The sequence below is a fragment of the Collinsella sp. AF08-23 genome (assembly GCF_003479805.1).
Classification (GTDB): Bacteria; Actinomycetota; Coriobacteriia; order Coriobacteriales; family Coriobacteriaceae; genus Collinsella.
The window spans coordinates 1-57671 of the sequence record NZ_QUHV01000001.1; the positions used below are offsets into that span (position 1 = coordinate 1).

Annotated in this window: 36 protein-coding genes and 1 tRNA gene (1 of these 37 running past the window's edge); 28 read left to right on the forward strand and 9 right to left on the reverse strand. The window is 62.1% G+C overall.

The window, feature by feature from the left end; translation table 11 throughout:
• Positions 1–278 precede the first annotated feature (278 nt).
• The 5 genes from DWV48_RS00005 to DWV48_RS00025 all read left to right on the forward strand — a co-directional run bounded on the left by DWV48_RS00005 (position 279) and on the right by DWV48_RS00025 (position 6715).
• A complete protein-coding gene (locus DWV48_RS00005; protein WP_118652150.1) occupies positions 279–1565 on the forward strand; it encodes an adenylosuccinate synthase in 1287 nt (428 codons plus the stop codon).
• Between the two features lie 187 nt (positions 1566–1752).
• The gene (gene purD, locus DWV48_RS00010; protein WP_118652152.1) at positions 1753–3060 is read left to right on the forward strand and encodes a phosphoribosylamine--glycine ligase; all 1308 of its coding nucleotides are present in this window, start codon (positions 1753–1755) and stop codon (positions 3058–3060) included.
• Between the two features lie 124 nt (positions 3061–3184).
• Positions 3185–3844, forward strand: a complete 660-nt coding sequence (locus DWV48_RS00015; RefSeq protein ID WP_369834756.1) for an NUDIX domain-containing protein — start codon at positions 3185–3187, stop codon at positions 3842–3844.
• Between the two features lie 183 nt (positions 3845–4027).
• A complete protein-coding gene (locus tag DWV48_RS00020) occupies positions 4028–5803 on the forward strand; it encodes an ABC transporter ATP-binding protein (protein WP_118652154.1) in 1776 nt (591 codons plus the stop codon).
• A gap of 3 nt (positions 5804–5806) precedes the next feature.
• Positions 5807–6715, forward strand: a complete 909-nt coding sequence (locus DWV48_RS00025) for a hypothetical protein (RefSeq protein WP_118652156.1) — start codon at positions 5807–5809, stop codon at positions 6713–6715.
• A gap of 115 nt (positions 6716–6830) precedes the next feature.
• Here DWV48_RS00025 and DWV48_RS00030 read toward each other — a convergent pair whose 3' ends face one another.
• Positions 6831–7697: a bifunctional hydroxymethylpyrimidine kinase/phosphomethylpyrimidine kinase gene (locus DWV48_RS00030; RefSeq protein ID WP_118652159.1), complete on the reverse strand. Its 867-nt coding sequence runs from the start codon at positions 7695–7697 to the stop codon at positions 6831–6833.
• Positions 7698–7978: 281 nt separating this feature from the next.
• On the opposite strand from DWV48_RS00030, the gene DWV48_RS00035 reads away from it, so the two are divergent.
• On the forward strand, positions 7979–9673 hold the full coding sequence (locus DWV48_RS00035; protein WP_118652162.1) for a phospho-sugar mutase: 1695 nt from the start codon (positions 7979–7981) through the stop codon (positions 9671–9673).
• A 440-nt stretch (positions 9674–10113) separates the two neighbouring features.
• Here DWV48_RS00035 and DWV48_RS00040 read toward each other — a convergent pair whose 3' ends face one another.
• Both DWV48_RS00040 and DWV48_RS00045 read right to left on the reverse strand, forming a co-directional pair.
• Positions 10114–11574 carry a cysteine desulfurase family protein gene (locus tag DWV48_RS00040; protein WP_118652165.1) on the reverse strand — a complete coding sequence of 487 codons (1461 nt, stop codon included), beginning with the start codon at positions 11572–11574 and terminating at the stop codon, positions 10114–10116.
• Between the two features lie 14 nt (positions 11575–11588).
• Positions 11589–12044 carry a hypothetical protein gene (locus tag DWV48_RS00045; protein WP_118652168.1) on the reverse strand — a complete coding sequence of 152 codons (456 nt, stop codon included), beginning with the start codon at positions 12042–12044 and terminating at the stop codon, positions 11589–11591.
• 279 nt (positions 12045–12323) lie between these two features.
• On the opposite strand from DWV48_RS00045, the gene DWV48_RS00050 reads away from it, so the two are divergent.
• From DWV48_RS00050 to DWV48_RS00095, 10 genes are all read left to right on the forward strand, one after another.
• Positions 12324–13973, forward strand: coding sequence for an amidophosphoribosyltransferase (locus tag DWV48_RS00050; RefSeq protein WP_118652171.1), 1650 nt, complete (start codon positions 12324–12326; stop codon positions 13971–13973).
• 260 nt (positions 13974–14233) lie between these two features.
• Positions 14234–15340 (forward strand): phosphoribosylformylglycinamidine cyclo-ligase, encoded by a 1107-nt coding sequence (purM, locus tag DWV48_RS00055; RefSeq protein WP_118652174.1) that lies wholly within the window; start codon positions 14234–14236, stop codon positions 15338–15340.
• A gap of 154 nt (positions 15341–15494) precedes the next feature.
• Complete coding sequence (gene purN, locus DWV48_RS00060; protein ID WP_233546015.1) at positions 15495–16151, forward strand: phosphoribosylglycinamide formyltransferase; 657 nt, start codon at positions 15495–15497, stop codon at positions 16149–16151.
• Positions 16152–16669: 518 nt separating this feature from the next.
• The gene (locus DWV48_RS00065) at positions 16670–21610 is read left to right on the forward strand and encodes a discoidin domain-containing protein (protein ID WP_233545978.1); all 4941 of its coding nucleotides are present in this window, start codon (positions 16670–16672) and stop codon (positions 21608–21610) included.
• Positions 21611–21824: 214 nt separating this feature from the next.
• A complete protein-coding gene (locus tag DWV48_RS00070) occupies positions 21825–23033 on the forward strand; it encodes a peptidylprolyl isomerase (protein WP_118652180.1) in 1209 nt (402 codons plus the stop codon).
• A 9-nt stretch (positions 23034–23042) separates the two neighbouring features.
• Positions 23043–23489 (forward strand): GatB/YqeY domain-containing protein, encoded by a 447-nt coding sequence (locus DWV48_RS00075; RefSeq protein WP_118652183.1) that lies wholly within the window; start codon positions 23043–23045, stop codon positions 23487–23489.
• 284 nt (positions 23490–23773) lie between these two features.
• Positions 23774–24151, forward strand: a complete 378-nt coding sequence (locus tag DWV48_RS00080) for a GntR family transcriptional regulator (protein ID WP_118652186.1) — start codon at positions 23774–23776, stop codon at positions 24149–24151.
• Positions 24152–24153: 2 nt separating this feature from the next.
• On the forward strand, positions 24154–25110 hold the full coding sequence (locus DWV48_RS00085; RefSeq protein WP_118652189.1) for an ABC transporter ATP-binding protein: 957 nt from the start codon (positions 24154–24156) through the stop codon (positions 25108–25110).
• Positions 25107–25817, forward strand: a complete 711-nt coding sequence (locus tag DWV48_RS00090) for an ABC-2 transporter permease (protein ID WP_118652192.1) — start codon at positions 25107–25109, stop codon at positions 25815–25817. The genes DWV48_RS00085 and DWV48_RS00090 overlap by 4 nt, the downstream gene beginning before the upstream one ends.
• A 284-nt stretch (positions 25818–26101) precedes the next feature.
• Positions 26102–26902 carry a tyrosine-protein phosphatase gene (locus DWV48_RS00095; RefSeq protein ID WP_118652195.1) on the forward strand — a complete coding sequence of 267 codons (801 nt, stop codon included), beginning with the start codon at positions 26102–26104 and terminating at the stop codon, positions 26900–26902.
• A 298-nt stretch (positions 26903–27200) separates the two neighbouring features.
• Here DWV48_RS00095 and DWV48_RS00100 read toward each other — a convergent pair whose 3' ends face one another.
• Positions 27201–29558 (reverse strand): LTA synthase family protein, encoded by a 2358-nt coding sequence (locus DWV48_RS00100; protein WP_118652198.1) that lies wholly within the window; start codon positions 29556–29558, stop codon positions 27201–27203.
• A 218-nt stretch (positions 29559–29776) separates the two neighbouring features.
• Between DWV48_RS00100 and DWV48_RS00105 the strand changes: the two genes are divergently transcribed.
• On the forward strand, positions 29777–30568 hold the full coding sequence (locus DWV48_RS00105; protein ID WP_118652201.1) for a nitroreductase family protein: 792 nt from the start codon (positions 29777–29779) through the stop codon (positions 30566–30568).
• A gap of 136 nt (positions 30569–30704) precedes the next feature.
• On the opposite strand, the gene DWV48_RS00110 is transcribed toward DWV48_RS00105, so the two are convergent.
• Complete coding sequence (locus DWV48_RS00110; protein ID WP_233545979.1) at positions 30705–32741, reverse strand: KUP/HAK/KT family potassium transporter; 2037 nt, start codon at positions 32739–32741, stop codon at positions 30705–30707.
• 313 nt (positions 32742–33054) lie between these two features.
• On the reverse strand, positions 33055–35724 hold the full coding sequence (gene rlmKL, locus DWV48_RS00115; RefSeq protein ID WP_118652204.1) for a bifunctional 23S rRNA (guanine(2069)-N(7))-methyltransferase RlmK/23S rRNA (guanine(2445)-N(2))-methyltransferase RlmL: 2670 nt from the start codon (positions 35722–35724) through the stop codon (positions 33055–33057).
• A gap of 160 nt (positions 35725–35884) precedes the next feature.
• Here rlmKL and DWV48_RS00120 point away from each other — a divergent pair, with 160 nt between their 5' ends.
• The 4 genes from DWV48_RS00120 (at position 35885) to DWV48_RS00140 (ending at position 39488) form a co-directional block, all read left to right on the forward strand.
• Positions 35885–36805: an HAD hydrolase family protein gene (locus DWV48_RS00120; RefSeq protein WP_158574778.1), complete on the forward strand. Its 921-nt coding sequence runs from the start codon at positions 35885–35887 to the stop codon at positions 36803–36805.
• A gap of 149 nt (positions 36806–36954) precedes the next feature.
• Positions 36955–37031 (forward strand) — tRNA-Met (locus tag DWV48_RS00125).
• 322 nt (positions 37032–37353) lie between these two features.
• On the forward strand, positions 37354–38853 hold the full coding sequence (locus DWV48_RS00130) for an ATP-binding protein (RefSeq protein ID WP_118652210.1): 1500 nt from the start codon (positions 37354–37356) through the stop codon (positions 38851–38853).
• 176 nt (positions 38854–39029) lie between these two features.
• Positions 39030–39488, forward strand: coding sequence for an ATP-binding protein (locus DWV48_RS00140; RefSeq protein ID WP_199588799.1), 459 nt, complete (start codon positions 39030–39032; stop codon positions 39486–39488).
• A 590-nt stretch (positions 39489–40078) separates the two neighbouring features.
• Here DWV48_RS00140 and DWV48_RS00145 read toward each other — a convergent pair.
• Both DWV48_RS00145 and DWV48_RS00150 read right to left on the reverse strand, forming a co-directional pair.
• Positions 40079–41053 (reverse strand): DUF5692 family protein, encoded by a 975-nt coding sequence (locus DWV48_RS00145; protein ID WP_118652213.1) that lies wholly within the window; start codon positions 41051–41053, stop codon positions 40079–40081.
• A gap of 59 nt (positions 41054–41112) precedes the next feature.
• The gene (locus tag DWV48_RS00150; protein WP_118652216.1) at positions 41113–41745 is read right to left on the reverse strand and encodes a TetR/AcrR family transcriptional regulator; all 633 of its coding nucleotides are present in this window, start codon (positions 41743–41745) and stop codon (positions 41113–41115) included.
• 139 nt (positions 41746–41884) lie between these two features.
• Between DWV48_RS00150 and hypB the strand changes: the two genes are divergently transcribed.
• From hypB to DWV48_RS00165, 3 genes are all read left to right on the forward strand, one after another.
• Positions 41885–42595 (forward strand): hydrogenase nickel incorporation protein HypB, encoded by a 711-nt coding sequence (gene hypB, locus DWV48_RS00155; RefSeq protein WP_118652219.1) that lies wholly within the window; start codon positions 41885–41887, stop codon positions 42593–42595.
• 133 nt (positions 42596–42728) lie between these two features.
• On the forward strand, positions 42729–45524 hold the full coding sequence (locus tag DWV48_RS00160) for an FAD-dependent oxidoreductase (protein WP_199588801.1): 2796 nt from the start codon (positions 42729–42731) through the stop codon (positions 45522–45524).
• Positions 45525–45626: 102 nt separating this feature from the next.
• Positions 45627–46028 carry a hydrogenase maturation nickel metallochaperone HypA gene (locus tag DWV48_RS00165; RefSeq protein ID WP_118652221.1) on the forward strand — a complete coding sequence of 134 codons (402 nt, stop codon included), beginning with the start codon at positions 45627–45629 and terminating at the stop codon, positions 46026–46028.
• Between the two features lie 63 nt (positions 46029–46091).
• Here the strand turns inward: DWV48_RS00165 and cysE are convergent, their stop codons facing one another.
• Positions 46092–46802, reverse strand: coding sequence for a serine O-acetyltransferase (cysE, locus tag DWV48_RS00170; protein ID WP_118652224.1), 711 nt, complete (start codon positions 46800–46802; stop codon positions 46092–46094).
• Between the two features lie 261 nt (positions 46803–47063).
• Here cysE and DWV48_RS00175 point away from each other — a divergent pair, with 261 nt between their 5' ends.
• From DWV48_RS00175 to DWV48_RS00190, 4 genes are all read left to right on the forward strand, one after another.
• Positions 47064–47714, forward strand: coding sequence for a DedA family protein (locus DWV48_RS00175; RefSeq protein ID WP_118652227.1), 651 nt, complete (start codon positions 47064–47066; stop codon positions 47712–47714).
• Between the two features lie 207 nt (positions 47715–47921).
• Positions 47922–48962, forward strand: coding sequence for a branched-chain amino acid aminotransferase (locus DWV48_RS00180; protein ID WP_118652230.1), 1041 nt, complete (start codon positions 47922–47924; stop codon positions 48960–48962).
• A gap of 337 nt (positions 48963–49299) precedes the next feature.
• The gene (locus DWV48_RS00185) at positions 49300–56748 is read left to right on the forward strand and encodes a Spy0128 family protein (RefSeq protein WP_118652233.1); all 7449 of its coding nucleotides are present in this window, start codon (positions 49300–49302) and stop codon (positions 56746–56748) included.
• 152 nt (positions 56749–56900) lie between these two features.
• Positions 56901–57671, forward strand: partial view of a hypothetical protein gene (locus tag DWV48_RS00190; RefSeq protein ID WP_118652236.1) — the start only. It continues 1032 nt past the right edge of the window; only the first 771 of its 1803 coding nucleotides appear in the window; the start codon lies at positions 56901–56903; its stop codon lies off the right edge, out of view.

Below are 57671 nucleotides of genomic sequence, written 5' to 3' on the forward strand. Positions count from 1 at the left end.
AGAGCATTTCCCAGTTGACAAAACTATAGGAACACCCCCCACGTCTGCGACATTTTGTCGCAGACGTGTCGCAGCGTGTTCGCCGGCAGGGGGCGTGTCTAGCCCTATTGAGTAATGGTGGAATGAGGCCCCGTGCCGCATCGCTGGCGGCGCGGGGCCGTAGTACGCCTATAATGGGAACGCTGGGTCGATTTTGCCCGGCCGTGCCGGATAAACCCCCGGCGTACAAGACGACTCGTGCGGATCAAGCCTCCGCGCGCACGGAATGAGGAGTAGTCATGCCGTCAACAGTGTTGGTGGGAACCCAGTGGGGCGACGAGGGCAAGGGCAAGATCTGCGACTTGATCGCTCCCGAGTTCGATTGCGTCGTTCGCTATCAGGGCGGCAACAACGCCGGTCACACCATCGTGGTGGGCGATAAGAAGTACGGCCTTCACCAGGTTCCCTCGGGCATCATGTATCCCGAATGCATTTCGGTCATCGGCAATGGCTGCGTGGTGAACCCCGCGGTCCTGCTTGAGGAGATCGACATGTTCGAGGGCGATGGCATCTCCACCGCCAACCTCAAGGTCTCCGGCAACGCGCACGTGATCATGCCCTATCACATCGACCTCGACGGCGCGTACGAGGAGCTGCTCGGCAAGAACAGCATCGGGACCACCAAGCGCGGTATCGGCCCGTGCTATCAGGACAAGATGGCGCGCATCGGCATCCGTATGCAGGACCTGCTGGACGAGGAGACGTTCCGGTCCAGGCTGTCCGCGGTTCTCGACCGCGTGAATCCTCAGCTCGAGCGCATCTTCAACCTGCCCACCTACACGGTTGACCAGATTTCCGAGACCTACCTCCCCATGGCCGAGCGCCTGCGTCCCTACATCTGCGAGACGGGACTGTTGCTCAACGATCTGGTCGAGCAGGGCAAGACCATTCTGTTCGAGGGCGCGCAGGCCACGCTGCTCGATATCGACCACGGCACGTACCCGTTTGTGACCTCGTCCAACTGCACCGCTGGTGGTGCCGTGACGGGCTCCGGCGTGGGCATGAAGAACATCGACCGCGTGCTGGGTATCATGAAGGCATACATCACCCGCGTGGGCTCCGGCCCCATGCCCACCGAGCTCGACTATGAGACGAGCCAAGAGGGCCGCACTCTTACCGAGGTCGGCTACGAGTACGGCGTGACCACCGGCCGCCGCCGTCGTTGCGGCTGGTTCGACGGCGTGATTGCCCGCTATGCCACGCGTGTGAACGGCCTGACCGACATCGCCCTCACCAAGCTCGATGTGCTGTCCGAGTTCGACACCATCAAGGTCTGCGTGGCCTACGACTGCGACGGCGTTCGTTACACGAGCGTACCCGAGCACGCCGCCGCGTTCGCGAGCGCCGTGCCGGTGTATGAGGAGCTGCCCGGTTGGAAGTGCGACATCACCGGATGCCGTACGTTCGATGAGCTGCCCCAAGCAGCGCGGGATTATGTGGCCTACATCGAGAAGCTCGCCGGCTGCAAGATCTCGTTCGTTGCCGTGGGCCCGGATCGTGAACAGACCATCGTCCGCGACTGGTAACGGACTTCCCAGCCACCCGAAGCTCGGGGTTCACTCGTCGGTCGCCGCACGCTAGGCGTGCTCCCTCCTCGTTCACCCCGATCTTCGGCACCTGGAAAGCCCGTTACCTCGGACCTGAGATACATCTCTGGTTGAGTTAATTTTGAGCGGGCTCCGTTTGGGGCCCGTTCGTGCATAAGGAGGACGCATGAGCGCAACCGAGAACACTATCGACATCCTGCTGCTCGGCAGCGGCGGTCGCGAGCACGCCCTGGCGGCGAAGCTTGCCGAGTCCCCGCTTTGCGGCACCCTGTACATCGCCCCGGGCAATGGCGGAACGCTTGCCGTGGGCGAGAACGTGGCGCTTGATGCCGAGGACCCCGCCGCCGTGGCGGACTTCGCCCGCGAGACCGGCTGCGGCTTGGTCGTCATTGGCCCCGAGGCTCCGCTCGTGGTGGGCGTCGCCGACGCGGTGCGCGCAGCTGGCATCCCGTGCTTTGGCCCGGGTGCCGAGGGTGCTCAGCTTGAGGGCTCCAAGCGCTTCTCCAAGGAGCTCATGGCCCGCGCCGGCATTCCCACAGCGGCGTACGGCTCCTTTACCAGCGAGGATGAGGCACTTGCGTACGTGCGCGAGCAGGGCGCCCCGGTGGTCGTGAAGGCCGATGGCCTTGCGGCAGGCAAGGGCGTCGTGGTGGCGCTCACACTCGACGAGGCGCTGAACGCCGTGCACGGGTGCTTCGACGGCGCCTTTGGCGACGCGGGCAGCACCGTGGTCATTGAGGAGATGCTCACCGGCCCCGAGTGCACGTTGCTGGCCTTCACCGACGGCAAGACGGTTCGCCCCATGGCCACCTCGCAGGACCACAAGCGCGCCCTCGAGGGCGATTTGGGCCCCAATACCGGCGGCATGGGCGTGTACAGCCCGGTGCCGATCGTGACGCCCGAGGAGCATGCCGAGATGTGCCGCATCCTCGAGGAGACCATCGCCGCCACGCAGCGTGAGGGCATCGACTATCGTGGCTGCCTGTACGGCGGCTTCATGCTCACGCCCCAGGGCCCCAAGGTGATCGAGTACAACGCGCGCTTTGGCGACCCCGAGACTGAGGTCCTCATGCCGCGCCTTAAGAGCGACCTGGTCGAGGTCATGCTGGCCTGCGCCGAGCGTCGTTTGGATGAGATCGAGCTTGAGTGGCGCGACGAGTGGGCCGTCTCCGTGGTTCTCACGAGCGCCGGCTACCCCGGTTCGTACGAAAAGGGCAAGGCCATCACCGGTATCGAGGATGCCGAGGCCATGGAGAACGTGACCGTGTACCACGCCGGCACCGCCATGACCGACGCCGGCGAGCTCGTGACCTCGGGCGGCCGCGTGCTCGACGTGACGGCGTTGGGCGACACCTTTGAGGCCGCCCGCGACTTGGCGTACGCTGCCTGCGATAAGATCGACTTCGAGGGCAAGACGCTTCGTCACGACATCGGTCTGCGCGCCCTGCGCGGCCGCGACGCCTGGGACGCATAGGGTCGCCGTACTTTGCGCTGACCGCTCTCATGGGACGAAGAGGGTAGGAATGTCGAAAATCGGCGTCAAATTTCGACGTTTTTTCGACATTCCTACCTCTCATTTCAAAGATGCAAGTAGGAGGATGACGATGATGGACGAAGGGCGGAACGAGGAGTTCGAAGCCGAGGTCGTTGAAGCGGAGGCTAACGAGATGGAGCAGACCGAGCCCGCCTTGGTGCTCGGCGACGACGATCCGCGCGATGCTGGGCTGCACGAGCGCATCCTCTCGGAGGAGCAGGCCTGGAAGGGCAAGTTCCTCGATGTGCGCAGCGCTCAGGTCGAGCTGCCGAACGGGCGCATCGCTGGTCGCGATCTGGTTCGGCATCCGGGTGCCTCCGCCGTGGTTGCGCTCACCTCAAGCGGCAAGATTGTGCTGGTGCGTCAGTATCGCACGGCGATTGATCGCGTGACGGTTGAGATACCCGCCGGAAAGCTCGATCCGGGCGAGGACCCGATCGAATGCGCAAAGCGCGAGCTGCTTGAAGAAACAGGCTTTAAGGCATCGCGCATTCAGTACCTCACCACGATTGCGACCACGCCCGGCTTTTGCGATGAGGTCATTCACATCTACATGGCCACGGGACTCACGTTTGCCGGCGCGCACCCGGATGACGACGAGTTCGTGAACGTGGACCTGGTGCCGCTTGCGGAGCTCATCGATGCGGTGCTCGACGGCAAGATCGAGGACGCAAAGACCGTCGTGGGCGCGCTCGCCTGCGACGCGATCTCGCATCGGCTGTAGCTGGCCGGCGGCGGGGGAGGGTATTTACACCTGGGCTGGTCCTCGTTCCTGCGGAATCGCCCAGGCGCAAAAACCCTCCCCCGCCACCTGCGTTGACCTGCTCGGCGAGATTGCGGCGCGGGGGAGAGCGCCCGTGGGACGGTCGGGTTTGCTAGAGTGAAGGGTTTGTTGAGGGCTTTGCCTATGTTCAAACGGTTTCTTTCCTATTATGGGCCCGAGAAGGGGCTTTTTATTGCGGACACGCTGTGTGCACTGGTGCTTGCTGGCATTGACTTGGCGTTTCCGAGCATCCTGCGCGGCCTGACCAACGGGCTGTTCACCGAGGGGCAGGCCGCCATTATGGGCGCGCTGGGGTATATCGCCGCTGGCCTCATCATTCTCTACGCGATTCGCTGCGCGTGCCGGTACTTCGTGTCGGCGCAGGGCCACATCATGGGCGCCCGCATGGAGTCGCGTATGCGCGAGGAGCTGTTCGACCAGTACGAGCGATTCAGCTTCGCCTATTTCGACGCCCACAACTCCGGCGACATGATGAGCCGCGTGGTCAACGACCTGTTCGACATCTGCGAGGCGGCGCACCACGTGCCCGAGTGGATCATCATCTGCGGTATCGAGATCATCGGCGCCTTCGTGATCCTCTTCACCATTTCTCCGGTGCTGGCGGGCGCGATGGCACTCATCACCGCCGTGTTCGTTGTGATCATGGTGCGCCAGAACTTCCATATGCGCGCCGTGTTCGCCGACAACCGCCATCGCATTTCCGACGTGAATGCGCAGCTCCAAGACTCGCTCGCCGGGATGCGCGTGGTGAAGTCGTTTGCCAACGAGGAAACGGAGCGCGCCAAGTTCCGCGCCTCCAACGACCGTTATCTCGACTCCAAGGTCGCGCAGTACCACGTGATGGGAAGTTACCAGGCCACCAGCGCGCTCATGACTGGCGTGCTGTACGTGACCATCGTGGTGCTCGGCGGCTATCTGGTGGCTCAGGGGCAGATGACGGCCGTCGACATGGCGACGTTCGCGCTGTACATCTCGCTGTTCGCCACACCCATCGAGACGCTCGTGAACTCCACGGAGAACTTCCAGAAGGCCGCCGCAGGTTTCCACCGCATGGACGAAGTGCTGCAGACAGCCCCCGACATCCAGGATAGGCCCGGTGCTACCGAGCTGCAGGTACGCCAGGGCGCCATCGAGTATCGCGACGTCTGCTTCTCCTACCCCGACGCCGAGATCGGAGAGGACGGCGCCGAGCGCGAGCGACCGGTCATCGACCACATGAGCCTCAGCATTCGCCCGGGCGAGACGATCGCGCTCGTGGGGCCCTCCGGTGGCGGTAAGTCCACCACGTGTTCGCTGCTTCCGCGTTTTTACGATGTGACGTCCGGTTCGATTTCCATTGACGGCCAGGACGTGCGCTCGGTGACGCAAAAGAGCCTGCGCCGCGCCATCGGTTTGGTGCAGCAGGACGTCTATCTGTTCGACGGCACGCTGCGCGAGAACATCGCCTACGGCCGCCCGGGCGCGACGGACAAGGAGATCGAGGACGCGGCGCGTAAAGCGAACATCCATGATTTCATTGCCAGCTTGCCTGAGGGATACGACACGCTGGTGGGAGAGCGCGGCAGTCGCCTTTCCGGAGGCCAGAAGCAGCGCGTGGCCATTGCGCGCGTGTTCCTCAAGAACCCCGCGATCCTAATCTTGGACGAGGCGACCTCTGCCCTCGACAACGAGAGCGAGGAGGCCGTTCAGGAATCTCTCGAGCGCCTTGCTGCCGACCGCACCACGATCATCATCGCGCACCGTCTCTCCACCATTAAAAACGCGGATGAAATCGCGACGGTTGAGCATGGTCGCGTTGTGGAGCGCGGCACGCACGACGAGCTTCTCGCGCGCGGCGGTACGTATGCCCGTTACTATCGGATGCAGTTTGAGGGCACGCGGGCGCGCGACGTGAGGTAGGCGATGAGCAGCAAGCACAATATGACACCCGACGAGGCGGAGGAGCTTTTTTCCGAACTCGATTCCTCTGGCGTACTCGATCCCAATCGAGCAGCAGCGCGCGAGGGGAGGCTCAAGCGTCGGCTGCTCGCGCGACGGACGGCGGGCGAGGCCGCGGAAGCTGAGCGCGATGCCGCCGACCACGAGCGCTCGCAGGCGCGTGCCGGCAAAATCGACCCGCTGTCAGAGCAAGATCCGTCGGGCTCGCAGGTAAGTAAGGCGATTTCCCGCACTGCCATTGCGGTTATCCTGGGCGTATTCGTGTTTGTGATGGGCATGCAGATCGTGTACGGCGTGAGCAGGCGCCTGAACACGGCGAACCTGTCCGAGCGCACCAACGTCGACACGGTCTCGCACGCAATGGAATCGGGCGTGGAGTGGGGTAACGGCTTCACGCAGTTTCCCGACGATTTCACGGTGGATGAGGCGAGCGAGAAGACCGGAGCGGTCGAGGTCTCCGTGGTGGACACGGATTCGCGCAACGAGCTTGAGATTCTGTCGAACTCGCAGATTCAGGCGAGCGCCTTGGCGACCAACGCGCTGCTCAACGATAAGATCAACCGTGTTGTCTACAACGTGTACGCGCTTGTGGATAGCAAAGGCGCGTATCAGCACGATAGCCTGTTCGGCTTTGTTCCCGCGCGTGGAACGCGTCGCGCGATGCTCACGTTTGTGTGGACCAAGTCGCAGTCGAGCACGCCGACGAACATCGACTGGGAGCTCAAGATCATCGGTATGGATGACGACCTTGCCGAGGCTATTCAGGAGCAGGTGAATTCGGTGAGCTCGCTCACGGAGAACCCCGGCGCCACGCAGAGCGAGATCGACGAGGAACTCACCCTGCGCGACAAAGACGCCCTGTTGGCGGAGTAGGGAGCGGGCCGCGGCGTCGGCCGTGCCAGTCCGGTCCGGGGCATTTGGCGTGCCAATTGGGGACGTGCCCCTTTGGCACACCCAGGGGTGCACCGCGGGTGCGGCGCACGCGGGCTTAGCCCAGCAGAGCTGCGACCTTGCCGAGGGTGGGCTCGAAGGAGACGCCGCGCATCTCGAAATCGGGCTGCTCAACGGTCACACGCATGGCGTCGCGGACGAGGTCGCCCGCGAACTCAACGGCCTCGCGCGTGGTACGGCCGGTGTAGATGGCGGCGGTTAGCGCGCTGGCGAACAGGTCACCCGTGCCATGGAGCATGTAGGGGAGAAGCTCACTGGAGACCTCCTCCACGGCGCCGCCGTCGGCTGCGCTCGCGATGTAGTTGCGGATGATGGGCTCGCCCTCGTGCACGACGCCCTTGATGACGACGGTCTTGGCGCCCATGTCGAGTAGGGCGCTGGCGTTTTTCTGCACGAACTCAATGGAGACGTCCTGACCCTCGTAGGGGATGCCCGTGAGGATGGACGCCTCGGTGAGGTTGGGTGTGAGGACGTCGGCACCGTCGACGAGCGCGGCCATGGCCTTGCACAACTCGTCGGTGTAGGTGGGGTACTTCACGCCACCGTCGCCCATGACGGGGTCGACGATGCGCAGGGCGTTCGGGTACTCGCGGTACAGGCGCTGGATGACGGCGACCTGCTCGGCCGAGCCAAGGAAGCCCGAATACACGCCGTCGAGCTCCACGTTCTCCTCGCGCCAGGCGTCGAGGTAGGCCTCGAGCATGTCGGTGGTGTCGTGCATGTGGAAGACGGGGAACTTGGTGTGGGCGCTAAAGAGGGCCGTGGGCACCGGGCAGACGTCGACGCCCGCCGCACTGAGCACGGGGATCGCCACGCCGAGTGAGCACTTGCCGTAACCGCACATGTCGTGCACGGCCGCCACGCGCGGAATGTACGCGCCTTCACGCTGATAGAGTTTGGTCATGATTCAATTCCTTTCCGCGGACTTATGGACCAGCGTACGGCTCAACAGGATAGGTCAATTCCCGATAAGGTACGTAGGAGTTTTACAAATGTTCATCTTGCATTTGGGCTAGATGTGAGTTGGGAAAATCGCGCCATTTGCCCTTTTGACCCCTCACCGAATATTCCGCTTGCGACTCGGGGAATTTGCCACGCCTGGCGGCATGAGGGCGTATGATGCAGATATCCGCGTCCGTTTTGGGCGGGCGCCGCACGGTAAGTTGGATTGGGAAAGGTAAGACCATGGCTGATGTGCATGAGCTTCTCGCCACGTGGATCGAGAATGTCACTGATGAAGGGCTTCTCGCCGAGCTGAAGGCGATGAAGGAGGCGGGCGACGAGAGCGCGATCACCGATGCGTTCTTCCAGGACCTCGCATTCGGCACTGCGGGCTTGCGCGGCACGCTGGGGGCCGGCACCAACCGCATGAACATCTACACCGTCGGCCGCGCCACGCAGGGCTTCGCCGACTACCTGGTGAAGAACTTCGAGAACCCCACGGTCGCTATCGCGCGCGATAGCCGCAACAATGGCGAGCTGTTCGTTAAGACCACCGCTGCCATCCTCGCGGCGAACGGCGTGACCTCCTACGTCTACCCCAAGATCTCCCCGGTGCCCACGCTCTCCTGGGCCACCCGCTACCTCGAGTGCTCCGGCGGCATCTGCATGACCGCGAGCCACAACCCCGCCGCCTACAACGGCTACAAGGCCTACGGCCCCGACGGCTGCCAGATCACCTCTGAGGCCGCTGACGCCATCTCCGCCGCCATGAACGCGTGTGACCCGTTCCATGACGTCAAGACCATGGACTTCGATGCCGCCGTCGAGCAGGGCCTGGTCAAGTGGATCGGCGACGAGGTGCTGGACGCCTACTACGACGCCGTGGCCGCCAAGTCCGTGAACAACCTCACGCCCGAGCAGATCGCCAACGCCCCGCTCAAGCTCGTGTACACGCCGCTCAACGGCACGGGTCTGATTCCGGTCACTACCGTCCTCAACAAGGTTGGCGTGACCGACATCACCGTGGTCCCCGAGCAGCGCGACCCGGACGGCGACTTCCCCACCTGCCCGTATCCCAACCCCGAGATCCGCGAGGCCATGCAGAAGGGCATCGATCTGTGCCAGGAGGTCAAGCCCGACTTGCTACTCGCGACCGACCCCGACGCCGATCGTGTGGGCGTGGCCTGCGCCGATGGTGACGACTACACGTTGCTGACCGGCAACGAGATGGGCGTCCTGCTGCTCGACTACATCTGCAAGATGCGCGCCGAGCGTGGCGAGGATCTCTCCCGCAAGGTCGCCGTCACCACCATCGTGTCCTCTGCCATGGTTGACGCGCTGGCCGAGGAGTACGGCTTTGAGCTGCGCCGCTGCCTTACCGGCTTCAAGTACATCGGCGACATCATCACCGGCCTGTCCGACGCCGGCGAGGTCGACCGCTTCATCTTTGGCTTCGAGGAGAGCTACGGCTATCTGTCCGGCGACCACGTGCGCGACAAGGACGCCGTCAATGCCTCCATGCTCATCTGCCAGATGGCCCAGTACTACAAACTGCAGGGCCTCAACCTGGTTCAGGCCATGCGCGCGCTGTATGAGAAGTACGGCTACTATCACAACAAGACCGTCTCGCTGAGCTATCCCGGCGCCGACGGCGCCGCCAAGATGACCGGCATCATGAAAGCCCTGCGCGCTGAGGCCCCCTCTGAGATCGCCGGCGCCAAGGTCGAGGCGGTCGTGGACTACGCGAACTGCGTGAATGGCCTGCCCAAGGCCGACGTTATCGAGTTCGACCTCGAGGGCGGCAACAAGGCCATCGTGCGTCCCTCCGGCACCGAGCCCAAGATCAAGCTCTACATCTTTGCCAAGGGCGAGGACGCCGCGGCCGCCGATGCACTCATTGCCGCAATCGAGGAAGATGGCCGCAAGCTGCTGTCCTAGCGCGCAGTGATGTGCAATTAGGGACGGGTGCGTTTTATACATGCGTTTTCGCGCGTGTCCTGGAGCTGAAGACGGGCCGCTCGCTTTTGCGGGCGGTCCGTCTTTTGATGTTCGGCTGCGCTTGGGGCGCGTGGCGGGCGGTTGAGACGCGCCGAGCGCGAGTTGGGTGAGGTTTTTCGTATTGATTTTTAATTTCGGTTGGTAGCAGACATGGTTTGCAATGAAAAACGCAGGTCGGACTCAGCTGAAATTACCTTGTACTCGCGGAATTGCAAAATTGATACGAAAAACCTCATCGAACTTGGCGGTCGGCGTGGCCATGCCGATCGCGAGGGGCTGTGAAGTCCGATGATGAGAGCGGGTTGATGGGCGAGCTGATGGACGGAGGGCCGTCGTCCGACAGCTGCCCGTTCGGCAACCGCGCTTTCGACCACCGCCCTTTACCGTATGGAGCTGATGAGGCGCGCTTTGCGGATGCAGGCGGGGATACGCTTGCTGAGGAGGGTGACGTCCTCGGCGGTGATGTCGCTCGCGAGCGAAAGGCGCAGCGCACCGCGGGCGCGCTGCGCGGGAATCCCCATGGCAGTGAGTACGTGCGAAGGTTCGGTTGAGCCGGTGGAACAGGCAGAACCGGTTGCCGCCGCGACGCCTGCCCGGTCGAGCAGGACCACGAGGAGCTCGCCGTCAACGTCGTCGCAGGTGAAGGATGCGATCGAGGGGAGACGGCCGATTGAGGGAGAGCGGTCTAGGGCCTCTCCGTCGGAGGCAGCGCTGGGTTCACCGGTCGCGCCGCCATCTGTGGCGCGGGAGACTGGTGCATTGCGGTCCGGGAGAGCTGACGCATCGCAGGCCGGGGTGCACGGGGTTTTCGTGCCATCGGCTGAGGCGTATTTGATTGGCGTGCCGGTGAGGGCCATGTCCTCGACCTCGCCGAGAAGGTGGCGAATGAGCTCATTGCGTAAGGATGAGATGCGCAGGATGTCGGACCGGAGCGTTTCGCACGCTTCCTCGAGGGCGGTGACCATGCCCACGATGCCTGCGACGTTCTCGGTACCGGCGCGCTCACCGCGTTCCTGGGCCCCGCCGGTGATGAGCGGTGGAATGGAGAAGCCCTTGCGCAGATAGAGCGCCCCAACGCCACGTGGGCCGTGGAACTTGTGCGCGGAGAGCGAAAGGGCGTCGATGCCCAGTTCTTGTACGTCGACGGGGATGTGCCCCACGGCCTGCACCGCATCGGTGTGGAAGGGAGCACCGTGGGCGTGGGCAACGGCGGCGAGCTCGCGGATGGGTTCGATGGTGCCGACCTCGTTGTTCGCAAGCATGATCGAGACCAAGGCAGTGGCGGGCGGGGTGGCGAGTCCAGGGGCATCGCCACCCGCGGAGGCAGTGGTGTGCCCGGGAGCCGCGGCGAATCCGGGAGCCTCGATACCGCATGCGGCGGCGCGTTCGTTGGCGGTGAGTGCCTCTTCGAGGTCCTCGGCGTGCACGAGCCCCTGGCGATCAACGGGCAGGTACGTCACCTGGACGCCTTCCCGCTCGAGCGCCTCGCAGCAGTGGAGGATCGCATGGTGCTCGATGGCGCTCGTGACAATCCGAACGGGCGTAGCCGCTCCGTAGAGGTCCCGGTAGCGCTGCACGGCGCCGCGTAGTATCCAGTTGTCCGACTCGGATCCGCCGCTCGTGAAGTAGATGTCCGACGCGTTCGCCGCCCCAAGGAGGCGCGCCATGTCGTTGCGTGCTCCGTCGAGCGCGCTGGCCGTCTCGCGCGCCATGCGATGGATCCCGCTTGGGTTGCCGAACTTCGTGGTCAGGTACGGCATCATCGCCTCAAGCGCACGGGGCGAGAGCGGTGTGGTTGCCGCACTGTCGGCGTACACATAGGGTTCGTTGGCGTTGGTCATGGCGGTCAATGGCGCTATCGAAGAACGAAGAACCAGAACAGGGCGAGGGCGATGGCGGCAAGTATCAAGATGAGCAGGAGGAGCTGCACGCGTTTGCGTGCGCGATCATGCCGGGACACGAAGATGGATCGCCCTTTTTTAGGCTGAGAAATATAGCTGCTCGGCTGGCCGAGGCCCTGCTCGCCGCCGCGCCCGCGAACCTGCAGCGTGGGAGTGCTCGGCGGGATGTATCCGCCCGTGCGTGCCGTGCCGCCACTCGCCTGGGCGGAACCACCCTTTCCAAGCGATGCCTTGCGTCTGGGTATGTGCGTCGCGCGATTGCTCGCAGGTGCTCGAGGGTTGTCGACGGGCGGCAGATAGGTGGGGTCGCTGGTTGCGATGCCCATGTGCTTGCGACCGGGTCGCTGGTGCGTGCCCTCGGAGACTCCGCGCGGGACTGCCGTTGGGCGCGGTGCGTTCTGCTCGTCCATGTCCACCTCGTGGGATAGCGGGTGTAATACCGCCATTGTATGGTGAATCATGCGGGAGTGCGCCCGTGGTGCCGCTGTTCGTTCCAAAACGCCCCGTTTCACCATACCGCCGCGACCTCAATTGAGGGACAGGCGCTAAATTGAGGCCATGAATGGGATTTGAATGAATGGGATTTGAGTCGCGAAGCCATGTCGTTTCGGCGTGCGCGCAGGCAGAACGCTTTGCGAGCGTATAATTCCCAACGTATGACCGCGCATGGTATCCAGAGGGGAAGCCGCATGTCTCTCGACACCAACCTGTCCGAATTCACCGCGTTCGATTCCGACACCGATCATCCGCACGACGAGTGCGGCGTGTTCGGCGTTTGGGCGCCCGACCGCGACGTCGCCCGTCTCACCTATTTCGGCCTGCGCGCTCTGCAGCACCGCGGCCAGGAATCCGCCGGCATCGCCGTGGGCGATGGCGGAACCGTCATGGTCCGCAAGGACCTGGGCCTGGTGAGCCGCGTTTTCTCCAACGCCGACATTTGCTCGCTGCCCGGTCAGCTCGCTGTGGGTCACGTGCGCTACGGCACCGCCGGCGCTAAGAGTTGGGAGGCATCGCAGCCCCACCTTGCCACTATCGGGGAGGTCATCGTCGCCCTTGCCCATAATGGCACCCTTGTCAACACCGACGAGCTGCGCCGTCAGCTCATCGAGCTCGGCGTTCCCTTCAACTCAAATTCCGACTCCGAGGTCGCAGTCAAGCTCATCGGCTACTTCACGCAGGAGACGCATCACCTGCGCGAGGGTATCCGCAAGACGATGGAGCTCATTCGCGGCGGCTACGCCATGGCGCTTATCAACGAGGAGGCACTGTACGCCTTCCGCGATCCGCACGGTGTTCGTCCGCTGGTGCTCGGCCGTCTGACCAGCGACGAGGGCCTCGCCGCCGCCGATGCCGCCGCCGCGGCCTCCGCGCTGCCGAGTGATGCCGCGTCCGCCGAGGACTTGGTGGGCGATGAGGTGCTCGCCTCCACCGCAGGCTGGGTCGTTGCCTCCGAGACCTGCGCGCTCGACATCATCGGCGCCGAGTACGTGCGCGATATCCGTCCCGGCGAGATCTTGCGCATCAGCGCCGAGGGTCTCGTGTCCGAGCAGGGTGTCCCTGCCGCCGAGAAGAGCGCCCACTGCATCTTCGAGCAGGTGTACTTCGCCCGTCCCGATTCCATCGTGGATGGCAAGTCCATCTATGCCTGCCGCTACGATATGGGTCGCAAACTGGCGCTCGAGTGCCCCGTTGAAGCCGACATGGTCATCGGCACGCCCGACTCCGGCCTGCCCTCCGCCGAGGGGTACGCCTTCGAGAGCGGCATCCCCTACGGCACCGGCCTTATCAAGAACCGCTACGTTGCCCGCACGTTCATTGAGCCCACGCAGGAGCTGCGAGCCATGGGCGTGCGCCTCAAGCTCAATCCTCTGCGCGATGTGATCGAGGGCAAGCGCATCGTTGTCGTGGACGACTCGATCGTGCGCGGCACCACCATGGTCCAGCTTGTCCGCATGCTGCGCCAGGCGGGCGCCAAGGAGATTCACATCCGCATCAACTGCCCGGAGGATATCTGGCCGTGCTTCTACGGCGTGGACACCGGCGAGCAGAGCCAGCTCATCTCCGCGACCAAGTCGGTCGAGGAGGTCTGCGAGTTCATCGGCGCCGACACGCTCGCATTCTTGTCTGTGGACGCTTTGCTCGAATGCGTACCCAAGGCGGGTTACTGCACCGCTTGCTTCACCGGTGAGTATCCGGTCGCGATTCCCGAGAGCTTCGGTCGCGAGAAGTTCATCAAGGGATACGTGCCGCGCAACCTGACCAAGCCCGAGCTCGTGACCGAGACGTGCGTTGTTGATAAGGCCGAGGACCGCAGTTGGGAAGAGGCGCACGAGGGCTAAGACGAGGCGTGCCGTCGCGTGCCAATTGGGGACGTGTCCCTTTGGCACGCGTCACGCGTAATGCGAATAGAACGGGTGCGCGCGTGTAACGTCGAAAATGACGCGCTTCAATCGCGATTTTTTCGACGTTACACGCGCGGCCCTGCAACGAGGCGCCCGCGACTGGCCGCATCCGCTCCCAATTGAGGGGTTTGGTCGATGCGGGCTGTGCCCTGCTATCATGCTGTACTAGGAATTCCCTGGGTCGAAAGGAACCTCACATGGCCGAGAGCAAGCACGTTACGTACGAGGACGCCGGCGTCGACACCGCCGAGGGCGGCCGCGCGGTCGATGCGATCAAGCAGATGGTCGCGGAGACCAACCGCCCCGAGGTCATTGGCGGTATCGGCGGCTTTGGCGGCCTATTCTCCGCCGCGGCGCTCAAGGACATGGAGGATCCGATCCTCATCTCCGGCACGGACGGCGTGGGCACCAAGCTCGTGCTCGCCCAGATCCTCGACCGTCACGAGACTGTGGGCCAGGATCTTGTCGCCATGTGCGTGAACGACATCCTCGCCTCCGGCGCCGAGCCCCTGTTCTTCCTCGACTATGTCGCCATCGGCCACATCGAGGCTGAGCACATGGCCAAGATCGTCAAGGGCGTCGCCGATGGCTGCAAGCTCGCAGGCTGCGCGCTCGTGGGCGGCGAGATGGCCGAGCACCCCGGCGTCATGCGTCCGGACGACTACGACCTCGCTGGCTTCACCGTCGGCGTCGTCGACCGCCCCAAGATGATCGATCCAGCCAACGTGCGCGAGGGCGATGTCATCATCGGCTTGCCGTCCACGGGTGTCCACTCCAACGGCTACTCGCTCGTGCGCAAGGTCATCGGCGTCGACGGCATCGTGCCGGGCACGCCCGAGGCAGAGGCCAAGAAGGCTGAGCTCGAGACCATCGAGGTCGCGCCCGGCGTCCTCCTCGCCGACGCGCTGCTGGCTCCCACCCGCATTTACGTCAAGCCCATCCTCGAGCTGCTCCGCGGCGAGGCCGGCAAGCATGTGCACGCCGTCGCCCACATCACCGGCGGCGGCATCACCGAGAACCTTAACCGCGCCCTGCCCAAGGACGTTGACGCCCTCGTGCTGCGCGACGGTGCCAAGATGGGTTGGGACGTTCCTCCGGTCATCACTTACATCTCCGAGCATGCGGAGCTCGCGCCCAACGAGGCCTGCAAGACCTTCAACATGGGCGTCGGCCTGATGCTCATCGTCTCTGCCGAGGATGAGGCCGCAGTCACCGAGGCCCTCGTCGCCATGGGCGAGAAGCCCTTCCGCGTGGGCACCTGCGTTGCGGGCTCCGGCGAGGTGAAGTACGCAGATGAGCAGTAGGGACGAGGCCCAGGCGGCCGCCGACGAGTACCGTCGCCTCATCGAGGAGGCGGCCCTCGCCCCCGAGGCGCTTCCGAGCGACGCGTTTTTTGGCGATGCCGCAGAGCGCGAAGTGGATGCCGGAAATACCGCCGCTTCGCATGCGCGACCCGGTATCAACGAGCTGCAAGACGAACGCGCCGCGCAGGACCAGGCGGACCGTGCCCCGTTGCCCATTGGTGTGCTGCTCTCGGGCTCGGGCACCAACCTCCAGGCGCTTATTGACGCAATCGATGCCGGCGAGCTCAACGCGGAGATCAAGCTCGTGGTGGCGAGTCGTCCTTCCGCGTACGGCCTCAAGCGCGCCGAGGCTGCGGGTATTCAGACCCTCACGCTCTCCAAGGAGACCTATGCCGACCCCATCCAGGCGGATGAAGTCATCGCGCACGAGCTTCTGGCTGCCGGTTGCGAATACGTGATCATGGCGGGCTATATGCGCATGGTGCATGCACCACTGCTCGTCACGTTCCCTGATCGAGTGATCAACATCCACCCCGCCCTACTTCCCAGTTTCCAGGGTGCCCATGGTATCCAGGACGCGTTCGATCGCGGTGTCAAGGTGACGGGCGTTACGGTGCACATTGCCAACGCGGTGTACGATATGGGCCCGATCATCGCCCAGCGTGCGCTCGTGGTCGAGGAGGGCTGGGACGTCGATACCCTCGAAGAGCACATCCACGCCATCGAGCATGTTTTGTATCCCGAGGTGGTGCAAATGCTCGCCGATGGTCGTGTCCACGTGCGGGAGAACCTTACGGTCGAAGTGCGTTAGTCGTGTACGAGAAGCGCGCGCCGGTGTCTTATCCGGCGCGCGTTATTTGCAACTCGCCATGGTCGACCCTTCGAGCTCTCTTCTCGCTTCCTTCTGAAGCACCGCTCTTCCATAAGGTGCGCCGTTTACCGATGTATTCCGTCCGTCTGCCATTTCACATAAATGTGGCGGGAATCAGAAAAATCGGAAGAAAGCCCCTAGAATGCCTTCCTGTCTAGTGGGTTAAACAATTGGGGGGCGAAAGACCCTCAGTGTCAAATGCACATTTGTATATGCATAACAACAAAGCTGGTATCTTTCTGAAAAAACCAATAGAAAATGAATAAAATCGAATAGAAGATGCATAATCCGAGTGGATTTCTCCTTCACGCGCACCAACGTGAATCCGTACAGTGAAGCAATCTATGTTGGGGATGCCCATGGATCGGCAAGGCGTTGGTTGCTGCGGATTGGCGCTCGGACGCCAGCCGGTAAGGTTCCTTGCCGAGACGGGGATACGCAAACGGAAGGGGATGCGTATGAAGAAGCTACGCTGGGGAGGAGTCGTCGCGTGGTGCCTTTCGGCGCTGTGTGCCGCGACGATGCTCCTGCCTGCGCAGAAGGTGTACGCCGCCGAAGGCAACTTGGCGCTGAACAAAAACGCCGTTGCCGACAGCCAAGAGGCCGATTCGGTTAAGGCGAAGAACGCGACCGATGGCGACACGACTTCGAAGTCGTCTCGTTGGGGTAGTGCGGTTGACGCCAGCCATGGCGAGCATTGGATTTACGTTGATCTGGGCAAGGACGAGAAGGTCTCGTCCGCAAAGGTCTACTGGGAGGCCCGCAAGGCCACGGGATTCAAGATCCAGGTCGCGAAGGCCGAAGATGCAAAGGATAACGACTCGACCAAGTGGACTTGGAAGGACGTCTATACGACGACCGAGCGCCCCAAGGACAAGACGAGCGTCATCAATTTCGATACGACGTCTGCGCGCTATGTTCGGCTTCTGATCACCGGCTTCACGGGCAATGACCCGTATGGCGATGCCGTCGATTGGGATGCGGTCTCCATTTACGAGCTCGAGGTATATGCCGACAAGCAGACAGAGACGCCTGATGAGCCGACTACCGAGGCAACCAACCTCGCACTCAAGAAGGCCACCAAGGCCAGCAAGGACTACCACAACAAGAACGGTGCCCGTGCAGTCGATGGCAAGAAGGAGAGCAAGAGCAACGATCGCTGGATGACCGAGACCGCGCCGACCCAGTGGCTGCGCGTTGATCTGGGTAAGGAAGAAACCATCAAGCACTTCAACATCCAGTGGGAAGATGCCTCCAACTACGCAACCAAGTTCGAGGTGTACGTCTCCAACGATGAAAGCGTCTGGAACGCCGAGGGCGACAACTACCAGAGCTGGGGCGCCCCGGTTGTCAATGAGCAGAACAACACTAAGGGTCTCAATGAGATTACCCTGAAGACTCCTGCGACCGGTCGTTACCTCCTACTGCGCGTCACCGGTATGAGCACAGGGTATGGTGTCTCCTGCATGGAGTTCGAGGCATGGAACCAAGTGCCCGCTGCGCCCGAGAAGCAGCCTGCGGACTACCTCAACGACATCAAGGTCGCCGAGGTCACTGCCGACACCAAGACGCTCTCCTATACCCTGCCTGAAGACGTTCCCGAGGGCTACAAGATCAAGTACAACGGCACCGACTACGAGCAGGTCATCGATCTGAATGGCACCATCTACCGTCCGATCTCCGACGTGACCGTCAAGGCCTCCTTCAAGATCGAGAACACCAAGGACAACACGGACTACGCGTTCAAGGAGTTCGACGTCAAGGTCCCCGGCAGCATGACCGCCAAGGCCGAGGCTAATGCCGCGCCGCAGATTCTGCCTGAGCTCCGCGAGTGGGTTGGTGGCGAGGGACAGTTCGCCGCATCTGCCGCCAAGCGCGTAGTGTACGGTCAGGACTCGCTCAAGGTCATGGCCGAGGACTTTGCCGCGGATTTCCAAATCATCACGGGCGTTAAGCTCGAGGTGGTCCAGGGCACCGCAGCCCAAGCTGGCGACATCTTCTTCACGCTCGGCGCCGACAAGGTTCAGGGCCTCAAGGATGAGGGCTACCTGCTCGAGGCGAGCGCCAACAGCATCACCGTCAAGGCCGAGGCCGTGGCGGGCGCCAACTGGGGCGGCAAGACCATCCTCCAGGGCATGAAGACGGGCAACTCCACCTTCCCGGTGGGCACCACCCGCGACTACCCCCTCTACAAGGTGCGCGGTCTCATCCTCGACGTGGGTCGAAAGACCTTCACGCTCGACTGGCTCAAGCAGATGACCGAGCAGATGGCATGGTTCAAGCTGAACGACTTCCAGATTCACCTGAACGACAACTATATTCCGCTCGAGGAGTACACCAAAGCGGGGAAGGATGTCTTCCAGGCGTACTCTGGCTTCCGTCTTGAGTCCGACATCAAGAAGGGCGGCAACGACGGCAAGAACCAGGCCGACCTCACCTCCACCGACGTGTGGTACACCAAGGCCGACTTCAAGGAGTACATCGAGCACTCCAAGGCGCTTGGCGTGAACATCATTCCCGAGATCGATACCCCGGCGCATTCGCTGGCGCTGACCAAGGTGCGTCCCGACCTGCGTCACGGCACCGATGGACGCCAGAACGACCATCTCAATCTCACTACGCTGTATAACGATAGCCTCAAGTTCGTCCAGAGCATCTTTGACGAGTACGTGAAGGGTGGCGAAAATGCCGTTTTCGCCGGCTCAGATGTCATTCATATTGGCGCGGATGAGTACAGTGCCGACGGCAACGCATACCGCACGTTCGTGAACGATATGTTCAAGTATGCCGAAGGGAACGGAAAGACTGCTCGTGTGTGGGGTTCCCTCACGAGCATCAAGGGTACAGTTAATGTCAGCGGCATCTCCGAGTCTGGCCAGCGCCGCCAGATGAATCTTTGGAACCCTGGTTGGGCCGATCTTAAGCAGATGTACGATTTGGGCTTCGAGCTTATCGACTGTCAGGACGGTGTCTTCTACGTCGTTCCGAATGCAACGTACTACTACGACTACCTGGGCGATGCTGCTTACACCGACGGACTGAACAGCATTAGTGGGTACTCTGTTCCCGCTGGCGATCCGCAGATGATCGGTGGTGCATTTGCCGTCTGGAACGACATGTGCGACAACCAGGAAAACGGCATGTCCGAGTATGACATCTATGACCGCATCAACCGCTCCGCTGGTCTGTTCGGTGCCAACAGTTGGGGCAAGAGCGGCTCGATTGATACCGCTGCCGCCAAGGAGATCGTTGCCAAGCTCGGTGACGCCCCCGGTAGCAACTTTGGTTACGACGTCGCAACTACCGAGGATGGCACCATCGCTCAGTGGAACATGGACGACTTGTCGGACGCCTCTGGCCTGAAACGCGACCTTGTCGAGGGCGAGAACGCCAAGATTGAGAAGGTTGACGGCCGCGGTGCCCTCAAGCTCAACGGCGGCGAATCCTACGTGTCCGTCAAGGACGACGCCCTTACCACCCTCGGTTTGGGCAGCGATCTGCGCGTGAAGGTTAAGCGTACGAGCGCGTCGACTGACGAGCAGGTTCTGTTCGAGTCCGAGTACGGTGCTATCAAGGCGGTTCAGAAGGACACCGGCAAGGTCGGCATCACCCGCGAGAACCGCGATTACTCCTTCAACTACATCCTGCCGGTCGACGAGTGGGTTGAGCTTGAGTTCAAGAACGAGTTCGAAGTCACTACGCTGTATGTCAACGGCGAGAAAGTAGAGACTATCGGCTCGACCGGTAACGGTAGCCGCGGCAAGCTCAAGGCCACGTGCATGCTCCCGGTCAATACGCTGGGCTCTGCCACGAACGCCTTTGAGGGCTATGTGGACGATGTACGCGTGACCGAAGCCTCCGAAGAGCCGCTTGCTTCGACAATGCCTCTCGACTACGCGGTCATCACCGCTGAGAAGGTTCTTGCCGAGCAGGACGTCCCCGGGCTGCGCGCACTTCTTGAGCAGGCATATGCCCTGTTCCTGAACGCCAATCCGGCCAAGGCAGACATTGACAACCTGGTTGCGCAGATCAACGCTCTGCTAACCGACCAGGACGGCAAGCCTTCCTACGAGGCTGCCGACTACTGTCGCCTTGACGCCTACGCGCAGCTTCAGCTTGACGGTGACGCCGCAGCACTGTTGAACGAGCTCTTTACCGACGCGTCTGTTGCGCGCGTTCAGGCCGCATGGGCTCAAGTCCGCGAGAACCTGCCTGCGGGCATGCAGTCCACGGTCGATTCGTATGAGAGTGCCATCGTGAGCGCGCTTGACGCGCTCGAGCTCAAGACGGGAGGCGACCTCACGCTTGTTGATCAGGGCAAGCTTGCAGCAACCGCCAACTCGGAGCAGACTGAAGGAGAAAACGGTAAGGCCTCAAATGTTCTCGATGGCAACCTTGGTACGTACTGGCACAGCATGTACAGCCCCAGCAAGCCCAGTGGCCCACATAGCATTACTCTGACCAGCAAAGAGGACGTCATGACGCTTGGCGGACTGGTGTACACCGCTCGCAGCGGCCACGGTAACGGTACGGTTCTCAAGTATACGGTTATGGCATCAGAAGCTGGCACTGACGAATCGATGGTTGAGGTGGCTAAGGGTTCTTTGAAGGATGCCGATGGTGCGCAAACCATCACCTTCGATAAGCCTGTCAGGGCAAAGGCGATCAAGCTCGTTGTCGATGAGGGCAAGGGCGGCTTTGGCAGCGCCGCCGAGCTCAATCTGATCAACGCCGATGTAAAGCCCGACTACACGACCCTGCAGACGCTGGTTGACGCCGCGAAGGCCATTCAGAAGGACGGTTCGTGCGAGCACGATGCCTTCACGGCCGAGACATGGGATGCCTTGCAGGCCAAGATCGCCGAGGCCGAGAAGGTCATTGCCGATCAGAGCGGCGACGTCAACTCCGTCTTCGCACTCAAGGGCGAGCTCGCTCAGGCAATTGAGTCTCTGCGTCTTGACGAGAAGACAGCCGATCCCGACGAGGACGAGTTCACCGTCACCTTCGACGATCGCATTCCCGGACATGAGGATCGTGTAATCGTGGTCAAGAGGGGTGACAAGGTCCCCGTTCAGCCCATGCCCGAGCTTGCCGGATATCTGTTCGACGGCTGGTTCACCGATGGCTATAAGGGCGGTTGGAAGAACAAGTGGGACTTCGACACGCCGGTCACGAGCGACCTTATGCTCACGGCCAAGTGGGTCGAGGACGGGGATGCTCCCGTTGCTCCCGAGACGCCCGATGATCCTTCCGATGAGCCTGGCGCGAACAAGCCCAACGGCGGACTGCCGACCACCGGAGACAATTCCATGCTCCTGGTGGTGGGTGTGGGCGCAGCTGCCGTCATCGCAGTTGCGGCAGGTGCGGTCATGATTGCCCACAGCCGCAAGACGCGCTAGCGTCGTCCCCCGCACTCCCTTGGTGGCACGGGGCTCTCTGCGCATGCGGAGGGCCCCGTGCCTTGTGTGCTGAGGGCCCCGTAAAGGGAAGTGTGTGGGAATGCTCGAATACCATCCGCATCTAAAAGTGCGTGTGAGACAATAACCAAATGTGTGAACACGGGACTCGTCGCCCAAGCGACGAACCATACAGAGCTACGAAAGAAGACCTCAAATGGCAGTGAGTAAACGAAGCGCCAAGATCAAGCGCGACCCGGTGCCCGAGGCGGCGCCAAGCAAAAAGCAGGTGAAGCAGGCGCGCAAGGAAAAGCTTTCCAAAGCAGGCAAGATTGTGCTCGTGGTGATTGGCATCGCCGCCATGTTGCTTTCCGTGAGTGCGATGGCGTGTTCCGGCGTGCTCAACCAGGTGCAGAGCCAGGAGGACTATAAGCTCACGGGTGGCGTCGCGGCAACCGTGAACGGCGTCAACATTAAGGAAGACACCGTCACCGAGCAGATCATGAGCCTGCGCCAGAGCTCGTATGAGAGCGATGAAGACTGGGCGACGTACTTGTCTCAACAGGGGCTTACGCCCGAGAGCTATCGCGAGAACGTCATCGATTCCATCGCCCGCCAGCACCTGCTCACGCAGGCGGAGAAGGAGTACGACATCACCGTCTCCCAAGATGACCTTGACGAGGCCTGGGACGAGGCGGTTGAAAACTACGGCGGCGACGAGGACACCTTTGTTGATATGATTACCCAGTTCGGGTTCACCAAAGAGACCTACCAGGAGAACACCAAGAGCTCGCTCGCTCAAGAGAAGCTGCGTGAGAAGGTCGCATCTGTCGAGGACCCCACCGACGACCAGATCGTCTCCTACATCAATGAGAATCTCGACACCTACAACGATGCCCGTCGTTCGTCCCACATCCTGTTCAAGGTCGCCGACGATGCAACTGATGAAGAGAGCGCTGAGGTTGAGGCCAAGGCTCAGGAGGTGCTTGACAAGCTGAACGCCGGCGAGGTCGAGTTCGCCGATGCGGCGAAAGAGTACTCCGAGGACTCATCCGCCGATGACGGTGGCGACGTGGGCTGGGATAAGCTCACCACCTTTGTGACCGAGTATCAGGATGCGCTCAGCGCGCTCTCCACGGGGCAGATGAGCGGTCTGGTAAAGACGACCTACGGGTACCACATCATCCTGTGCACCGATCAGTTCAACGTCGAGAGCGTTTCTTCCGCTGACGAGATCCCCGAGGCTATCCGTGATGCGATTTCGAGCAAGATCAAGACCGAGGAGGAGAGTGCGAAGTACTCCACGTGGCTGAATGATTACATTGACAAGGCCGACATCAAGATTAACGAGATGCCCGAGGATGCTCCGTATAACGTCGATATGAGCAAGGCGAAAGCGGACGAGGACACGGATTCCGAGGAGTAGGGGATAGTAATGACGTACGAAGAGCTTCATGCCGAGATGGTCGCCGCTATGAAGGCGAAGGATAAGGTTCGTTTGGGCGTCACCCGTCTGGTGCTGGGCGAGCTCAAGAACGCCGCATCGCGCGGCGGGGCGCATGAGATCACCGAGGAGGAGACGACCGCCCAGATCAAGCGCACGCTCAAGCAGACCAACGAGACACTCGAGATGTCTGAGAAGGCGGGCAACAACTCCGAGCGCACCGAGAACCTTCGCGAGCAGGTGGCCGTGCTCGAGAGCCTGCTGCCCGCTCAGGTGTCCGGCGACGAGCTCGCGGCCCTGATTGACCAGGTTATCGCCGAGATCGGCGCGGAGTCCAAGAAGGATATGGGTCGTGTGATGGGTGCGCTTACCAAGGCGACGAACGGGAACTTTGACAAGCCCGCCGCCGCGCAGATGGTGGGAGCCCGCCTGGCATAGCGCGTGTAAAAAGGGCACGTGCAAAATGGGGACAGACCCCTTTTTACACATCACGGGCAGCAGGAGGAGGTCCTGCTGCCCGTTTTGTTTTGAAGCGGCTGCGCATCCCGCGCTTTTCCCTCAACCCGTATCTTCAAAAAATGCTTGCACTGTGTATAGGTGTGTATATACTGTAACTATCGAGTATATACAGTATGCTCGGTTGTGGTCGCCTCATGACGTCTGGGAGCGACCGTGGCGCGACGGGGACGCCCAACGCGCAGACGGGAAGGGAACATTGATTCGTGGAAATCATCATTTCGAACTCGAGCAACCAGCCCATCTACGAGCAGATCGTCCGACAGGTCAAAAGCCAGATCATGGCAGGCGACCTGGTGGCGGGCGAGCAGTTGCCCTCGATTCGCGCGCTCGCGAATAGCCTGCGGGTGAGCGCCATCACCACCAAGCGCGCCTACGCGGACTTGGAGGCGCAAGGCTTCATCGAGACGGTGCAGGGCAAGGGAAGTTTTGTCGCCGGCGGTAACGCCGAGATACTGCGCGAGGAACGCCTGCGCGAGATCGAGGAGCGCCTGCTTCAGGCCATCGAAGCTGGCAGGGTGCTCGATTTGGGCGATGAGGAGCTCATCGAGATGATGAGGACCCTTTTGGAGAGTGACGACTAGCTATGACTTCATCACGAGTGGGCGCGCCTCTTATCGAGGCTCGCAATATCACCAAGCATTACGACGGCTTCACACTGCAGGGCGTATCCCTCACGGTGGAACCGGGGCAAATCGTGGGTTTTATCGGGCAGAACGGCGCGGGTAAATCAACGACCATCAAGGCCCTGCTCGGCATCATCGGTATCGATGCGGGCGATGCCCGAATCTTGGGTGTCGATGCGCGCGGGCTGTCCGGCGCCGACGCCGCGGTGAAGGAGCGCATCGGCGTAGTGTTCGACACCGTTTCGATGCCGCCGCATATCAAGATCGCCGAGGTCGGCAAGCTTATGGAGCGCGCGTATCGGAATTGGGACGCGCGCGTGTTCGAAGAGTATCTTCACCGGTTCAAGCTCGATTCGAAGAAGGCGATTAAAGAGCTGTCTCGCGGTATGGGTATGAAGTTGAGCTTGGCTTGCGCCCTGGCGCACAACCCGCAGGTGCTCATCTTGGACGAGGCGACCGCCGGGCTCGACCCCATGGCACGCGATGAGGTGCTCGACATGCTGCGCGAGTTTGTGGCGGTGGAGGATGCCGCGGGAAACCCGCAGCATGCGATTCTGATGAGCAGCCATATCACGAGCGATCTCGACAAGATCGCCGACACGGTGGTGTGCATCGATGACGGGCGTATCGTGTTTGCCTGCGACAAGGACGAAATCTGCGACCTCATGGGAGCGGCGCGGTGCCGTGCGGCGGAGGTCGAGCAGGTGCTGGCGAGCGCGCAGGCGCCTATGGAGGTGCGCGTTTTGCATCACGACTATGGTGTGGACCTGCTCGTTTCCGATCGTTTTGAGTTCATGCGCGCGTTCCCGCAGATCCCATGTGACCGCGTGTCGATTGACGACTACATGGCGCTCGTCCTCAAGGGCACGGTCCTGCATCCGCGTGACGGCGTCCAGAAAGGCGGTGATGCGCGATGATGCGCATGCTCAAGATGGAGCTCACGGTGTCTGGGCAATACCTCAGGCAGCTGGCGTTCAGCATCCTGTTCATGGCGGTGTGTTTCACGGTGGGCATGGGCAGCACTTCCATGTTGCCGGGCATCATTTTCATGATGGGGATGTTCAGCCTGTCAAATAGCGCGAGTCATTACGACGAGCAAAACGATTGGGCTGCGTTTAGGTTGACCATGCCTGTGTCGCGCAGAGATGTGGTGTTGGGTCGCTATCTGTTCGTGCTGGCGGGCACGCTGATCGCGTCGCTGTTCGTTTCCGTAGCGGCGTGCCTGCTGTCCTGGATGGGCGGGGCTTCGCTGCTTCCCGAGGTGGTCGCCAACATGGTGCGCCTCGATGCGGATATGATTCGGGCGGGGGTGTTCGCCCTTGCGTTCTGCAGTGCCATGGGGTTTGTGACCGCATCGGTGTCCATGCCGGTGTTCTTCAAATTCGGCCAGACCAAGGCGACGCAGTGGCTGCCCTTCATCATGATGTTCTTGGGAGTTGCGCCGTTAATGGTGGGCGGCTTCATGGGCGAGGAGGCCATTATGGCCATGCAACAGGCGCTTTCGTTCGCGGAAACGCCTGAGGGCCTGACGTCGTTTGCCATGGGCGCTTTGATCTCCGGTGTGGTGTGCTATATCGTGAGCGCGCTGGTCTCTCTGCGGGTGTATAAGGCGCGCGACCTGTAAGGGTGCGCAAATGCCAAACAGTCTCAATTCGGGGACTGCCCCAACGCCAAACGTTCAATTCGGGGATCATCTTCATCCAGGGACCATCTTCAATTTGAGAGAGCGGGGCGGGTGCAATGGAATCCGCCCCTTTGTTTTGGCGATTCGGGCATTTCGAGGCAGAGCGGGATGCCGTAAACGTTGCGTAAGCAAGTGGCGAACACCGAGCGATACGATGTAGTGTACAAACCGCATGGAAAAATCCAGCGTATGAGAGCTTCGATTCGCAAGGTGGATTGGCACATATGGAAATTGCAACTGAGCGGCGCGATGCCGCAGTTCATTCCGCCGGCCCCCAGCAGCTTCCGCTTGCCCGCGTGAGAAACGTGCGCGATTTGGGCGGGTGTGCGTATAGGGCGGAGGACGGCTCGCAAGGGGAAACGGCATACGGCATCTTTCTTCGCGGCCCGTCTCTTCGCAAATTGACACCTGGAGACTATGAATATCTGCAGGAGTACGGAGAGGGTCTGAAATGCGTTGTCGATTTGCGCAGCGATTTTGAGGTTGGTCATTGGCCCGATCCTTATGCCCGCGGCCGAGACGGTGTGGCGTACGTGCATGTTCAGATGCTCGACCAGCTCAATTCGGGAAAGTTTCGTGACGCACTGCCGGATCGCATGTCGACGGTGTACAAGGGGCTGCTCGACAATCACGCTTCGAGCATCCGACGCGTGATGGAGTCGATTGACGCCTTCGGGCAGGATGGCTGCACGCTGTTTCATTGTCGGGCGGGCAAAGACCGGACGGGCGTTGTGGCGATGTTGCTGCTGGGACTCGCTGGGGTTTCGGATGAGGACATCGTTGCGGACTATGCGGCTACGCAGCGGTATCTCGGGCGGGGGATGCGTGCTCAGCGCGTGGCTGTTTCCGCACTTTTGTGTCGTCGCGCTCCTCGTTGCCTGTTCGAGGCGATTCCCGCCGAGATGGAATTGACGCTTGAGCATCTGCACGAGCGCTACGGAACGGTCCGGGAGTATCTGGAGGGTCACGCCGGGGTTCCCGTCGCCGTGCTCGACCGGATTGCGCATCGACTGAGGTTTGGGTGATCGCTTCGTGGGGGGGGGTGCGGCGTGTCGGAAAGTTCATGAATGGGACTTTTGGTAATTAGAATTCGAAACCGTGAAATGGCGGGTGAGAAGTTGGGAGCCCGACCTGCGGATTTGTCTTGGCGTTGGGGTTGTCTACCGGGCAAGGTCGGAAAGTAATTACCAAAAGTCCCTCAAGTGAAAAACGGAGACGGCAATCATATGCAAAACCCCTGCATGTTTTGATCGCATGCAGGGGTTTTGACGTCATGATATGCAGAAGCGGGCCGAGCGCTTGCCTCTTGACCTTTCGCTCGGGTTACTTGATTTGCGTCGTGCCGGGCGCGAGGTTCGGATCGGTCTCGTTCGCGGCGCTCTGGCGAAGCTTGGTGTACACATCCTTGCCGTCGCCAAAGAGCTCGTAGTACTGAATCGTGGCGTACTCGGAGCGCGCCTGCATTGCCTTTTGCAGCGAAGTATGGGCATCTCCGCCGTTCTCATCCTCCTTGACGCTGGACAGGTAGATGGTGCCGGTGGCGTCAAGGTAACCGGTGGTGTTGATGGCGGGCAGCGCGTTGCGCAGGGTGAGCTGAGCCTTCTGGTAGTCGTTGAGCGGCGCGCCGATGATGTTCATCATCTCGGTGCCCAGGTAGTTGGTGGAGAGGTTGTCCACATGGCTGTCCTGGTCGTTGCCGGCGACATCGTAGTTCGCCCAGATGAGGTAGTCGGTGGTCCACAGGCGCATGTTGTGCTCGGCCTTATCCTCATTGGTGAACCAGCGGTTGTTGTACTTGTCGGGGAAGAACGGCTGGTGGTCGCCAAAGAACACGAGCACGACGGGGCGGTCGAGCTTGCGCAGCTTGCCAACGAAGTCCTTGAGCGCGCGGTCGGATTCCTCAATGAGGGACAGATACTCGTTGACCTCGTTGTTCACCGCGCCGTCGATCAGGTAGTTGTTCAGCTTATCGGGCGGGAGCAGGCCGGTGTCATAGCCGGAGTGGTTCTGCATGGTCACGTCGAAGATGAACTGAGGCGCGGAGTCGGACTCGAGCATCTCGAGGATCTTGTCGTAGGTGGCGGCGTCGGACACCATGCCGCGGAGCTTCTCGGCATCCTGGAAGTCGTTGATCGTCATGAAGCGATCGAAGCCGAAGCCGGAGTAGACGTTCTCGCGGTTCCAGTTGGTGCCGTGGTTGGGGTGCATGGCCGTGGTGGTGTAGCCCAGATCCTTGAACTGCTCGGCGAGATTCTTGGTGTCGAGCAGGTCGTAGATCGTGTAGGGGTACACGCCCGACCCAAGGTAAGACATGGAGTTACCAGTGAGGAACTCGAACTCGGTGTTGCAGGTGCCGCCGCCGTACGCGCTCACGTAGAGGGTGCCGCGCGAGAGGGTGTCGGGGAGGTTCTTGAAGAACTGCGGGCCGTTGTAGCCGGCATGCATGTTCTGGTAGATGGAGAGGTCGGAGAACGTCTCGTTCATGATGGCGATAACCGTGGGCTTTTCCTTGGCGAATTGGGCCTCGGCATCGGTGCGCTGCTGGGTCTTGCCGGCAGTCTCGTCGTACTCGCCGGCGAGCTTCTTCTCGAGCTTTTCGGCCTTGGCCATATCGTAGTCTTTAGGCACGGGCGGCTTGATGGTCTGCGCGGAGGAGATGAACGTGGGGATGAAGCCCTGGCGGTAGTAGCTCTCGAGCGGGCGCCAGGTGTACACGGTGATGTTGAGGGTGTTGTAGTAGTCGATGAGCGTGACGTGGGCACCAACGCCAACGAGGCACAGGGCACCGATCAACAGGTTGGTGAGGAAGAGGCGGCGGTTGCGCTTGGCGGGCTCGGGGCGGAAGACGCCGGCGAGCGAGCACAGCAGCATGGAGATGGCCAGGAAGGTCATGCCGTACAGGCCGAACGCGCTGAAGATGTAGGTGAAGCCGCCACTCACCGCAGCGGCAGTGCCCAGGGCGGAAAGGTCGGCGGGCTGGATGGGCATGGACTTGAACGTGATGACGAAGAACTGCGCCATGCCGATGCCCCAGCATAGGAAGGCGACGAACGCCGGGGCGCCACCGCGACGCTGGAATAGGTAGAACAGGCCGGCCATGACGGCGGTGATGAGTGCCCACTCAAGCAGGATGCACAGCGGGTAGCACCAGGTGAGGTCATGGTTGGAGGGGGTTTCGAGCCCGAGCATGGCGAACAGGCCGGCGAGCAAGAGCAACATCACGCAGACCGCGGTGGGGCGGTGCAGCGCGATGCGGAGCTCGTGGGCGCGGCCGCGCAGCTTACGGCCCAGGCGACCGATGCGGGAGAGGTCCTCGTCGCGGGTGATGCGATGTGCGCACGCATCGTACTTGTCACATGCACCGCAGTCGGGTCGGAAGGTGCGGGCGGCGAGTTCGTCACCGAAACGCATGTAGGATTCGATGCGCGCCCAGGTGATGTCACGCGCGAAAGAGGCCCAAGTGCAGGCGGTGAGCACGGCGTTCAGGATGATGGGAGAGAGGATGTCGTCGGGCGCCATGCCGAGAAAGCCCAGCGCGACGGCAATGGCCTGCATGATGCAGAACGTGATGCCCCAGCCCATGCCGGAGCGATCACCCGATTCCTTGCGACGGGTGAGCTCCCGACGGCCCAAGTAGGCGGAGGCGACAAGCCCCGCGATGGATACGATGGCAGTGAACATACGACAACCTCTTCTTCGCTCAACGGATGTTGAAGCAGGCGGCGTGCCCAAATCCTGGACAGCGCTTACCCGGCCTTGATAAACATGTGCTACGCGCGGAAGGCGACAAGGGAACATACTACCCACGGATTGTCGAGATTTAGTCGATAAGCTGCAGGTATCCGTTGTTTCCATAGAATGGGCCAAGAAGCGTAACCGATGCTTAAGGACGGCGGTAAATGGGAATGACGGGAAACGCGGTGCTCGACTGCATCGAGCGCAGGAGCTCGACACGGCAGTTCGACTTGACGGTGGAAATCACGGCCGAACAGCGGGAGGCCGTGCTCCATGCTGCGAGTAGGGCCCCAAGCGCCGGGGCGATGATGATGTATTCGATTATCGATATTCGCGAGCAGGCGACGCGAGATCGCCTCGCGGTGCTTTGCGACAATCAGCCGATGATCTCCAAGGCGCCGTGGGCGCTGGTGTTTGTGGTGGACTACTGCAAGTGGACCGACCTGTTCGAGCACGTGGGGTGCTTGACCGAGGAATTCGCGACCGAATCTGGCTGCACTGCCCGCCCGCATCCCGGTCTGGGCGATTTTGGAATCGCGGCGCAGGACGCGGTGATTGCGGCGCAGAATGCGGCAATTGCCGCCGAGGCGGTGGGATTGGGCACCTGCTACATAGGCGACATCATAGAGAACGCCGAGGAGGTGCGTGACCTTCTGTATTTGCCCGAGCACACCGTGCCCTTGAGTATGCTCATCCTTGGAACCCCTAAGAAGGAGCGCCCGGCAACCCCGCATCCGACCGTCAACCTTGTGATGGAGGAGCGCTATCGCCGCGCCGACGCTCCGACTATGGACGCTCAAATCGCCGAGATGGACGCGATGTTCCGCCCTCACGCAACGGAGTCCGGGGCGCGTGTGCGCGACATTTACACGCGCAAGCACACGAGCGACTTCATGGCCGAGATGAGCCGGTCGATGGACTTGTGGCTTCGGAATTGGCTTGGAAAGGGCTGGTAGAAACATCTCAAGCGCGATGCTCGGGGCTCCGCTGGGGCCTCGGTTTCGTGGCGAACGTCCTGGTACGCGCAAACAAAAAAGACCCATCCGGTTGGATGGGTCTTTTTGACATTCAGTGAGATTGCGGAGGCGCTCGTTAGCAGCGCTCATCCATGGCGACGCGTGCGATGCGGTCGACCGGCTTGAACTTGGTGAACAGCGGCACGTACTCGTAGAACACGCTGGAGTTCTCCAGGCCGAACCACTGCACCGGCGAACCGGCGAAGCGGCGGATCGCGTACTTCATCGCGATGGCGTGGCGCTCACGCTGCTCGACGTCGGACTCGGGCGCAAGCGTCTTGCGGATCAGGCAGAAGCGGAAGGAGCCGACCACACCGGGCTTGTCGTACACGGAATAATCGTGCACCTGCGGCGGCAGCTCACCGGACGCGGACAGGTCGGAAACGATCTGGCGCAGGTAGGCGTTCACGCGCTGATTGACCTTGTAACCCAGGTGGAGGTGCACGCGGTACACAAAGTCGGTGCCGTAGTTTTCCACGGAGTACTCGAAGGTGTGCGGCTCATCGGTGACCTCGACGTTCAGGAACCAGTAGGCGCGGGCGCGCTTGGGGTGCTTATCGAAGATCGAGTACAGGATGTCGCGGTCGAGCATGTCGGTCGACGTGCTGTTGGTGAGGTAGACCAGGTTGTCGCAGAGCGTCTCGTAGTGCGAGTCGTTGCGTAGACGGTCGAGCTGGTCGATGTATTTGCGCACGGGGAGCATCGTGTACTGGCGGCGCTCGACGCGGCTGCCGTTGTACCAGCTGACCATGACGCCCATGATGAGCGCGGCCATCAGGATGGTGAAGTAGCCGCCATGGAAGAACTTCGTGAGCGAGGACACGAAGAAGAAGCCCTCAAGCGCGACGAAGAAGATGACGAAGGCCCAGGGGAAGACCTTCATCTTGCGCACGCCGTGCAGGTAGAAGAAGAGCAGCACGGAGGTGCAGATCATCGTGATGGTGATGGCCAGACCGTAGGCGGCCTCCATGTGAGCGGAGCTCTGGAACAGCAGCACGACGATAACGCAGCCGACCCACATGACGTTGTTGACCATGGGGATGTAGAGCTGGCCCTTGGTCTCGGCGGGGTAGAAGATCTGCATGTGGGGCATGAGATCGAGGCGGCTGGCCTCGGACACGAGCGAGAACGCGCCGGTCACGAGCGCCTGGCTCGCGATGATCGCGGCGCAGGTGGAAAGGATGACGCCGAACGGACGAACCATCTCGGGCAGCATCTGGAAGAACGGGTTGAGGTCCTCGATGAGGGCGAGCTCGGGGTTGCCGGCGTTGGCGAGCAGCCAAGCGCCCTGGCCGAGGTAGGACAGGATGAGGCAGATCTTGACGAAGGGCCAGGTAGCATAGATGTTGCCGCGGCCGACGTGGCCCATGTCGGAGTAGAGGGCCTCGGCGCCGGTAGTGGCGAGGAAGCAGCTACCCAAGATCATGATGCCGGCATGGTTGTTGGGAGACAGCAGGAAGCTGATGCCGCGCAGCGGGTTGAACGCGAGCAGGACAACAGGGTTGCCGAGCACGTAGATGAGACCCGCGCCGCCGAGGAACAGGAACCAAAACGTCATGACCGGGCCGAAGGCATGGCCGATCTTGGAAGTGCCCACGCGCTGCACCGCGAACAGCAGGCACACGATGATGAGCGTGATGACCACGACGTTCATCTGGTTGTCACCCATGATGTCGTGCACGGCGGGGATGGTGCGCAGGCCCTCGATGGCCGTGGTGATGGTCACCGCGGGGGTGAGGATGCCGTCGGCGAGCAGGGCGGCACCTCCGAGCATGGCGGGGAGGATGAGCCATTTGCCGTATTTGCGCACGATGCTGTAGAGCGCGAAGATGCCGCCCTCGCCGTGGTTGTCGGCCTTGAGGGAGACGAGCACGTACTTGACGGTGGTCAGCAGCGTGACCGTCCAGATGACGAGCGAGAGCGCGCCGAGGATGAACTCCTCGGTCACGGTCATGATGCCGCCTTGGCCCGCAAGCAGCGCCTTGGTGACGTACATGGGCGACGTGCCGATGTCGCCGTACACGACGCCCAGGGTGACGAGCATCGCGCCGATGCTTACCGGGATCGCGGCAGAACCGTGCCCGTGCTCGGATGATTCAGTTGAGTGTGCCATTGCGGTATTGCTCCTTGGCGAAGATGACCCGGCGCCGGCCTTCCCCCAGCGCGCCGAGAGGCATATGCATGCCATCTAACGTTCAAGCCATTATAGGGATTGTGCAGGGCAAACGCTATATGTCACAAGCTGCAGGAACGCAAATAGAAGGGTGGGTTGCTTCCGTTTCCTTCCCCTGTCCCGTGCCCTCCTCCCGCGAAAGTTAACTCTCGCGGGAGCTTTTCTCCCGGTTCGCCTGATTCGTTCCCCGAGAGTTAACTCTCGGGGAACGCAGATACCGAAGAGTGCACGCCCCTTAGGCCCTCATGTTGGGTCAGCGCCCGCCGCGCGCATCGCGGCGGCGCGTCTTTTCGCGGCGGGTGTTGCTGCCGCTCGGTTCGCTGCTACGTGCATCGTCATGGCGCCGGGCGTTCTCGCGCAGCTCGCGCGTGCGCTCGCGAATGGCGCTCTCGTCCATGCCCACCATGCGCATGGCCTCCTCGGAGGTGTGGCGGCGGACCAGGTAGCAGTGGTGAATGCGCTGGTTGCGGGCGAAGTCCTCGGGGATGGTCTGCGCGGTGATGTCGGTGAGCACCACACCGGCGCGTGCGAGCTCCTCGGTATCGGGGCGGAAGGTGCGCAGGTTGCAGGAGAAGATCGCCTCGCCCTCTCGGGAGAGCAGGCGCGAGAGGCCCACGAGCAGCTCCACGTGGTCGCGCTGGACATCCCACGTGCGGCGACCCATTTTGCTCGAGTTGGAGAAGGTGGGCGGGTCGCAAAAGATGAGGTCCCAGCGGTTGCGTGTGGCGCGCATGTCGCGGATCCAGCTCATGACGTCGGCGCGCACGTAATGGTGGTCGGGGCCCACAAAGCCGTTTTGCTCCATGTTGCGCTCGGCCCAGTCCAGGTAGGTGTTGGAGAGGTCCACGGTGACGGTCTCCTCCACGCCGGCGTCGGCCGCGTAGCAGGTGGCCGTGCCGGTGTAGGCGAACAGGTTGAGGAAGAACCGCTTGCCGCGGGCGTGCTCGCGCACCAGGCTGCGCGTGATGCGGTGGTCGAGGAAGATGCCCGTGTCGAGGTAGTCGTTGAAGTTGACGGCGAAGGTGAGGCCGCCCTCTTCGATGAGGGGGAGCCTGCGAGTCCGGATGTCGGACGGGGTCCCCGCGCCGGTGCCCTGGGGTGCGCGAGCGGCGGCTTTGGGGCTCGGGCCTTGGCCGGCGCCGCCCTTGCGCACGCCGACGACCCCGTTGCCACCCATTGCCGCCGCGGACGTGCCGCCCGCCTGCTTGCCGTATTGCGACCCGCCGCGCGAGCGGATGCGGGCCTTGGCGAATACGTTTTCGGGGTTCACGTCGAGGATGCGCGGCGCGATGGCGAGCATGTCGAGCAGACGCGCCTCGGCGAGTGCCGGGTCGATGTGGCGCGGGGCGGCATACTCGGCAACCACGAGCCAGCGGCCCGGGGTCGTGGCACTGCCTTCGTACAGGTCGATGGCGGCGGAGTAATCGGGCAGGTCGGCATCGTAGACGCGGTAGCAGGTGATGCCCTCGCGCTGCGCCCACTTGCGGCGCTGCTTAGCGACTTTGCGCAGACGGCGCGCGAACTGCTCGGACTCGGGCAGCATGACGGGGCAGGGCTTACCATCGCCCAGGTCGATGGCGGTGGTGCCCGCGGGTGCGACTCGCTCGTCGTCTGCGGCCTCGGTGTCCTCGAGGTCACCCTCAGAGAGTTCGACGAACGTGAGGAGCTGGGCCCCCTCGTTGTTCGGCATGATGGACAGGCGACCGCGGGGGGTGCCGAGGGCTTGCTCGAGGACGTTGTCGCGCGTGAGGACGGTGACGGGCTTGCCGACGAGGGCTTCCCCAAAGGGTGCGCCCGCGCCGGTGCGCAGGTCGGTAACGAGGGAGAGAAGGCGCGGCAGCTTGGTGAGGGGGACCTCGGTCGTGTCGATGACGATGCCGCCGACGATCTGGGTGTCGCCGATAGCGGGAATGGCGAGTTTGCGGACGATTTTCTGCGCGTCGGGCTGGGCGAAGATCACGCGGTCCGAGGGGCCGGATGCCTTGAGGACGCGGCGCGCGCACGAGACGGCGTCACCGGAAATGTCGGTGGCAAGAATGCGCGCCGTGCGGTCGCGCGCCGCGTCGATGCGCCCGAGCGCCTCTTTGCGCAGGGAGAGCCACGCGGATTCGTCGTACTCCGCCCATGCTTTGAACCCCCAGTTGTCGCGCTCGAGGCCGGGCGCGCGGTCGGCGAGGATCTGGGCTGCCTCCAGCACGATGCCGCCGCCAGCGCAGCAGGCATCGACCAGGATGGGGAAGACGGAGGCGGTGCCGTCGTCCGCGGTGGAGGCCGCCGTGTCGCTCGCGCATGCCATGGCGTGCGAGCAGGCCTGTTGCCAGCCAAGCTGCGTCAGGGCCAGCGCGGCGTAGTCGGGCCGCAGCACGTGGGCGGCGCCGGGGCGGATTGCCTCGCGCGGGAGGCGCTTGAACAGCGGGTCGCCGGAAAGGTCGAGGTGCAGGCTGGCGCGGTCTCCGCGCAGCGTGAGCAGGATGCGCGCGTCGGGGTCATCCACGTCCACGTTGGGGCGACGGCCGGCGATCTCGACGAGGCGGTCGCACAGGGCATCCTTCACGCGCAGGGCGGAATAATGGGAGTTGCGCAGCTCATCGCTCGTGCCGCGCGCCGAGATGGCGATGGTTGCGCCAGGCGCGAGGACGTTCTCCCAAGCGATGGCGCGTGAGCCCTCGTACAAGTCGTCCGCGGTGACGCAATCGAAGCGGGCGAGGGTAACAAAGACGCGGCTCGCCAGGCGCGACCACAGGCAGGCGCGGTAGGCATCGAGGGGCGCGCCCGCGAACGTGACGCGGCCCTTGAGGCGACGAACCTGACGCAGGCCGAAAGAGCGCAGTTCGTCGGCAAGGGCGGCTTCAAAGCCCTCGGGGCAGCTCGCGTAAAACTCGTGCGCGGCAGTGTTGGGAGGCGTGAGGGGCGTCTGCGCCATGGTCACTCCTAATATAAGTGGCGGCAAAATCGTGTGTATGATGCGCGGCCGTCTGTCCATAATCTCTTTGTATTATGGCAGCTTCCTTACGCGTACGCTCCTCTTCTGTGCTGATGAGCTTGCTATCATGGTTCGAGCACAAGAGAGGGGAAGGATATGTATGCTCGATGATTCGAGTGCGGTTTGGACGCCCCTTGCGGGGGCCTCTATGGAGGCCGGAGCGGCTTTGGCTACATCGACGGCGCGCGGATTGGGGGACTCCTCGGCGTCGTTGTTCTTCGATGTAGATGGCACGCTCGTCTGGGTGGACCCTGCGAACATCCCCGAGGGGGAGGATTTCACCAAGATCTTGCCGACGTCGGGCGTGCTCGACGCAATCGGGCGGTTGCGGGAGCGCGGGCACCATGCGTACGTCTGCACGGGGCGCCCGCTTTCCATGGTGAGCGACGCGCTCGTGGCCGCCGGGTTCGACGGCGTGATCTCCGCGGCGGGGTCGTGCGTGTCGCTGGGCGGCGAGGTCGTGCACGAGACGCTGATCGATTCCGAGCTGGCGGCTGAGCTCATTCGCCTGGTGCTCGCCGTGGACACGACGGTGATGTTCGAATCGCGCGAGACGCCGCTCGTGGTGTCGCGGACGCTGGAGGCCGTCCCGGCGTTTCCCGACATGCCCGTCGCCCATTCCCTCGAGGAGGCGCTGGGGCTCGCTCCCGAATTGCGGTTTTGCAAGTTCACGCAGCCCGGGATGTTGAAGGCGCCCTCGATCATGGGCGACGCCCGCCTGTGCGAGCTGGTCGAGGCCAATTTCGACGTGTGCGATATGGGCCTGGCGAGCGAGTATTCGCAGAGGGGCGTGACCAAGGCGAGCGGCATTGCCAAGGTGCTGGAGCTGGAGGGGCGCGAAGTCGCGGGCACGTTCGCGTTCGGTGACTCCGAGAACGACCTCCCGATGTTCGATGCGGTGGAGACGAAGGTCGCCATGGGTAATGCGATGCCGGTGCTCAAGGAGCGCGCGGACTACGTGACCGACCATGTGAAGGACGATGGCGTGGTCCACGCGCTGCGGCATTTCGGTTTGATTTAGCATGTGCCCGGAGGGCACCGTTGGGAACGGCGTGTCGATTCCAACGGGGTTGAAAGGTGTCAGAATTGTGAAGACACTTAAGGAGGCCCTTGCAATGAAGGGGCTCTGCGCGTAATATAACTCCTTGCGCACACGGTGCATCCAGACATTGCGGGGTGGAGCAGTCTGGTAGCTCGCCGGGCTCATAACCCGGAGGTCGTAGGTTCAAATCCTGCCCCCGCGACCAAGAATTTGCAGCTCGTCGGCATAGCCGACGAGCTTTTTTCTTATCTGGGGGCTGTGTTATCGGCCTGATTCTCAACTTTTCGGTCGAAAATCTCAATCTGTAACAGGTAGACCCGATTTGGCCGGCTAGGTATTACAGATCGAGACATTTGGACAGAGCGGGCCCTGCATGCCCAATCTGACACAAGCCAGCAAGGTGCAAACTGAGGAACTTAACTAGGGAACTAGGGAACTAAACTGCGGAACTAGGGAACTTTACTGCGGAACTGGGGAATGGCTGGGGTATAGTAGGGGCTGACTAATGATTCAATCGAAGGACAGCTATGTTCATAACGAATGATATCGAGTTGGCCGCTGCGGTTGAGCACATGAGGGCCGCAGGGACGGACCTTGCCGAATACGAACTCAAAACCGCGGCAGGCGGTTTTCCCAAGACGATGCCGGATTCGATTTCCGCTTTTGCTAATGGAGCTGGCGGAACGATCGTTTTCGGCATCAGCGAAAAAGACGGCTTCCATTCGGTGGGCATCGATGTGAAGATGATCCAGGCGCATAGCGCCCAAGCGGCGAGGGAACTCGTTGAGCCTCCCCAGATGGTCGACATCATGGTTTTGGAGTTTGAGTCGAAGCCCGTCGTTGTGGTTAATGTTCCCGAGGCTCCGCCACGGGAGAAGCCATGTTATGTCAAAAAGCTCGGTCAACGCCTTGGCTCATACATAAGAACGGGCGATGGCGACCACAAGATGTCATCTTACGAAATCGATCGATATATCGAAAATCAATATCGAAGCGCGCGCAACGATGCTGTTGTTGTTGAGGGCGCAACGATCGATGACTTTGATCAAGAATTGCTCGCAGGATGGCTCTCGCGCGTGAGGTCGACGACACTGGGCAGGTCCGCGGCTTTAAGCGATGAGGAGCTCATGGCGAATCGGCGTGTAGTTTCTCTCGATGCTGAAGGGGTTTTGAGGCCGACCGTTGCCGGCATTATGGCATTGGGGTTTTCTCCGCAACAGTTTTTTCCTCGTGCCAACATTGTGTTCACAGCCTATCCGACACCGAAAAAGGGCGAAGTGGGGAGAGCTGGGGAACGTTTTTCTGATTCGGTTGATATCGATGGGCCAATACCCATCATGGTAGTTGATGCGGTGCGGGCTGCATCGCGAAACATGAAGCATGGCGCAATCGTAAAAGGTGCGTTGAGAGAAAACGTGCCGGACTACCCGTTGGCTGCAGTCCGTGAGGCTGTTGCCAACGCGTTGATGCATAGGGATTATTCTCCCGATGCGTTAGGCACCCCGGTAATGATTGACCTTTACCCCGATCGTATGGAGTTGTCCAACCCCGGCGGCTTGTTCGGCTCGTTGACGGTTGAACGTTTGGGACAACGAGGCGCAACGGCTTCGAGGAACCAGTTTCTAGCTCGAATTCTCGAGGATGTGCCCTACTCTGATGTTGATGGCAGGGTTGGTCGCGTCGTCGAGAATCGAGGCTCAGGCTATCCAACAATTAATAGGGAGCTCGAACAGGCCTTGATGCCCGCGCCGATTGCGAAGAGCACCCTCGATGAGTTTGTTTTGATCATGAGGCATCGACGCATGGCGGACCAGGAAGACCGCTCATACACAAAGGAAAACGTTAAGACTGCCATCCTTGGTTACATTGCCGATCGCGAGAGCGTAAGCACGTCGGAACTTGCGAAAGCGTCGGGTATGTCAGTGAAAACGGTGCGCCGATATCTGTCTGCGCTTATGGAGGAAGGAATTGTCGAGGGAATCGGGGCGGCCAACAGCCCCAAGCGACGCTATCGTTTGCGTCGGTAGGAGCAGTCTGGTAGCTCGCCGGGCTCACAAGCCGGAGGTCGTAGGTTCAAATCCTGCCCCCGCGACCAAGAAACTGCAGCTCGGAGACGTGATCATCTCCGAGCTTTTTGTTGTCTGTATGCTATTTACATGACCTCGACAAGTGCGGCAACCGCTCGATAAGGACGGCCGAGCAGGTGGAGGAAAAGATCGAGTCGCTTCTTGTCGATGACGACTTCAAATACCTCTTCATCGACGAGGTACAGAACGTCCGAGACTACGAGGAGGTCGTCGGGCGGATCGTCGGCAAGGACATCAGATCTCACATCAAGATCCGGAACATCGACACGTTCGATCGCGTCATGACCTACGCCATCAACAACTACGGAGCCCCGACAAGCCTCACCAACCTCCACGACCACATCACCAAGACGGAGCGCATCGCCGTTGAGCGGCGGACGATCGCCGCCTACATCCAGGTCTCGATAACGATCGCCGATAGGGGCGTGGAAGAGCGGGGGTACAGGCCGTTCGGCTACATCAGGGACGGATGCTCGCGCTACCTTTTCGCGCTTGACCCCTTGCTGCAGGAGAGGGGCGGCGTCGGGTGTCTTAACATGGCGTCGTTTATGCAAGATGGCGGCGATCTCATCTGAGGTGACGCCGGGCCTTCTTGCTCCCCGGTGCGCGAACGGCGTGGACGCCGAATGGGAGCCGTTGCTGCCGGGCCGCGGGTCGGCGTGGCCCGTACCCGCACGAACTTGCGAAGCCACGAAAAAGTGCGATGCATTTCAGCCAATCTGACTTGAAAATAGGACAATGCGCCGCTCCTCCGGCCTTTTGAGCAAATGAACTGCTTTGCATGATGCGTGTCGGGGCTTGGCTGCAAGTGGCATCTTGAGCTTTTTCGTATTCGTTTTCGGAAAAGCCGAGTACACCGGGTTTCAAGTTAGGAAAAACCGCAGGTGACGGTGGGTCGTCTGTCGGGGCTACTCGCCATTATTTGATTTGAATACGAAAAAGCTCGACTTGGTGGATTCGGAGGTCGGTTTAAAGCCCGTCATGCAGGTGGAGCCGCCCTTGACGGGCGGCTCCACCTGTTCAGAACGACGTATTGATGTGCCAAATGCTGGCATGCGAATCGATATGGGCTGTGGCGTGCGGATCGGCGCGGCGCGGCACCATTCGACCGCCGTCAAGACGCGTCCCGAATCCCGAGGCAACGCACGTGGCTTAGGCGCAAGTCCTACGCAGCGCGGGACATGGCCTGCTCGAAGTCGCGGGTGCCCTTGAAGACCTCGTGCTTGTAGGGGTTCACGCCGAGCTTCTTGGCGCGGTACATGATGTAGCCAAAGGCTGCGATGTTTACCACGAGGGCGATCGCGGAGACCGCCAGGTTGACCTGCGGGTTGTTCACGGAGTTCGTGGAGAACACGGAGTAATCCTGGAACATCGGGAACACTTGGGCGAACATGCACCAGATGGCGAGGGTGTTTGCGCGGTTCTGGATCCAGCCGCCCTTGTTCCAGAAGAAGTTCGCCACGGTAGGCGCGAGCAGCAGCGCCAGGCCGCAGTACCAGGCGTGCGTGGGCAGGCAGTTGTAGGTGTAGCAGAAGTTCCACAGGTCGTAAGCAACGATGTAAACCCAGGTCATGTCGGGCCACAGCATGTCGTCGCCCTTCTTGGAACGGTAGATGCCCCACCAACCGGTCATGCAGAAGATGTTGATGAGGCCGGCGATGCCGTTGAACACGTTGTGCCAGCCGCCCATGAGGGTAACGCCCTCGGAGGAGACCCAGGTGGTGCCAAAGGCACGCACGGCACTCTCGAAGTCGCTCACCACGGCGATGAGGATGTTGATGGCCACGATGGCGAAGGGGAAGACCTTGAAGGCCTCGCTACGCCCGAGCTTGCCCCAGCCGTACTTGAGCATCATGAAGCCGATGCAGCCGGCGGTGGCGGCGTAGAGCTTGGCGTAGTGGAACCAGCTGCCCATGTGCAGGTACGTGGGGTTGTTGAGCGCCCACTCCATTCCCATCCCGGCGCATACGTAGATGGAGATGAAGTACACCGTGAGCACGGCGGGGATGCCGAGGAAGCACACGATGCCGCCGATTTTGGAGCGGCGGGCGATCTCGTTGGCGGCGATGAGGCCCGCAAAGACCATAATCCATCCCAGCCACTGGAACATGGCGTTTTCGCCATAAACCTGGAACAACATCTGTTCCCCTTTCTATCTCGGGCCGTAACGGCCTTGATCGACATTCGAGGAGGAAGCCCCTAGCGGACGGGGCGGCGTTCGGGGTACTTCGCCGTGTAGCCCTCGATGTGCAGTGTGCTCGCGATGATATCCTTGATGGTTTCCTCAGGTGCATCGGGGTGCGTGCGCACATACATGATGAGACCGGTGATGAGCACGTAGAACGTTTCGTACAGGTGGTCGATGCGCACCTCGTGGCGAGCGGCGAAGTCAACGACGGTCGACGAGCACACGTAGCGGGCGGTGCGGTCGGCAACGCGATGTACGAACGACGCATAAAGCGAGGCGTCGCCGCCGTGCGCAACGGAGCGCGCTGTGTGGTCAGAATCGCCGCGCACCATGGATTTGAGCAGATGGGCCGCCTGGTCAAGGGCGCCTTCGATGTCTCCGGGTACACGGCTGGCGTTCCAATCGATGAGCCGTTCGACAAAGGCATCGATGCTCTGGTCGAGGACGGCCTGCAGCGCGTCTTCCTTAGTGGGGAAGTAGTGATAGAACAGCGAGCGCGTGCAGCCCACGCGCTTGGTTATGGAAGAGATGGACAGGCGGCTGATCCCGTCTTCCTCGATGGCGGACCGCACGGCAGCGAGGATGTCGCCGCGCCGATCGTCGTGTGCGAGCCGCTCGTGGTGACCGGGTGCTTCGCTGGCCATGACCGTTCCTCCTTGTTGTCCCTGCCTTTACCGATTCCAGTCTTGACCTTTGTTGACAAAACGTCAATATGTAATTTGACAAAGTGTCAACGAATTCGCTGAACGGCATATGACAGGGAAATGCCAGTTGGGAGGGCTCATGGGAGATGTTCGCGTTATTGAGGTCAAACAGAGCGTATTCGCCGATAACGATCGCAAGGCGGAGGAGCTGCGCGGGACGCTGCGCGAGCGCGGGACATTCCTGCTCAATCTGATGTCCAGCCCGGGTTCGGGCAAGACCACCACGCTCACGCGCACGATCGAGGCGCTGCTCGACGAGATGTCCATCGCGGTGATGGAGGCCGATATCGACTCCGATGTCGACACGCGCACCATCCTCGGCACCGGGGCCCGCGCCATCCAGCTGCACACGGGGGGCATGTGCCACCTCGACGCGTACATGACCGAGCAAGGCCTGGACGAGCTTGTGGCGAGTGAGGGCTCCGACGGCGAAGAGGCCACCGGGGCGCCAGTCGACCTGGCGATTTTGGAGAACGTGGGCAACCTGGTGTGCCCCGCGGAGTTCGACACCGGCGCCTCGGCGAACGCGATGATCCTGTCGGTGCCGGAGGGCGACGACAAGCCGCTCAAGTACCCGCTCATGTTCAGCATCTGCGACGTGGTGCTCATCAACAAGATCGACGCGCTGTCCGTGTTCGACACGTTCAGCATGGAGCGCGTGCGCGAGAACATCCTCATGCGCAACCCGAACGCGACCATCATCCCCATCAGCGCCAAGACGGGCGAGGGCATCGACGTCTGGGCCGACTGGTTGCGCACGCGCGTGGCGGAGTGGAAGACCGACGAGTAGCGGCAAACCGAAAATGGTGCGTTTGGGGACGCACTCCAACTGCACCAGCTGCACCATTCCCACGTCGCAGGTGGCACGCCTAACGTCCCCATCCAAAGACCTACATTATCGCGACAGCGAAAGGAAACCGAACATGATCGTAAACGGCCCCGGAATCTCGTTCACCGAGCCCGATATCGGATCCGAGTTCGTCCCACCCATCCCCGAGCACCCGCGCGAGAAGATCGTGGCGCTGTGCGAGCACTGCACCAACCGCCTGTTGGGCCGCAAGGAGCTCAAGCCCTTCGAGTATTGGGCGTTCGCCGAGGTGACGACCGACGAGATGGCCGACGTGCTCCTTAAGATGAAGATGCGCCGCCCCTACACCCTCGCCGACGCGGTGAAGGCGACCGGCATGGACGAGGTCGCGCTCGAGAAACTCCTCGACGAGATGAGCTACATCGGCCTGCTCGAGTACAACTGGGAGAACCCCACGCGCACCAAGCAGTGGGTCCTGCCCATGCTCGTGCCCGGCTCGGCGGAGTTCCTCAACATGCGCCAGTCCCAGATCGACGAGCACCCGGCGGTGGCGAAGTTCTTCGAGCAGGCATCAAAGGGGGCGCTTGCCAAGGCCACGCCGATGGTCCCGCCCGGAGGTGCGGGCATCGGCATGCACGTCATCCCGGTGGAGCAGGCCATCCAGATGGAGGACCGCTCCGTCTCCATCGAGCACATCGAGCACTGGCTCGATAAGTACGAGGGCAAGTACGCCGCGAGCCCCTGCAGCTGCCGCATGAGCCGTGCGAAGCTGGGCGAGGGCTGCGGCGATGACCCGAACGACTGGTGCATCGCCGTGGGCGACATGGCCGATTATGTGGTGGAGACCGATCGCGGCCACTACATCACGCGCGAGGAGGTCTACGAGACCCTGCGCCAGGCCGAGGCGAACGGCTTTGTGCACCAGATCACCAACATCGACGGCGAGGACAAGATCTTCGCGATCTGCAACTGCAACGTGAACGTGTGCTACGCGCTGCGCACCTCGCAGCTGTTCAACACCCCGAACCTGTCCCGCTCGGCGTACGTGGCGCGCACCGAGGCCGACAAGTGCGTCGCGTGTGGCCGCTGCGTGGAGGTGTGCCCCGCGGGTGCCGTCAAACTCGGCCAGAAGCTCTGCGCCGCGAGCACGGGCAAGGTGCCGGAGTACCCCAAGCAGGAGCTGCCGGACGCCGTGAAGTGGGGCCCCGAGAAGTGGAGCCCCGACTACCGCAACAAGAACCGCATCGAGACGTACGACACGGGTACCTCCCCCTGTAAGACGGCGTGCCCCGCGCACATCGCCGTCCAGGGCTACCTCAAGCTCGCCGCCCAGGGGCGCTACCGCGACGCGCTCGCCCTCATCAAGCGCGAGAACCCGCTTCCGGCGATCTGCGGCCGCATCTGCAACCGCCGCTGCGAGGACGCCTGCACGCGCGGCCGCATCGACGCCGCCGTGGCCATCGACGAGGTGAAGAAGTTCATCGCCCAGCAGGACCTCGTGGCCGAGAACCGCTACGTGCCGGAGGTCGTGACGCCCACGCGCGCCGGCGGCTTCGACGACAAGATCGCCGTGATTGGCGCCGGTCCCGCGGGCCTGTCCTGCGCGTTCTATCTCGCGGAGAAGGGCTACAAGCCGGTCATCTTCGAGAAGAGCGCCCGCCCCGGCGGCATGCTCACCTACGGAATCCCGAGCTACAAGCTGGAGAAGGACGTCATCGAGGCGGAGGTCGAGATCATCCGCGAGATGGGCGTCGACATCCGCCTGGGCGTCGAGGTCGGTCGCGACGTGACCCTCGACGAGCTGCGCGAGCAGGGCTTCAAGGCGTTCTACGTGGCGATCGGCTGCCAGGGCGGCCGTCTGCCCGGCATCCCGGGCGAGGACGCCGAGGGCGTCTCGGTCGCCGTCGATTTCCTCCGCGGCGTGGCCGAGCAGCAGGACGGCGGCGGCGAGGCCGCGCCGATGCCCGGCCGCACCATCGTGGTGGGCGGCGGCAACGTCGCCATCGACGTCGCCCGCACCGCGGCGCGCCTGGGCAGCGAGCATGTCGAGATGTTCTGCCTGGAGAGCGCCGAGGACATGCCGGCCAGTACGGAGGAGGTCGTGGAGGCCAACGAGGATGGCGTCCACATTTCCTGCGGATGGGGGCCGGTCGAGGTCCGCACCGGCGAGGACGGCCGCGTGAGCGAGATCGTCTTCAAACGCTGCCTGCGCGTCTTCAACGATGAGGGTCGCTTCGACCCGACCTATGACGAGGGCGAGCTGCGCACCGTCTCCGCCGACCGCGTGGTGTTCTCCATCGGCCAGTCCATCCTGTGGGGTGACCTGCTCGAGGGCGAAGCGGTGGAGCTCGGCCGCGGCCAGGGCGCCGTCGCCGATCCCAAGACCTATCAGACCGCCCAGCCCGACATCTTTGTGGGCGGCGACGTCTACACCGGCCCGAAGTTCGCCATCGACGCCATCGCCGCTGGTCACGAGGCCGCGGTTTCCATCCACCGCTTCGTGCAGGACGCGACGCTCACCATCGGCCGCAATCCCCGCGCCTACCGCGAGCTCAACCGCGACGACGTGGAGTTCGGCAGCTACGATACGGCGAGCCGTGGCGACGCCGTGCACAACTATGACCGCGAGAAGGCGCAGCCCTTTCGTGAGTATGTCGAGACCTTCACCGAGGAGCAGGTCCGCGCTGAGACCGCGCGCTGCCTGGGCTGCGGTGCGAGCATCGTCGACGAGAACAAGTGCATCGGCTGCGGCTTGTGTACCACCAAGTGTGCGTTCGACGCCATCCACCTGCACCGCGAGCATCCCGAGTGCTCTAACATGGTGAAGTACGAGAAGAAGGTCCCGAGCTTGGCAAAGTACGCGCTCAAGCGCGAGATCAAGATCCGCTTTAGCTCAAAGGGATCCAAATAACTCATCTTGCCTCTCAGCCGGGGGGGTGACCAAAAGGTCTAGCCCTCTCGGCTTTCAAGGCGATCTGGGGCATTTTGACCCTTTGAGTTTGGAGTTTTGTTCATGCATGAATTGGGCATTGTCTTCCATATCATCCGCAGCGTTGAGGAGGTTGCGGCGCAAAATAACCTGCGTCGCGTCTCCTCGGTCACGTTGGAGCTCGGCGAAGTGTCGGGCATCATCCCGAGGTACCTCACCGACTGCTGGAACTGGGCATGCGCCAAGCATGACCTGATGCGTGGGGCGGAACTTGTAATCGAAGAGGTGCCCGCCGTCACGTTCTGCGAGGCCTGCGAAAAGACGTACGGCACGGTCGAGCACGGGCGCATGTGTCCGTATTGCGGCAGCGAGCGCACCTATCTGGTGCAGGGCGACGAGTCAGTTATCAAGGAGATCGCCACTCCCGACGAGGAGGGGTCCGCTGTCTCGGCTGCTGATGGGTGCGCCCACGAAAGCTTGCATTGAGAGGTGGCGTCGAGGTCGCTGTGGGGTCCCGCGTATTATCCGGTTCCTCGCAACGATGCCCGGTTATCGCTCGAATTGTTCGGCGAACTGCCTCGCGAGGGCGCTCAGCTCGTTGACCTGCTGCTCGAGCTCGGCGATGCGCCGCGCGTTGCCCGCGATGCCCTCGCGGTTCATGATCGAGTCCTCCTCGACGGGGTCGGGCATGTTCTCTCGGTGGCAGCTTGCATCGAAGCTTTCGCTCATCACGCGGCATCCGTTGCGCTTGACCACGCGTCCGGGGATGCCAACAACCGTGCAGTTGTTGGGCACGTCCTTCACCACAACGGAGTTGCCTCCGATGCGTACGTTGTCGCCAATATGGATATTGCCCAAAACCTTGGCGCCCGTTCCCACGGTGACATTGTTGCCAAGCGTGGGGTGGCGCTTGCCGCTCTCGTTGCCCGTGCCTCCCAGGGTGACGCCTTGGTACAAGACGCAGTCGTCTCCGACAATGGTCGTCTCGCCTATCACCACACCCATGGCATGATCGATGAAGAGACGCCGCCCAAGCTGCGCGGCGGGATGAATCTCGACGCCGGTGAAAAACCTCGTGACCTGCGAAAGGACGCGAGCGAGGCCGCGTGCTCCGTGCTCCCACAACCAATGTTCGGGTGTGTGCATCCACTTGGCGTGGAGCCCTGGATAGGAGAGGAAGATCACAAGGCTGCTCTGCGCGGCGGGGTCGTTGGCCTTGACGGTCGCGATGTCCTCGCGGACGGTGGCGATGGCTCCCATGTCTTCCTCCTGGGGCGCTTGGCTTTTTTGGCGTGTGAGGTGCAAGTGTACGCGCCCTCCCGTGTAATGTCGAGAGAATCGCTAGGATTAACAAGATGGAGACAGAGGCGGGGCGGTGACCGCGTGATGTCGCACACCTCCCATGTCAAGGAGGTTCTGGAAAGACTGCGCACATTACCAAGGCGTTATGCGCGACCGCTATTATGGTGAACATTGCATTTTGCAGCAGTTGATCAATGCAGTCGCTTAGAAGGGCATCACATGCAAGAGGCATTCTTCAGTTTCATTAGCCAGTTTGGCTACTTCGCGGTCGCAGGCCTCATCTTGTTCGAGAACGTGTTCCCTCCCATCCCGAGCGAGCTCATCCTGCCACTGTCCGGTTTCCTCGCAACGCAAACCGCGATGACGCTCCCGGGAGTCATCATCGCTGCCACTGTGGGCTCCGTTGTGGGCGCGTATTTCCTCTACGGCATCGGCCGTCTGCTTTCGCAGGAGCGCCTCGAGGGCTTCTTCGACACCAAGCCCATGCGCATGCTCGGCTTCCATTCCGACGACGTTGCCAAGGCCATCGGTTGGTTCGACCGCAAGGGCCAGATCACGGTGCTCATCTGCCGCTGCATCCCCGTGGTGCGCAGCCTCATCTCCATTCCCGCTGGGACCGCCAAGATGAACATGGTCCGCTTTGCGATCTACACCCTCGTGGGCTCGCTGGCGTGGAACGCCATCCTGTGCACGCTCGGCTTTTGGGCCGGCGGCGCTTGGGAGCAAATCACTGCTCAGGCCGAGTGGGTGTCGAGCGTCGTGAAGGTCGTCATCATTGTCGTAGCTGTCGCTGTGGTGGCTTGGTGGATCAAGTTCCGCATCCTGCCGGCGCGTGCCGAGCAGAAGCGCCGTGAGGCCGAGGGCGAGTAGGGACGCGGGCGCGGGTGCATCGCCGCGCGAACCGTTTCGCGGTGATTAATTTTGCCGACACTCCATCGTGGCGGAGTACAATCAAGCGTACATGCCGTTGCCGGGCCATGTGCCCGGCATTCTCGTTTGCAAGGGGCCTCCGCCTGGAGGGCCCTTACGTTGAACGCGCGCCCCCGACGAGGGGCTTCATCGAGTAAGGAGTTCGCGATGACCGTTGAGAAGAAGGACCTGGACTGGGGTAACCTCGACTTCAGCTACCGCAAGACGGACTACAGCTACGTGTCCAACTACAAGGACGGCGCATGGGACGAGGGCGGTCTCACCACCGACCATACCATCACGCTGTCCGAGTGCGCGGGAATCCTCCATTACTGTCAGGAGGTCTTCGAGGGCCTCAAGGCCTACACCACCGAGGACGGCTCCATCGTCTGCTTCCGCCCCGACATGAATGCCCAGCGCATGGCTGATTCCGCCGAGCGCCTCGTGATGCCCGCCTTCCCGCAGGACCGCTTCGTTGAGGCCGTCAAGCAGGTCGTCGAGGCAAACGCCGCGTGGGTGCCGCCGTTCGGCTCCGGCGCCACGCTCTACGTGCGCCCGCTCATGGTCGCCACGGGCGACGTCATCGGCGTCAAGCCTGCCGACGAGTACCAGTTCCGCATTCTCGTGACCCCGGTGGGCCCGTACTTCAAGGGTGGCGACACGGCGGTCAAGCTGTGCGTCTCCAAGTATGACCGCGCCGCGCCCCACGGCACCGGCAACATCAAGGCCGGCCTCAACTACGCCATGAGCCTCAAGGCCGGCATGGACGCACACGCCAATGGCTATGCCGAGAACCTCTACCTCGACTCCGAGTCCCGCACCTACGTTGAGGAGACCGGCGGCGCCAACGTGCTGTTCGTCGCCAAGGACGGCACGCTCGTGGTGCCCAAGTCCCACACCGACTCGATCCTGCCCTCCATCACCCGCCGCTCGCTCGTCCAGGTTGCCCAGGACCTGGGCATCACCGTTGACGAGCGCCCCGTCACGTGGGCCGAGGTCACCTCGGGTGCCTTTGTGGAGTGCGGCCTGTGCGGCACCGCCGCGGTCATCTCCCCGGTGGGCGAGATCCACGACAGCGACACGGTCGTGGTCTTCCCCGACGGTCACGAGACCTCCGGTCCGGTGATGAAGAAGCTTCGCGAGACTCTCACCGGCATCCAGGGCGGCAGCATCGAGGACAAGCACGGTTGGGTCTGCAAGATCTGCTAAGGCGTTTCCAGTCCAGGTTGCTCCGCCCGAACTGCATAGATGATGGTGTGGACGTTCGATGGTAGTCGGGCGTCCATGTTTTTCAGTGGTGGACCTCAATTCATTTGACAGATCGGAAGACTCGGGAAGCGAGGCGAACACCGCGCCAAGAGGAACGAGCGGCATGAAATGCGGAGCGAACGCAGCGAAAAACGGAACAAGCGGCATGAAACGCGACGCGAGCGGACGAAAAGCGGCGTGAACGGTACCTGCTGTATCGCGGTAAAGACGCTGGGCATGAGGGGTGTAATATGAACGCACGCGTCTGCCGTTTTATGCTGCCTGTGAGGTGCCTGCTATGTTCGTTATCGGAACGAAGTTCGGAAAGGGGGGTGCTCGTCGATTTAAAGTCGGGCACCGTCTGCTGATGGGTGCCGGTGTGCGCGCCATTGTCGCCGTCGCGTGTGCTGCGGCGATGGTTTTGGAGGCCATCCCGCCAGGAGAGGCCCATGCGGCTCTCGCGGACGATCTCCAAAAACACCTCATCCAGACGGTCTCGCCTTCGGGCACCACTATCAACCTGTTCGATTATTGGGTGAACGACGCCGATGAGAGCGCGATCTCGGGCGATAACGGCGGAATCAACCGCGGGCACACCCTCAAATTCAACAACGGTGACCTCAACGGCGGCGCTGCCGGCTCTGGCGAAGGTCCCAATGCGTGGACGGGCGGGGCCGACCGCTACGGCGGAATCGTGAAGGACAAGCTGGAGAATGGCTACCCGGTGCTTTCGGGGACGAACTATCTTGATGAGGAATCGCTCGCGTACCTGTTCGACGCCTTCTCGGGTTCGGGCAAGAAGGCTCACATCGGCACCACGGGGCTGCTCAAAGCTGCGAACGGGTATTACGTGTATGACACGACGAATTTCGCGTCCTTCAACGTCGACTCCAATAGCTTTTCCGTCTACGACACATGGGGCATCAAGGGCTCGGGGGCGAGCTACAACGCCAACGGCCAGTTCTTCCCGTTCGCGCCCATCGACGAGGTGTTCGAGGAAGAGCGGGGAGGTGCCCTTGTCCAAACGGACGTCAACGCCGATGCGCCTGGGCTGAACCATCATTTCGGCATGTCCATGTCATCGCGGTTCGTGCAGCCCAGGGACGGCGTGACGCCGCAGGGTGACGCTATGGTCTTCGAGTTCTCCGGAGACGACGACGTATGGGTCTTTGTGGATGACATCTTGGTGGGGGACCTCGGCGGCATCCACAACGAGGCGACGCTGAGCATCGATTTTAAAACGGGCGACGTCAAGATCAACGGGCGCTCGGATGGCACCATGAGGGGCAAGTTCGAATCTGCGGGGGCGGAGACCTCCGCTTTCGACGGTGGTTCGAGCAGATTCAAGGACGGCACCCAGCACACGCTGCGTTTCTTCTACCTTGAGCGGGGCGCGGGTGCCTCGAACATGAGCCTCAAGTTCAACCTCGTGAACGTTCCCAACACCGACATCGTCAAGGTCGACCAGCACGGCGACCCGGTCGCGGGCGCGGGCTTCACGCTGTATCGTTCGAACGCGAACTGGGAGGAGGTCGCGCAGCTCGCCACCGGCGTCACCGACGTCAACGGCGGTATGGTGCTCACGGAGGACGACGGCACGGTGCTGAGCTTCGATGAGCTCTATGAGCGCGATACGTCGCCCAACCATGCCGATAGCACGTATTACCTGCTCAAGGAGACGAGGATTCCCGCCGGCTACAAGGCGCCCCTCGAGTACACGGACAAATGCATGCACCTTCAGTACATCTACTCCGACCAGATGGGAAGCGGTTACTTCGTCGATCCGGCGGGGACCGAAACCTCCGATAGCTGGATGTGGAAGAACGGCGCCTCGATTGTGGCGAAGGAGGTCATCACGGCCCCGAATGACCCCGTCGAGGATGAGACCGGCGAGAAGGTCGATGTGTCGCAGGGCACGCTGTTCGCGGTCGCATTCAAGAAGACGAAGGCGGACGGTGTCGATTCGTGGGCTCCCATATACGGCAGCCCCGTGGAGGGCTACAAGGTGCTTTCGGGCGGCGCCTGGGACGACGTCATCGCGGCGGCAAAAGGCGACGAGCACGTCTTCACTCTGACGGCGAGCGGTCAGCTCCAGGTCGAACTCGACGACTTGCCGGGTGACATAGCCAAGTATTACCTGCTCATGGATGAGGACGAGCGCGATCAGGCCGAATATACGGTGGCGCTGTACTTCACGACTGCCGCAAACGGCCTGAACGGTGCGACCGACGCCAATACGGTGCGTCTGAAGAATGACGGTTTCGAGCGCCAGTTCGCATCGACGATGTATATCACAAACGTTAAGGACCGCCTGTTCGTCATGAAGGTCGACGATGCAGGCAATCCGGTCGCCGAGGCCGAGTTCACCTTGTACAAGGCAGATCAGGTGAATACCGACGGCGGTGTGGTGCGCCCGATCGACGAGGACGTCTACTACGATCGACTGGTGACGCAGGAGCAGCTCACCGCGCCCGTCAAACTCTCCGGTGCGGGCGTGTTCCCGCTCACGGCGGAGCGGTTCAACCCGCTTTCAAACGGCGTGTACTACCTCAAGGAGACGGGTGTTCCCGCTGGCTACGAGATAAACGACGAGTACGTCAAGGTCATCGTCGATGATACGGGCGTCTATGCCGATGCCGGCGCGAAGGATGACGGCATCAAGACCTTCTCGGGCGCGGGAAACTTACTGGCGTCGCTCGGTCAATACGGGGAAAACGACGATGTGAACAACACGCTGACGTGGATCAGGGGGTCCAAGCAGACGGGCGTGCTGGGCGATGCCGGCGCGATTGAATGGGGGAGCCCGAGCACGGCGCCCGACGACATCGTCGACCTCGAGTACGGGGCTGCCGGAGGCGCCTTGCAGTACGGTCCTGCGGAGCCGGGAGGGGCGTTTCGCATCTACTGCGACGAGGGCATCAATCGCCTGTACATCCAACAGGCCGATGAGAACAAGGACCCTGACTCCAAGGGCACTTGGACGAACCTCGGTGCCATGCAGATCAACCAGCTGTTCACCGGGGCAACATGCGTGCAGGTGACCAATGAACGCACGGCATCCATCGAGGTGACCAAGCGGGTGTCCGCAGCCGCGGGGCTTGCTCCCGACCCGGATGCCGCCTTCCCCTTCGAGTTCACGTTCGACGGCGCGGGTTCCGACGGTGCGCTTACGTACAAGGCGCGTGTGTTCGAGGCCGATGGCAGTCCCGTGGGCGATGCCGACCTCGATATAGAGACTGGCAGCGTGGTGACGCTCAAAGCCGACCAGACCATACGCGTGTACGGCGTGCCCGAGGATGTGAGGTACACGGTCCGCGAGGTGACGACTGCCGAATCGCCCACGCTGTTCAACCTGTTCGGCCTGCTGAACGCGGCGAATGCGCCCCAGATGCCCGAGGGCTTCACGCTGGTCTCGCGCACCCTCAATGGCGAGGAGGTCGCGGGCCAGGGGGATGAGATCGAGGCGGTCGCGGATGCGGTGGCGGACGTCTTGGTGTTCACGAATCTCTATGAAGTCAAGCCGGTCGTGCTGCCGGACGCCGCGAAGATCTCCGCTAAAAAGGTGCTTACGGGTCGAACGGATGACGTGTGGATCGAGGCGGATGCGTACACCGTGGTCATGGGCCTGCCCTCCGTCCAGCCCGCCGGCGGGGGTGCCCAGGTTGCCGCGGACGACACGGCGAGTGTGACCATCACCAAGGACACGCCGGATCATACCGCGACCTTTGGGCTGCCGAGATACGATGCGCCCGGCGACCACGTGAGCTATATCTATGAGGTCGACCCGTCCGTCGCTTCGGGCGAGCGCGTGCCCGGCGTGACGTATTCCGATGCGCTCTACCGCGTGGCCGCCACGACGGTCGATAACGGCGACGGCACCATGCGGGTGACCAAGGTAGTCCTCGATATGCTGATCGACGATGTGGGCAATGCGGTTCCTGTCGATAATCAACTCGTCGGATCCGTCACGTTTGACGAGGACGGCACCTCCGCGACGCACGGTGCCATGACCGTCGTGATCAAAAACACATTCCAAAACGACACCGCCACCGCATCGCTCCAGGCGTTCAAGGTCTTTACGGACACCTCGGGCGGACATACCCTCGCCGGAAACGAGTTCAAGTTCACGCTGAGGCCCGTGAGCGACACGGTGGATGGCACCACGAATACGGACGAGATCACGCTGGCGAGCATGCCCCGCCCCCGTAACGCGGCAACTCCGGAGGATGGCTCCGCGTGGCCCATCGAGCAGCCCGTGGCCGTCGCGGGCGAGGCCTCGTTCGGTGATTTCACCTTCAGCACGGAGTCCAACGCCGGCCACACGTATGTGTACGAGCTGACGGAGGTCATGCCCGCGGGGGCGACGGCCGAATCCGGCTACACAGTCGACGGCATGAGGTATGACTCCAAGGTGTACCGCGTGGAATACGCCGTGAGCAATCCGGCGGACACGAACCCCGCGGGGGACCTCGCGGTGGGTGTCTCGTGGAGCATCAAGAACGAGCAGGGTGAGTTCGCCCCCGTTGATGAGGGCGACCTGACCGATCGGGGCTTCCCGTACTTTTCCAACACGTACCAGGCTCTTCCCACGGAGTTGCCGTTGGAGCTGTCCAAGGCGGTCGACGGCCGTTCATGGGGCAATGGGGAAAAGTTCATCTTCGACGTGGCCGTGACTTCGGGCGATGCGACGGCGGTCGACCTGCCCGGGCAAGAGGACGCCCAGGAGGCGGGTGTGTATGAGCTCGAGCCCCCGGCAGGCACGGCACTCGCATCCGGTGAGCCGTTGAACATGCCGATCGGCAATGTCGCGTTCTCGAAGGTCGGAACATATGTGCTCACCCTGGCCGAGCGCCCGGGTTCGGCTGTGGGCATGGCGTACGACACCGCACCCCGCTCTGTAACGGTCGAGGTGGCGGATGACGGGACGGGCAAGCTCGTCGCAACGGTCCTCGATGCATCGGGGGCAGTCGCCACCGAGCAAAAGATCGTGGCATCCTTCACCAACATCTACCGCGCAACGGGCGCGTTCGCGGGCATCGACGTGACCAAGGTCATGGAGGGTCATGACCTGCTTGAGAATTCGTATGAGTTCACAGTCGAGCGCACCGCCTATGATTCCTCGGGCAATGTCATCGAGGACAGCCGCCGTTCCGAGAGCATGAAGTGCGGCACTGCCGCCGCTGGCGAGAAGTTCTCGTTCAACGAGGACTACGGTGATGTGTTCTTTGAGGGCAAGCTGACGCAGGAGCAGATCGGCTACCCGCATATCTTCCGTGTGACCGAGGCCGCCGTCCATCCCGGGACGGTGGGATATGAGGACGATGCGAATGCGGGCTATGTGGTACTGCGCGTGGTGCCCGATGCGGATGATGCCTCGGCGCTCCATGCCGAGTATGCGGTCGCCAAGGGGCCCAAGACCTCCGACCTGGTGGGGAGCGACGGTTCCAAGCGGGCGAAGCTGCTCGATGAAGCGGTACTTGAGGGTCTGGGCGACGAGGTCGTGCGCGGTTCCACCGAGAACGGAGCTGCCGCGGGCGGAGTCATGCCCACGGTCAACTTCGCCAACAAGTACGAGGCAGTGGAACTGGACTACGGTGCCGCTGGAGGATTGGTTATCGAGAAGACATTCACCTATAAAAACGCCGCGAGCTGGCTTACACGCGACTTCTCCTTCGCCGTGACGCCCAAGGCGACGGAGGTGTCCCGGCCCGATGGCACGACTCAGCAGCTGACCTCCGCGGGCGATGCGGGCGCTTTGCTCGGCATGACCGATGAGGAGATTGCACAGGGCAAGACCATCGCCATCCCCGACGTGCAGGCGAACGCCGACGATCCTGCCACGGTATCGCTTGTTCCCTCGGGCGGGCTCACCTTCGAACAGGGGCACATCGGGAAAACCTACACCTATGAGGTGCGCGAGGTCATACCGAGCACCGCCGACGGCGTGGCATACGACGATTCTGTCTACACGGTGACCATCGCCGTGAGGGACAACGAGGATGGCCGCATCAAGGTCGTCACGCAGGTGGTCAAGGACAGCTATCTGTCGGTGTACACCTATGTTTCGGGCGAGGAGGTTTCTCGGGAGAACGCCGCGCGCGTGCCGTTCGCGAACGCCTACGCGCCGATTGAAGCGGATGTCTCGGTTGCGATCAACGCCACCAAGCAGTTGACAGGGCGCCCCCTGGTCGATGGTGAATTCGCCTTCGAGGTGCGCAATGCCGCTCCCGCCGCGACGGGCGACGGCCCCGTTTCGACGGGCGTAAACGACGCTTCGGGCAAGGTTGCATTCGACAACATCACCTATACGTTGGACAAGCTGTGCGCCGATGTCGATGCCGGCAAGGCGACCGCATCCGCCTCAGGCGATTCCAACGCGGTGACATACACCTATCAGTACTCCGTGTCCGAGGTCACCGACGGCTTGGCTGACCAGGGTATCGCCGGTGTTGCGACCTCCTTTGCAGTCACCGTGAGCGTGACGGATGACGGGACGGGTGCATTGAGCGCGGCTGTCACGTATCCGGAAGGTTCGGGTGACGTTCTGGCGTTCAAGAACGCCTATGGATCCGGTGCCACCACGACGGTGAGTCTCAGCGGCACGAAGGTGCTCGACGTGGAGTCGGGCGACAACGCGCCGACCTTGAGCGACATCGCCGGAAAGTATGAGTTCACCCTCGCTCCAGCCGAGGGTTTTGAGGGTGCACCGATGCCGGGCGATGCGACCGTGCGTAACGATGCCGCGGGCAACGTCTCCTTTGGCGAGATCACCTACACCATGGAGGATGTGTTCGGTGCCGATCCTCTGGATGGGGAGAGCGTGTCTGGAGGCAGCGACGCTTCGGGTGGCGAGGCGGGCGCTCCGTCCGAGATGAGCGCATCGTCCGAGGCGGAGGTTCCGTCTGAGGTGACGCCCACGTCTGAGGTTGCTCCCGCCGAGCGCACCAGGGTCTTTCGCTACACAATCTCCGAGAGCGGCACGGTGCCCGGAATCGCCAACGATCCCGATACCAAGACCGTCGAGGTGACGGTGACCGACAACGGGGATGGCATCATCTCGGCGATCGCCTCCAAGATCGAGGGCGGCGCGAATTTCTCCTTCACCAACACGTATTCCGTCGTGCCCACCTCTCCTTCATCTGTGAGCGACGCCATTGCCATCACCAAGACGCTGGGCGGGCGCGACCTGCGAGAAGGCGAGTTCAGTTTTGAGCTGATCGAGACCGTTGACGGAGTGGAGAGGGTCGTCTCTGAGGGCGTCAATGCGGCGGATGGCTCTGTGGGCATGCGGCCGATCGTCTATGACGGCCCCGGCGTGCACAGCTACGTGCTGCGCGAGGTGCACGGGTCGGCCGACGGTGTGACGTACGACGATGCAGCCCACCGCGTGCAGACCACGGTGAAGGACAGCGGAGACGGCACGCTTTCGGTCTCCCATGTGCTGCTCGACGCGAATGGCAACCCGGCCCGCGATCAGTCCGTGGTGTTTGCGAACAGCTATACCGAGCCGAAGGACCCCATCGACCCCATTGACCCTTCCGATCCCGGAGATTCGGGTGACCGACCCGCTTCGCCCGACGGTGGAAGTGGAGATGGAAAGACGGACGGATCTCGCCTGTCTGGGACGGGCGATTCTGCCGTGCCTTCCGCCATCGCCGCGTGTGCGTTCGTCGGATCTCTTCTGGTGGCGACGGGAGGTGTGCTGGTGCGCAGGCGGGTTCGTGACGACCGGCCTGGGCGTTCGTAGCCGTTCGTGGCCGGAGGGTTTTGTGAACGTGCCATCGGTTTCTCTTGTCCATGGGGCGCGGGTTCTTCATACTGTTCGTATCGCTTCTTGTGGCTTTGCCGCAAACGAATCGCAAACGCACTTCCCTTACGGGGGCAAACCAAGGAGGACTGATGGCTCAGTCACGCAACAAGGCCGTAATCGCTGGCCTCACCGCTGCACTCACACTCGGCAGCGTCACCTTGCCGGCGATGGCGACTACTTCCAACAGCACTCCCATGACGGATTCCGATCCCGACGGCATGGGGGTGCCCCTTCCGGGCGACTACGACAAGGCGGACTATTACGAGGGCTCCGAAGGTGTGGTGACGTTCGCCTCCGTGCGCTCTGGCTCCACGCTTACCCCGGTCGCGCTGTCGGACGAGATGAAGTACTTCACCAAGTACGAGAGCGGCTGCAATTACGACAAGGGTCTCTCGTACGGAGACGGTTACAACGCGATGGGCTATTACCAGTTCGATCGTCGTTACAGCCTCTTGCCGTTCATTCAACAGGTATACAGCTACAACCCCACCAAGTACGCCATGTTCCAGGCGGTCATTGCTCAGCGCGATACGCTCTCGAATCCGTCGTACAGCATGTACGACTACACGACTCGCCAGCTCACCGCGCCGGCGCAGATCCTGAACGAGGCGTGGCATGCGGCTTATGCGGCGGACCCCGTCGAGTTTTCTGCCCTGCAGGACGCGTACGCGTTCAACAATTACTACCTGCCGGTTCAGAGTTCGCTGCTCAACACCTATGGCGTTGACGTGCGCAACCGTGCTGATTGCGTCAAGGGCCTCGTGTGGGGCATGTGTAACCTGTTCGGCCAGGGAGGCGTGCAGAAGTTCTTTAAGGCCGCGAACATCAACAACGCGATGAGCGACCGCGAGCTGGTCACG

Bases quoted from the DNA above. Each gene is read 5' to 3' on its own strand.
- DWV48_RS00005 (WP_118652150.1), top strand. From the start codon at position 279: ATGCCGTCAACAGTGTTGGTGGGAACCCAGTGGGGCGACGAGGGCAAG.
- purD (WP_118652152.1), top strand. From the start codon at position 1,753: ATGAGCGCAACCGAGAACACTATCGACATCCTGCTGCTCGGCAGCGGC.
- DWV48_RS00015 (WP_369834756.1), top strand. From the start codon at position 3,185: ATGACGATGATGGACGAAGGGCGGAACGAGGAGTTCGAAGCCGAGGTC.
- DWV48_RS00020 (WP_118652154.1), top strand. From the start codon at position 4,028: ATGTTCAAACGGTTTCTTTCCTATTATGGGCCCGAGAAGGGGCTTTTT.
- DWV48_RS00025 (WP_118652156.1), top strand. From the start codon at position 5,807: ATGAGCAGCAAGCACAATATGACACCCGACGAGGCGGAGGAGCTTTTT.
- DWV48_RS00030 (WP_118652159.1), bottom strand. From the start codon at position 7,697: ATGACCAAACTCTATCAGCGTGAAGGCGCGTACATTCCGCGCGTGGCG.
- DWV48_RS00035 (WP_118652162.1), top strand. From the start codon at position 7,979: ATGGCTGATGTGCATGAGCTTCTCGCCACGTGGATCGAGAATGTCACT.
- DWV48_RS00040 (WP_118652165.1), bottom strand. From the start codon at position 11,574: ATGACCAACGCCAACGAACCCTATGTGTACGCCGACAGTGCGGCAACC.
- DWV48_RS00045 (WP_118652168.1), bottom strand. From the start codon at position 12,044: ATGGACGAGCAGAACGCACCGCGCCCAACGGCAGTCCCGCGCGGAGTC.
- DWV48_RS00050 (WP_118652171.1), top strand. From the start codon at position 12,324: ATGTCTCTCGACACCAACCTGTCCGAATTCACCGCGTTCGATTCCGAC.
- purM (WP_118652174.1), top strand. From the start codon at position 14,234: ATGGCCGAGAGCAAGCACGTTACGTACGAGGACGCCGGCGTCGACACC.
- DWV48_RS00065 (WP_233545978.1), top strand. From the start codon at position 16,670: ATGAAGAAGCTACGCTGGGGAGGAGTCGTCGCGTGGTGCCTTTCGGCG.
- DWV48_RS00070 (WP_118652180.1), top strand. From the start codon at position 21,825: ATGGCAGTGAGTAAACGAAGCGCCAAGATCAAGCGCGACCCGGTGCCC.
- DWV48_RS00075 (WP_118652183.1), top strand. From the start codon at position 23,043: ATGACGTACGAAGAGCTTCATGCCGAGATGGTCGCCGCTATGAAGGCG.
- DWV48_RS00085 (WP_118652189.1), top strand. From the start codon at position 24,154: ATGACTTCATCACGAGTGGGCGCGCCTCTTATCGAGGCTCGCAATATC.
- DWV48_RS00090 (WP_118652192.1), top strand. From the start codon at position 25,107: ATGATGCGCATGCTCAAGATGGAGCTCACGGTGTCTGGGCAATACCTC.
- DWV48_RS00095 (WP_118652195.1), top strand. From the start codon at position 26,102: ATGGAAATTGCAACTGAGCGGCGCGATGCCGCAGTTCATTCCGCCGGC.
- DWV48_RS00100 (WP_118652198.1), bottom strand. From the start codon at position 29,558: ATGTTCACTGCCATCGTATCCATCGCGGGGCTTGTCGCCTCCGCCTAC.
- DWV48_RS00105 (WP_118652201.1), top strand. From the start codon at position 29,777: ATGGGAATGACGGGAAACGCGGTGCTCGACTGCATCGAGCGCAGGAGC.
- DWV48_RS00110 (WP_233545979.1), bottom strand. From the start codon at position 32,741: ATGGCACACTCAACTGAATCATCCGAGCACGGGCACGGTTCTGCCGCG.
- rlmKL (WP_118652204.1), bottom strand. From the start codon at position 35,724: ATGGCGCAGACGCCCCTCACGCCTCCCAACACTGCCGCGCACGAGTTT.
- DWV48_RS00120 (WP_158574778.1), top strand. From the start codon at position 35,885: ATGCTCGATGATTCGAGTGCGGTTTGGACGCCCCTTGCGGGGGCCTCT.
- DWV48_RS00130 (WP_118652210.1), top strand. From the start codon at position 37,354: ATGTTCATAACGAATGATATCGAGTTGGCCGCTGCGGTTGAGCACATG.
- DWV48_RS00145 (WP_118652213.1), bottom strand. From the start codon at position 41,053: ATGTTGTTCCAGGTTTATGGCGAAAACGCCATGTTCCAGTGGCTGGGA.
- DWV48_RS00150 (WP_118652216.1), bottom strand. From the start codon at position 41,745: ATGGCCAGCGAAGCACCCGGTCACCACGAGCGGCTCGCACACGACGAT.
- hypB (WP_118652219.1), top strand. From the start codon at position 41,885: ATGGGAGATGTTCGCGTTATTGAGGTCAAACAGAGCGTATTCGCCGAT.
- DWV48_RS00160 (WP_199588801.1), top strand. From the start codon at position 42,729: ATGATCGTAAACGGCCCCGGAATCTCGTTCACCGAGCCCGATATCGGA.
- DWV48_RS00165 (WP_118652221.1), top strand. From the start codon at position 45,627: ATGCATGAATTGGGCATTGTCTTCCATATCATCCGCAGCGTTGAGGAG.
- cysE (WP_118652224.1), bottom strand. From the start codon at position 46,802: ATGGGAGCCATCGCCACCGTCCGCGAGGACATCGCGACCGTCAAGGCC.
- DWV48_RS00175 (WP_118652227.1), top strand. From the start codon at position 47,064: ATGCAAGAGGCATTCTTCAGTTTCATTAGCCAGTTTGGCTACTTCGCG.
- DWV48_RS00180 (WP_118652230.1), top strand. From the start codon at position 47,922: ATGACCGTTGAGAAGAAGGACCTGGACTGGGGTAACCTCGACTTCAGC.
- DWV48_RS00185 (WP_118652233.1), top strand. From the start codon at position 49,300: ATGTTCGTTATCGGAACGAAGTTCGGAAAGGGGGGTGCTCGTCGATTT.